Below are 57,671 nucleotides of genomic sequence, written 5' to 3'. Positions count from 1 at the left end.
AAATCAGTAGCAAATATACAAAAAAATAGGACGGTAATATTAATTTTCCGTCCTATTTTTTATGTGCCTTTTCAATAGGTGTCATACAAAAATTTTGTAAATTTATTTCCACAGTTGCCCCCACCTACTGATAAAAAATCTTACCACAGGTGGGTTGAACGTGGGTTTTATTGTCAAAGAATGTTTGAAATTTTGTGTATTAGTTTGGTGTAAACTGAATTTAAAGATTAATAACAACACAAAATTATTAGCTATGAAACATTCTTTACACACTATCATTTTAGAGATACATAATAAAGAAGATAAGATTTCTGCCCAAAGCGAAAGGCTAATTGATGAGGCTTATCAAATGACCTTGTATCTGCAAGACCTGTTATTTTCGGTCAAGGAACACGTTATTAAAACAGGATTTAAAAACGATGAAGAAGAAATACAATTCTTCAGAACCATTAAACCCCAAATCCTCGGTAAACTGATTTACTACAATAAGGTTTACCGAATTGAAACAACCTGTCCCGTCAGCAATGGTAAAATGTATTACAGCTATTTTTCAAACCAATTAGCAAGTCTGAAAAGAGAATACATTGAGCATATTTGCAACTCTGACTTTTACAGGTATTATCGTTCAGGACGTACTGACCGTGACCATACTTATTTCAAACGTGGAAACATAAACTACCACGACGGGCTAAACAGTATAGTCTTTGAAATAGACCCCGAATTTTCTACTTTCTATGACTATAAAACTGCGAGGATTATCGCCAACGAATTGCTCTACTCTTACCTAATTACCAAAATCAATCCTGACGAACATCCCGATGCCATTCTACAAAAGCCTGAAAGCTCAAAAGATATATTTTGGACGGACAGCAAAAATGCCCTTATAGAATTGATATATTCGCTTTACGCTTCCGGTGCGATTTCTCACGGTAAAATAGGTGTCCGAAAAATCAGTTTGATGTTTCAAATACTTTTCGGCATCACGCTGGGCGACTTACATCACGCTTTCCACAGAATGAAAACCCGTAGCGGTTCACGAACAGCATTTTTAGACCAGCTCAAAACTTCATTAGAGGAATATATGGATAAAGACCTTTAGCTGAATGCTGGTCATTGTTCAAAGGCAGTACATTTTTCGTGTACTGCCTTTTTTTATATCCTTTGCCAATGTATGTACATTGGCGAATTGAAGTAAAAGGTATAGGCTTACAATTCCAAATACCGTGTAACCCTCATAAATAAAGGGTTTTAACCGATTGTAAAAAATTTCAAAAAACCGCCAAACCAATTGGCGAGGCTTGGCGGACAAACACTGCCACCCTTAGCAATTTTGCATTGTGAACATTAAAAAGCAATGCAATGAAAATCATAACCATTGAAGAAGAAGCGTGGAAACAGCTCAATAGCCGTATCAACGCTATTGCGGATTATCTGAAAAGATTGGACGACACAAGCTATGATGATTTGTGGCTCAACAATCACGAGGTCTGCCAATACCTGCATATCAGCGAAAAAACTTTATGGCGTATGCGTACCAAAGGCGAAATAACCTACTCCAAAATTTACGGGCAATACTTCTACACGATTGGAGCAATCAAGGATATGCTTAATACCAATGCCGTACAAAGTAGCGACGAATATGTAGAGGAGCTTATGGCAAAGGGCAAAAGCTACATCGAAAAAGGCAGAAAACTGAAATCAGGTAAATAACAGGTATGAACCATTAAAAGTAAAAGCTATGAATATTGATAGAATGGAATTTTTGTCGTGGATGGAGCGGATAATGGATAGGCTGGATATGTTGAGTAACCATATAGATGACTTACAGAAGAAACGCAACAGCATAGACGGCGAGGAACTGCTCGACAATCAGGATTTATTACAAATGCTGAAAATCAGCAACCGCTCCCTCCAGCGTTACCGTTCTATTGGCAAACTGCCCTATTATACGATAAGTGGAAAACTCTATTATAAGCTATCCGATGTACATCAGTTTATTCGAGAGAGCTTTAACCATCCTACGGGTAAGTAATACGCCAAACACTGCCAATGACTGCCAATGACTGCCACTTCGTGTTATGCTGTAACCACTTCCTTTACTTTCGGCATTGAACTTTAAATTTTTCAGATTATGAGCGAAGAAACATTAAATCAACAGGAAGCACCCGAACAGGTTGCACAGGAAATACCTGAGCAACTTTCGGACGTGCTGTTAGTGCTGGATAAAGAGAAAATGAAAATCCAAGCCGTTAAGGGTATTGACAAGGACGGGAACTTAGAAACCGTTGACCCGACCAAGAAGAACCAATCCGACTTTTTACGAGTGGATAAACACGGAGATTTCATTTCCAACTTCTTCTCCAACTTTTGGCGACAGTTGAAAAACCCAACCCCTTTTGCATTCTTCAAAGTGGACGCAAATGAAGCCGTCGAAAAGGCAAAGCAATTTCAGAAACAGGTAGATAGTCCTACGCCGGAGGGCAAAAAGGAAATGGAAAAACACGAGGTCAAGAATGAACCTAAAGAGGAACAGAAACAAGAAAATCAAAAAGATATGGCAACATCACAAACAACACAGGAAAAAAGCGAATACCGCTTTCAGCCTGAACAGGTCGATTGGCAAACAATGAACAATTTCGGAGTAAGTAAAGAGTATCTTGAAAAGAGGAATTTGCTTGAACCATTATTAAAAGGCTATAAAACACCCGAGCTTTTAAATGTAAGCGTAAATTTTGGAGGCGTGGCAGTTCGTACCGATGCCCGTTTACAGCTTCGGAACAACGAAAATGGAGAAACCGTAGTAATGGTACACGGTGTCCGAAATGCCCCCGAATTGCACAGAGAATTTTTCGGGCATAAGTTTACGGACGAAGACAAAAAAAACCTGCTTGAAACGGGAAATATGGGGCGTATTGTTGATTTGAAATACAAAACAGGAAACACAATACCGTCAATTATCCAAGTGGATAAACTTACCAATGAACTTGTGTCCGTGCCGTCGTCCTTTATCAGAGTGCCTGATAAAATTGGCGACAGGGAATTAACCGAGGCAGAAAAACAAACCGTACAAGAGGGTAAACCGCTTAGATTGGAGGGATTGATTTCTGAAAAAGGAACTCCTTATAACCTGACTGTACAATACAATATTGACACATACAGGCTGGACTTCAATTTTGATAATTCTCAATCCAATAAACAGGCACAAAACAATCAGCAAAGCCAAGAGCCGAACCCTCTTACAGAATTTAGAGGCAAAGAATTGAATGATGAACAACGCAACAAGCTCAAAGACGGTCAATCCGTATTCATTGAATTGACGGATAAAAAAAATCAGCCTTATAACGGATATATAACCCTGAATAAAGAAACCGATAAATTGTTTTTCGAGTTCCCCGATAAATACAAAGAACGGGTACAGGCATCGGAAGCTCACAAAACACAAACAGAGGTCAATTCCAAAGGCAAAACCAACGAAGCGACCAAAAATATTAATGAGCCTTTGCAGAAAGGACAACAAGCACCGAAGAACGAACAACAACAGGAGAAACAGAATAAACCCAAAGCCCCTGCAAAATCAAGAAGTAGAAAAGTAAGTTAGTTATGAAAACAGTTATCGCAGAAAAACCAAGCGTAGCGAGAGAAATAGCCAGCCTGTTAGGAGCTTCCGATAAAAAGGACGGCTATCTAACGGGCAATGGCTATTTTGTTACGTGGGCATTCGGTCATTTAATTGGCTTAGGAATGCCCGAAGACTACGGGATTTCGGGGTTTGATAAGGCTTCATTGCCTATCCTCCCGAACCCGTTTATATTGACCGTCAGAAAGGTCAAAAAAGACAAAGGCTACCAAGCCGATACGGGAGCATTAAAGCAACTGAAAGTCATCAAAGAACTGTTCAACAAAAGCGATAGTATTATCGTTGCTACCGATGCAGGACGTGAGGGCGAGTTGATTTTCAGGTATATTTACGAACATCTGAAATGCCGTAAACCCTTTGAGCGACTTTGGATAAGCTCGCTTACCGAAAAGGCAATCAAGCAAGGGTTTGACAGCCTGAAAGACGGCAAAGAATTTGACGGATTGTATCAGGCTGCACAAGGCAGAAGCCGTGCCGATTGGCTGGTGGGTATCAATGCCACACAAGCATTGAGTATATCCGCAGGCAACGGTATTTATTCTTTGGGCAGAGTGCAAACGCCTACGTTGGCTTTGATTTGCAAACGCTATTTGGAAAACAAAAATTTCTCAATTAAGAAGTATTGGCAAATTCAGCTATTGCACCGCAAAGAGGATATTGATTTTAAGAGTATCTCAAAAACTAAATGGGACGAGCAAAAGTTAGCGGAAGATACATTAAGGTCAATACAAAGACACGGCATTACTACGGTTGTATCTGTGGAAAGCAAAAATACCACGGAGCAACCGCCCTTGCTTTTTGACCTTACAGGACTGCAAAAGGAAGCCAACAAAAAGCTCAACCTATCCGCCGAACAAACGCTAAACATTGCCCAAAGCCTGTACGAACAAAAATTTATTACCTATCCCCGTACCGGAAGCAAATACATACCGGAAGATATGTGGGCAGAAATCCCGAACCTCGTAAGGGCTTTGCAGGACAACGATAATTTCAAACAAGCGGTATCAAAATTAAAATGGGGTCGGTTTAATAAGCGGATAGTAAATGACCTCCGTGTAACAGACCACCACGGTTTACTCATAACCGACAAAATCCCGTCTGCCCTGAATGCAGACGAAACAAAGGTGTATAATATGATTGCCTTTCGACTGCTCGAAGCCATATCACAAGCTTGTGTAAAAGAAGTAACGGATATAGCGTTGGAAGTGTCGCATTACGATTTTACGCTGAAAGGCTGTAAGATATTAGAGGCTGGCTGGCGTTCCATAAAAGGCAGTTTCTCGGACGAAGATACCGAACCGATACAGGATTTGCCCGAACTAAAAAAGGGCGACGAACTGAAAATCAAAGAAGCCTCCTGTTTGGAAAAGAAAACCAAACCGCCCATACTGTTTACCGAAGCCGGACTATTGTCGGCAATGGAAAATGCAGGCAGGGAAATCGAAAACGAGGACGAACGGAAAGCCCTGCAAAATATCGGTATCGGTACACCTGCCACAAGAGCTGCGATAATCGAAACCCTGTTTACCCGTAATTATATCCAACGGGAAAAGAAAGCCTTAATACCAACGGAGAAAGGATTGCAGGTATATGAATTGGTAAAAGACCGCAAAATTGCGGACGTGGCTATGACTGCCGAATGGGAATTGGCTTTGCAGAAAATCGAAAACAACGAAGTTGATGCAAGGGTATTTCTAAGGGAAATGGAAACCTACGCAAAGTCCATAACAGACGAATTGCTACAAACCTCCATTGCCAACGAGAACCTGCCTAAACTGACCTGTCCGAAATGCAAAAGTCAGCAATTGATTATCCGTGATAAGATTGTAAAATGTCCTGACGAAACGTGTAATTGGGTACAGTTCCGTAATGTTTGCGGAGTGCATATCAGTATAGCCGATATTACAAGCCTTGTCAATAAAAGCAAAACTTCTCTGATTAAAGGAATGACGAGCAAAGCTGGAAAGAAATTCGATGCCTATATCATTCTGAAAGAAAATGCCGAAAGTTCCTTTGAGTTTGAGAAAAACAAAAAATATAAAAGGAAATGACCAATCTTATCATATCACAACAGGAAATAGCACCGCTTATTCACACGATACGGGATAAACAAGTTATTCTTGATACTGATTTAGCAACGCTCTATCAGGTAGAAACCAAAGCATTAAACAGGGTTTTAAAGAGAAATGAGAACCGTTTTCCTGAAAATTTCTGCTTTCAGCTTACCGAACAGGAAGAAAAATCTTTGAGGTACCAATTTGGCACCTCAAACGTTGGACGGGGAGGTCGGCGTTATCTACCTTTTGCTTTTACTGAGCAAGGGGTAGCAATGATGTCCGCATTGTTGCGTAGCGATATTGCTGTAAAAGTCAGTATAGAGATAATGAATGCCTTTGTTGAAATGCGACGTATGCTTATCAGTAATGCAGCATTGTTTCACAGGCTGGATAACATCGAATTGAAGCAATTAGAAGCCGACCAAAAATTTGAGGAAATCTTTAAGGCTTTGGAAAGCGGAAAACTCCAAAGCGAAAAAGGTATTTTCTATAACGGGCAGGTCTTTGATGCTTACAAATTTGTAGCGGATATTATCAGGAATGCCGAAAGCTCCATTATCCTGCTCGACAATTATGCAGATGATACGGTGCTGACCTTGTTAGGCAAACGCAAGGATAATGTAACGGCAAAAATCTACACCAAAGCTATCAGCAATCAGTTACGGCTGGATGTACAACGGTACAATAGTCAATATTCCCCGATTGAAGTTGAGCTATTCCCCGATGCACACGACCGATTTTTGATAATCGACCAAACAGAACTTTATCATATCGGAGCTTCGCTCAAAGACTTGGGTAAAAAGTGGTTTGCGTTTTCCCGAATGGATATAGAAGTCGGCAGAATGCTTCAGATTTTGAATAATGTTTAATTAAATCCCTGCTTAGGCAGGGATTTACATTTTAATTCTTCCTTGTCCAATTAACATTCGTTGAAATCAGTTCTACAATTAAAGTTTCCAATATTTCATTTACCCATTCTAATTCAAAAATCAGATTGTTTTTAGCAAATCTGAAAGTTAAATCTTGCTTCTCGGCGTGGAATATTTTGTTTCTTAGGTAGTAACAATATTTAAGACAAATGAAGGCGGTAATTTCCAATTCAGTATTTGGAACAGGATTTTTAACTTTATCTTCTAAATAGTCTTTGACTTTTTTAAAGATTATATCTTTATCAGATGAAGACTTGTTATTGTGATAAAGGTCTTTGATATAATCGAACTTGTTAAACTTACTTTCGACCTTATCTAAATTAAAAATATCTTTTAAATCAGTTTCAAAATAACTAATATTATCAAGCAAGTTTTTGCAAACAACCTTGTTCTGATACCTAAAGACAAAAGCAATAAAAGAAACTATCTTTTCTTTAGTATCATAATCATTACTCAATAGCTCATAAAAACGAACTTTTTCACGAAGTTCTTTGATTGTTATAGCTTTTGCTTTCCTATGTGATTTTGAGAAAAGTGTTGGGTTTGTAAGTATAAAATTACGAATTAAACGATGACACTCATTTTCGTTTGCACCGTTACCAAGATAATGATAGATAGAGTTAAATGATTTCCATAACTTTTCAAATCGCTCACTTTGTTCATTGGTAATTTTTGATTTCAAAAGATAGGTCAAAGCATACTGAATTGCTTTTGATTTATCATCAGATTTAAAAAGGTCGTTGATATTGACAGTTGAAATATCAATACTTATAAATTTTTCATTCAAAATCTGTTCAACTGCAATCTTCGTGGTTGGCAAAGAAATAATTGTGTCTTCTCCCGTTTGCTTTATCCGGTTGATTGAAATACTTTTTATTGGAACAAAGCGGTTTACTTTGATATAATAGTAAATCAGAGATTTAATAATTTGGTTATGAATAGAATTACTTTCTGAAAAAACAATATTGATAAGATTGATTTTTGCAGACCTGTTGCTCCTTATTGTTAATGTATCGTTCTTAATTTCTAACTCATCATTTGTGTCTGAACTTCCTTTGTATTCCATATCAAATATTTCTCTGGAAATAAAAATATCAGGAGCATCAAAACTTATATTGATAGAATAATTGTGCTTTATTTTCCTTTTAGCGAACGTCTTAATAGAGCTTGTTATAAAGCTGTCAAATTTTGATTTCTTTTCGTAATTGTAAATATCATAAATGTATGGATATAAGTCCTTAAACTTAATCTTGAAATCTGTCAGAGTATAAGGGTCGCCGTTAAAGGAATTATGCAAAATCAAAAGTTTATCATTTATGGTTTTAACAGATTTGCCTTTCTTCTTTTTTGTTAATCTAACATCTTCGCCAAAGTTTTGCAATGCTCTAAATGCTTGTTCCTTAACAGCGAATATTTTATCTGTTTTCATTAAACGATATAATTCCTTTTTGCTTTCATAACACTTATATTTTGAAAGAAAGTCTATTGCCTTTAATCTGTTCTTATAATCAGAAATATCATTAGCAAGTTCTATATATTCTCTAATGTTATTTGGTTTCTTACTCTGAAATTCACTTTTAGCCATAATTCCACAAATTCAATTCTATTGTCAAATGTAGTTAAAACCTGCTAACGCAGCTATAAATTACGACAAATCCTGCCTCACAACGCCAAACCCTGCCACTTCTTCAAAGGCTCTTGCTCCCTGCTCTAATTTTAGGCTTTACGCAAAAATTCTAAAACAAAAATTATTATGAGTACACAGCAAAAAGACTTGTCGTATTTCAGATTACGACTGCAAGAACACCTTAACAGTAGCTTTCCCGAAAAAGCCAACGACCAAAAGTTTATCGACCAGCGTTCCTCGTGGGCTGCCAATGCCTATGAGGGTGCGTTCCGCTCCGGCAACCCTATTGACCAATGCAATGAGATTGCCAATTACATACTCTTTGAGGGCTTACACTTCTCCAAGTTTGATACGGTTTTTCAGGTCGTATGCAATGAGTTCGATACTATAATGGCAGACGAGGAGCTACGACCGTTCGCCCTTAAAATGTTCCCAATCTGCGAGCCTGTATTTGCAAAGTATAAACTAACCGATGATTTCGCCTACGGTTACGAGTTTGATGTCCTCTACACCGAACTGACGGGAACAATCGCAATATGGATTGAAGATAATGGGCTTCAGTAAACGTCAGCACCTCCAGCACAATATTGAAGCCCTGCGGATTGCTTTTACATTGGAAAAGGAGAAGCGACAAGCGACCACAGAGGAAAGATTGCTAATGATGCGTTACAGCGGATTTGGCGGTCTTAAATTCATTCTCAACCCCGTAGAACACGAAATAGACATCAATCATTGGCGGAAAACCGAACACGATTTATTCCCGATTACGCAGGAACTCCACCAACTTTTAAAAGAAAATTCTACGGACGAAAAGCAATACCGCAGGTATGTGGATAGTATGAGAAGCTCGGTACTGACCGCTTTTTATACACCGCCGGAAGTTATCAACGCTATATCCTCAACATTGAGGGATAGCGGTCTGAACATTGACAAATTTCTCGAACCCTCCGCAGGTATCGGGTCTTTCGTTCAGTCCTTTGCAGAGAGCCAAACCCAAGTTACCGCCTATGAAAAGGATATACTGACGGGCAAAATATTAAAGCATCTTTACCCCGAAAGCAATATCCGTGTGAGTGGCTTTGAGGAAATCCCCGAAAAGGAACAAAACACCTACGATGTAATCGCAAGCAATATCCCTTTCGGCGATACTTCCGTGTTTGACCTTTCGTATTCCCGAAGTAAAGACCCTGCCAAAATACAAGCTGCCCGAAGCATTCATAACTATTTCTTTTTGAAAGGGAATGATATGCTCCGAGAGGGCGGTTTACAAGCGTTCATTACCTCACAGGGGGTTTTAAACAGTCCGAAAAATGAGCCGATACGCAGGGCGTTGATGGAAAACAACAATTTGGTTTCGGCTATCCGCTTGCCCAATAACCTGTTTTCAGATTATGCAGGTACAGAGGTCGGCTCCGACCTGATAATCCTGCAAAAGAATACCGCAAAACAAAGCCTGACCGAAGCGGAAGAACTGTTTTGCCAAAGCAATAAAACGGGATATGGCACACCCAGCAATGCGATATTCAATGACGGTACAAGAATTATAAATACGCATTGGAAAGTAGATACCGACCCTTACGGGCAACCTGCTTTAATCTATACGCACCAAGACGGCGTTGAGGGCATTGCCAAAAATCTCAAACAGATGCTTTCCGATGATTTTGGAAAGCACCTGAATTTTTCTTTGTACAAAGGCGAGCGGAACGATGAGCCAATCGTACAAATTCCGGTACAGCCAACGCCTCCGCCTCCTGTTATCGAGCGTGAAATCATTCAGCCGGAACGACCTCGTTTTACGCAAACAACCATAGCAACGGAAAGCCCAAAGGAATTTACGCAGTTAAGCATTTTCGACCTGTTTGAAAATGCTGGCGAACCCGTTGCCGTTCTTGCTCCACCCAAGAGAGCCACGAGAACCAAAAGGCAAACCTCCAATAGACGGCGAACGCCTATCAATAGGCAAACGGACTTATTCAGTGGGGCGATGCAACAACCTTACACGCCTCCAGCTCCCAATGGTGCGGTCAATAGAGCAAGCCAACCCAACGGCATTACACGGGAAATAATCGGAGATTTATTTTCACAACAAAACGGGAATGGCCAAGCTGAAAAGCCAGCTATTCCCGTGACTGCTCCTGTTACCATTCCTGAACCTGCCCTATATAGTCAGGAATTGCAATCGTACCACCGTAACGACTGCCTTCTCGTGGATAATGGCTGGGTCGGTCATTTGCAGGAGGTCGATAAGGAAAATGGAACGGCAATGTTCCACCCGTTGCAACTGCCGTCCGCTCAAAAAGCAAGAGCCGAAGCCTATATAGCTGTACGTGATACCTACAACGACCTGTATCAAAAAGAAGCCGAAAAGCAAACGGAGCATAAGGAAGAAAGGGAAAAACTGAATAGCCTGTACGATGCCTTTGTCAAAAAGTACAGCAACCTGAACAGTGCCGATAATATCAAGCTGATTAAAACGGATAGTGCCGGAAAGGAAATCCCGTATTTGGAGCGTGTAAAAGGCGGTATTGTTCAAAAGGCGGATATATTTAGCCACCCTGTAAGTTTTTCTACCACAACATTAGCAACGGACAATCCGCAGGAAGCATTAGCTTCCTCGCTGAACAAATTCGGAACGGTGGATTTGGACTATATGTCCGAAATCAGCAATATGACCGCCGATGCCCTGAAAGAGCATTTACACGGTCGTATTTTCTACAACCCGTTGGAAAGGGAGTACGAGATTGCCGAACGCTGGATTGCTGGTAACGTGGTTGAAAAAGCTAACGAAATCAGAACCTACGTTGAACAAAATCCCGAAGATAAGGAAGCCAAACAAAGCCTTACGGTATTAGAGGAAGCCCGACCAAGACGTATCGAATTTGAGGAGCTGGACTTCAACCTCGGCGAACGCTGGATACCCACGGGCGTATATGTCAAATTTGCCTCGCACCTGTTTGATGCAGATGTAAAAATCCACTACTCGGACAGCTCCGATGATTTTTCGGTAATCTGTAATCAGGGAAACCAAAATATTTGGGTCAAATATGCGGTCAAGGCTGAAAGCCGAACGTTTGACGGCGTTGCCCTGCTGAAACACGCCCTTGTCAATACGACACCCGATATAACCAAAAAAGTCGAAATAGACGGGAAAGAAGTCAAGGTCAAGGATATGGAGGCTATACAAATGGCTAACTCCAAAATTGACGAAATCCGCTCCGCTTTTACCGATTGGCTACACGCCCAAAGTGATGAGTTTAAAACCCGATTGACCGACCAATACAACGATACATTTAACTGCTTTGTCCGTCCGAACTATGACGGTTCTCATCAGGACTTTGCAGGCTTAGACCGCAAAGCGTTAGGTATCGAAGATTTGTACAGTAGCCAAAAGGACACCGTTTGGATGATTAAGCTGAACAACGGTGCAATTTGTGACCACGAGGTCGGTGCTGGCAAAACATTGGTTATGTGTACTGCCGCACAGGAAATGAAGCGTTTGGGCTTGGCACACAAACCAATGATAATTGGATTAAAAAGTAATGTACACGAAATCGCCGAAGCCTATCGTACAGCCTATCCCCACGCTAAAATTCTGTTTCCGGGCAAGGACGATTTCACTCCCCAAAAACGCCTCCGAATATTCGGGGATATAAAAAACAACGATTGGGATTGTGTGATTTTAACCCACGACCAATTCGGAATGATACCGCAAAGCCCCGAAATCCAAAAGGAAATTCTCGAAATAGAATTGGACAACGTGGAGCGAAACCTCTATGCAATGGAGGCAGACGGTGCGGAAGTAACAAGGGGTATGCTTGCCGGAGCTATCAAGCGAAAGGACAATCTCGAAGTGAAGCTAAAGACTTTACAGCACGATATTGAGAACCGCAAAGATGATATTGTCGATTTTAAAATGATGGGCATAGACCATTTGTTTATCGACGAGAGCCACCAATTCAAAAATCTAATGTTCAATACCCGTCATAGTCGGGTAGCCGGATTGGGTAACGTGGACGGTAGCCAAAAAGCGATGAACCTGCTTTTTGCTATCCGTACCATTCAGGAGCGAACCGATGCAGATATGGGGGCAACTTTTCTTTCGGGAACGACAATCAGCAATTCATTGACTGAATTGTACTTGCTTTTCAAATACCTACGCCCACGGGCATTAGAGAAACAAGGTATTAACTGTTTTGATGCGTGGGCAGCTATCTACGCACGTAAAACAACCGATTATGAATTTTCGGTGGCTAACAATATCGTGGCAAAAGAACGCTTCCGTTATTTCATCAAAGTACCGGAGCTGGCACAGTTCTACTCGGAAATCACGGATTACAGGACTGCCAAAGATATAGGGATTGACCGCCCCGAAAAAAACGAAATCCTGTACAACATTCCGCCTACGCCCGACCAAGAGGAGTTTATTCAAAACCTAATGGAGTTTGCCAAGTCGGGCGATGCAACCCTGCTGGGCAGACATCCGTTGTCAAAATCGGAAGAAAAAGCCAAAATGCTTATCGCTACGGACTACGCCCGTAAGATGTCTTTGGATATGCGAATGGTAAGCGGTATCTATGAAGACCACCCCGATAACAAAGCCTCGCACTGTGCCAACAATATAGCGAAGTATTACAACAAATATAACGCACAGAAAGGTACGCAATTCGTGTTCTCGGATTTGGGAACCTACAAGCCGAATGAGTGGAATGTGTACTCGGAAATCAAACGCAAGCTCGTGGAAGACCACGGCATACCTGCAAACGAAATCCGGTTTATTCAGGAAGCCAAAACGGACAAGCAACGTAAAGACCTTATCAAAGGAATGAACGAGGGCAAAATCCGTGTGCTGTTCGGCTCAACGAGTATGCTCGGAACGGGCGTGAACGCACAGAAAAGAGCCGTTGCCATTCATCATTTAGATACGCCGTGGCGACCGTCCGACCTTGCCCAGCGTGACGGTCGGGCAATCCGTAAAGGCAATGAAATTGCCAAGCATTTTGCCGATAACAAGGTAGATGTAATCATTTATGCTGTTGAGAAATCGCTGGATAGTTATAAATTCAATCTTCTGTTTAACAAACAGCTATTTATCGACCAATTAAAATCCAACAAGCTCGGCAAACGAACCATTGACGAGGGTAATTTGGACGAAAAATCGGGAATGAATTTCTCCGAATACGTGGCAATCCTGTCAGGAAATACAGACCTGCTGGATAAGGCACGGGTTGAAAAACAGATTGCAGGATTGGAAAGCGAAAAGCAAGCGTTTAACCGCTCTAAGTATAGTGCTAAATCCAAATTGGAAAACTATACGGAAGAATTTAACGCAGCTCAATCACGCCTCAACCGTATGACAACCGATTGGGAGAACTTACAGCAACGCATACAAAAAAGGCAGGACGGCAAAATTGCAAACCCCGTTCAGTTGGACGGCTTATCGCCCAATGCGAACGTCAAACAGATTGGAACCAAGCTCAACGAGATTGCCGACAAAGCCCGTACAGGTGGGGATTATCAGGAGATTGGCAGTTTGTACGGATTTCAGCTATTGGTTAAAACGGAAATGTCCGAAAAAGACGGCGTAGATATTCGGGTAAACCGATTTTTTATACAAGGCGAGGGTAACATTAAGTACAATCACAATTTCGGTGTGATTGCCAAAGACCCTGAAACCGCCTCTTTAAACTTTTTGCGAGCATTGGAAAAAATACCGCCACTTAAGGCAAAGGAACAGGAAAGCATTGCGAGCTATCAAAAGGATATACCTGTGCTTCAGGAGGTCGTTAATGGTACGTGGACTAAGGAGAGCCGACTGAGCGAACTGAAAACGGAGCTGGCTTCTATCGAGCGAAAGATACAGCTATCAATCGAACCGGAGAAAAAAGGAGAACCTGCGGAACAGGTCGAGAAAAAGCAAGAAACGCCAAAGTTCTCGGAGAGTATTGTACGGACAAAAGGTATTCATTTGCCACGAGGTGTATTGTAAAAAAGGGGCTTGTTTCAAAGCCCCTTTTATTTCTCGTCCTGTTCGTCCATTCTCTTAATCAAGGCATCACGCAAACTGTCAAGGAATTTTGTTCGGTTCATCTTTCGGGATTTGAGTTCTAAAAATGTATGGTAAAAATCGCCTAAATCAATATTAAAACTGTTTTCAAAAAATCTGACAATGCTTATAATATCAGTATTCCCATTATTAAATGCACCTTGTGAATGCAAGCTGTAAATCAATTCGATAGCTGCGGCTTTACTCCCTGTCCATTTCAAAGACGAGTTATCCGATATTTTGCTGTGACTGTTTTTATTTAGTTTTGCTTCAAGATATACCTGTATCAAGTCATTAGCAATAATCTCGGCTATTTTATAATCGTAATAAGTAGAGAACCTAATATCTGTTTCCAAATAAATAGTGTCAATGCTTAACTTAATATCAAATTTTCCTCTTATAAATAACTTCTCGTCAAGAAATGTACTTTTGGTGCGATAGTATTTATACAGTTCAAGGTTGTTATTGAAGTGTCTTTTGAGCTTTCTCAATTCTTCATTGAAATATTTTCTGACCGCTTTCGTACCGTTGGGCTTTTTCGTTTCAATTTTGTAAATGGCATAGTAATAAATGAGCTTAGCAACGATAACGGGTTTCTGATGTTTGAAAAAATTGATTTCTTCAACGGTATTCTTAAACCCTCTTTTTAAGATGTGCTCCTTTAGGTCGGACAAAGTTTTAATGATAAGTTTGATAACTGCTTCAATTCGTTGCACAGAGCAATCGGTTTCAACCTCCAATTCCCTGATTTCGTCCTCCAGCTTATTGAGTATCTGCTGATAAAATTTATCCATACCGGTTATCTTAAATTAATATTCAGGCTACATTTTTTAATTTGATTTTCTAAACATCAGAATAGCAATAATCGCTAAAACAATGGTAGCTATCCCACCATACAAAAACTCTCTATTCGGGAATTGTGTACCTAAAAATCCCGCTATCGGGTAGGCGATTGCCCACCACAAATGGGAGAATGCGAAATGAGCACCATACACTTTGCCTTGGTCTTTAGGTTCGATATTTTCGCCTATCAGTGTTTCGGACGGCATATCGGCTAAGGTCTGCCCGATACCTGCCAAAATCCACAAGAACATCAGCCCGTTGTATGGTACGAAATTGGCAAAACTGATAGCGGCACCTATCAGCATTGCTCCGCTAATCAGTGAAACGCTACGTGTTTTGGACTTGTCTAAACTACCCAATAAAAAAGCTGTAATCGCTGCACCTACGCCGAATACCGACATTATCCACCCGTAGTGCTTATCGTCCAACTCTAAGGACGTTTTTACCAAGCCAACCGTATTGACCAAAACAACAGCACCAGCAACGGCTGATATAAATTCAATGCTTAATGCAAACCGTACAATCTTGTTGCCGAACAATAAGCGTATACCTTTTAATACTTCGCCCCACGTTTTTTGAGGTACGGCATTATCACTGCTTACACCTCTTTGCAATGATGCTTTGGGAATAGAGAGAATAAAAAGGATAGCGATGAACAGCGTTGCACCATTGACAAAAAATATTTGTGTTGCTCCTAACCAAACTGCTACGATACCTGCTAATGCAGGACCAAAAACACTCAATAGCTGAAAGGTTGCCATTGATAAGCCATTGGCTTCCCTGTATATCTCTTTTTCCACTATCTGCGGAATGATTGCTCTGTATGTAGGCGTAAAAAATGCAGCAAACACATTCAATGCAAATATCAATGCGTACAACTGCCATTCGGCATTGACGAAAGGCAGCATACAGACGATTGCCATTCTTGCAAACTGCGTGATGAGCAATATCTGTTTGCGTTGGAATTTTTCTGATACCACACCTGCAAAGGGCGAAAAGATGATGTATGCCGTTACCCTTAATGTAAGGGCTGATGCCAATATGGCGGCGGCATATCGGGGGCTTATCTCATACGTGAGCAAAGCCAAACCAAGCCACGTAAAAGCATCGCCGAAAAGGCTTGCTATCTGTGCGAAATAAAGCCTTGCGAAAGTCGTGTTTCGCAGGGTTTTAAAGGGTTCTGTGATTGCGTTTATTATATTATTTGTTGCCATTCAGTATTGTTTTTTAGCGTTGTTTTCCCGATTTCTTTAGGTATGCGTCCTGCGATGATTGATGATATGTGCCGTAATCAGCCCCACGGAGCCGACGTAAATAAGGGGCAGGTGTATATGGTAAAGGGCATCGAGGACTACCGAAATTAAAATCGTAAGCAATGAAACGGCAAAAAGAGCAATGACCAGCTTGCTGTCGGTCGTCTTGCAGATTTTGAATGCTATAATAGCTCCGATAATCAAAAAGGCTAAATCTATATACGGATTATGCGATATGCCAATCGGTATAATGACAAGCAAAGGGAAAATCAGGCAATGGATTAAACAGAGCGTTGCTGCCGAAATGCCGAGTATGTCGTATGTTTTATTTTTCATTGATGATTACCTCCATATTTTTTCGATTACTTTTTTTTCGTTTTTTCTTCAACTTGTTTATCCAAATTAAAGTACCCGTTATAGGTAGGCTGGTTGCAATTAAACAAGCAATAAAATAGAGTATTTTAGAGAACGTACCATACACATTTCCTATATGCAATGCCTTAATAGACCCTGCTACTCTTTCATTAAACGGCTTCTCGGCAAAAATATCTATTGAAATCAGACTTCCTGTGTACGCATTTAATGACACCTTGTCGGAGGCGGCGGAAGCAAAAAAACCAACTTTTGTTTTGCTGAACTGAATAGGCTCATCGGGGCTTTTCGGCAAGGAGATAACGTAGTCTCCAGAGTACGGTAGATTTGTATCAGCAACTGCTATTAATTCTTTAAGGGTCAATAACGGAACCTTATCAATAAGTGCTTCTTTTTCTTTCTGTGGATATTCCGTCTGTTTATTTTTACTTCCTCCATCTCGGGTTGTCTCCGTTTCGGGTTTGTAAGTGCCTAATGCTTTTTGCAGTCCGGTACGATACCAAGGGAAAGACCATTGCGGTCCCGTAAGCCCCATAATTAATAATAAAATCAAAGAATAAAACCCGAGAGAATTATGCAGGTCGTGATTTGTACGTTTCCAATTGCCTGCAACTTTTATCTTTAACCCCTGCTTCCAACTTTTTACCTTTTGCGGAAACCATATAACAAGTCCGGTAATACAACCCAAAGTAAAAATAATCGTTGCCCAACCACTAATCATACTACCCAGCTTACGATTTTCTATGCCATCGATAATTGGCTTTTCTACCTTGTCCAACAACAGCCATCGGTGCAGGCTAAACATTATGCCCATAAAGTCCCTGACCGCATTCTCATCTTGTGAAGAGCCAAGTAGCTCTCCGTTGTAAGGGTTTACCATATAAGATGTGCCAAACCGGCTTTTATCTCCCTCTTTTCTTACGACGTATGTATAGGTACGATTAGCATCATTGGGTATTCTAACGGAGCTTACGTTTCCACCCGTATGTTTGGTTACAGTTTCAAGAAAAGTGTCGGGCATTTTTCGTTCCTCGCCTTTAGGTATCGATACCTTATACAGATGAGAAGCACCCAACTCGGTCAGCTCGGTGTTAAAAACATACAATGTACCTGACAGACAGATTATAAAGACGATAATACCGCTTGTTAATCCCAACCAAAGATGGATATCATTAAATAGTTTCCGAGTTCTTTGCCAAGTGTTTTTATTTCTATTTTTCATTGATGATTATAATTAAAATCTTCTTTACATATTGGATAAAATTTTCTGCAAAGCCCCACCATAAATTTGATAAGGCTTTACAGAATTGTTATTAAAAATTCACTATCATTTTCACGCTGATATTACGTCCCATATTGAAAACACCCATACGTCCCGTTGCGGGATTTTCGGGGGCATACTTCAGCCTGCTTAAATGATTTTGATAAGCCACGTCAGCCAAGTTTTCGCCACTGATATACAAAGACATAAAGTCGCTTCGGTTGAATGCTTTTATATTTGTTCGAATTCCTGCACTCAACAAGGTGTATGCAGGTGTTGCTGTTTCTGTACCGTAAGCACCGTGAAATTTGTCCTGCTTGAAAAAATGGTCAAGCCCGAACTTGATGTAAGCATTGGAGAATGTGCTATTGACTGCTTTAAGCTCGGCTTTGACTTCTCCCCTGTACCTTGGGGCAGGGATAAAGGGTAGGTATTTCAGATTATCGGGCTGGTTGCTCTGCGTTGCCTGCACATAGGAAAAGGAGTTTTCAAAATGCAACCATTCCATAGGGTGCGGGTGTATATCCAAGTAAATCTCGCCTCCGATTAGGGCGGCATTTCCCGATGTATATTCAAACGCTGGTGCACCGTCGGCAGGGTCTGGAATAATTTCATTGCCGTTTGCATCTACCATTTTTTCGAGATAGATATAATTGCCTATGAAGTTCACGAACGGCGTAATCTCCAACGTGATGTGTTTGGAATTGAGGAAATAGGCAACGTCCACCTGATGACTGATTTCCGGTTTAAGGTCTGATTTTCCAAACAGGTAACGGAACGTTCCCTCGTGTCTTCCGTTGGCAGAAAGCTCGGTGCTGTTCGGTGCTCTGAAACCTCTCGATACGTTAAATTTGAAAGTAGAATTTTTATCCACCTTATACGATAATCCCAAACTTCCCGAAATGCCATTGTAGTTCTTTTCAAAGGCACTGAATTTTAATTCCGCATCGGGGTCTGTACCGGGTACAGGATTTTCGTCTTCATCGAGGTAAAGTTCCTTTGAGTTCATATACCGGTTGTCGAACCTGATACCTCCGGCTAAAGTGAGCTTATCAAAAAACGTTTTCTGCGTGAACACAAACGCTCCTGCATCGAAAAGGCTGTAATTGGGTATCAAAGCCTCTATTGCCCTGTTGGTGTTGCTCTGCCACATACCGCCGATGCCGACCGATGTTTCCCAGCCATTTACTTTTTCAAAATTGTATCGTACATTATAGTTGAGCGTTTTCAAATCAAAGAACAATTCCGGCTCATCAGGTGTGGCAGGGTCTTCAAACTCCCTGCGTTTATTGTTCTGAAAACCAAAGTCGGCATTTAGCGTTCCTTTATCCAATATGAAATAATTGTTTGAAGCTACACCTATATGATTTATCTTCTGATGCGGAAAACCTGTTTTATACCCTCTCAAATCTTTGTCCGTTGCTACCACTTCATCGCCATTGGCATTTTCGTAGATAAATCTTCCTAATTCATCTCTTTCTCCCTCTACAAGATTAAGGGTATTGTTATAAGAGCTTACGGTCAGATGTGAGTGTCCCCAGCTTTTGTTTATTCCCAAAAACAGGCTACCGTTGATTTCCTTAAAACCCGAATTGAAAACTTTCCCGTCGTAGGCATTTTGGTAGTTGCCTGCAAACTTGTTGCTGAACCTGCCGAGCCATTGCAGGCCGTCTTTATTCCCTGCATTGGCAATGGAATAGCCTATGAGGTTGTTATTACTTTGATAGTTGGTCGTAACCTGTGTTTTTACCTGTCCTAATGGCAGGGATCTCGGAGCAAGAAAATTAAGCACTCCGGCAATCCCGTCCGAACCGTACATAAGGCTTCCGGGACCTTTGACAACTTCCACTCTGTCCACTGCATTCTCATCTATCTCAATACCGTGTTCATCGCCCCATTGTTGTCCCTCTTGCCGGATATTATTGTTCAATGTAATTACTCTGTTAAATCCCAAACCTCGTATGGTAGGTTTTGAAATTCCTGTCCCTGTTGTTATTTGGTTTACACCGGGTACATTCCTTAAAGCATCAATCAGATTGGTAGCACTGTTCTGATTGAGTGTTTTACCGTCCACCGCTTTAACAATGACAGGGCTTAATTTTAATTCTGTTGAGCGAGTTACGCCTGTAATGATTAACTCATTCAGCTCTGTAACAGCGGGACTTAACAAAAAGTCCATAACCGTATCTTTGTCAATGCTTATCTTCTCGATTATCGGTTGATAACCTGTATAATTTATCTCTAAAAGGTAAGTTCCCCGTTTAAGGTTATTGATTTTAAAACTACCGTTTGTGGCTGTCGTTGCACCTGTTTTCAGGTCAGCAATATAGATTGATGCACCAGCTAAATTTTCATTTGAGGTTTCGTCTTTTACCGTACCCGAAATACAGTTCTGTGCAAATATGTTTGTGGTTGCAGAAACAAATGCAACCAATGGTAATATGCTTTTTAAATTCATTGTTTGATTTTTTAACGATTATTGTTTGATATGAGCAAACAGGCGTTCGGCTGCTCGCATCTATATAAAAAATCAAACTGCGGGCGGTCCTTTGTTTTTAATAGCAAGGAGTTCCGCTTCGTAAAAACTTACCTTACATAAACCGTATTCAAAATAAAGCTGTACATCAACGTAAATGTTAGGGGCGTCAACAATAAGATGGGGCGATAAGCAATGATTATCACAAAGAGAACACTTTTTGAATGCTTTGGTAAGATGTGCTTTATGCTTACAGGTACTGCTTTCATCCCCATAATATATTGTCTTCTCACATTGGCTTGCTTTTGAATAGGCGATAATTTCATCGTCGTGGTGGTGGTATAAGATAACCGGGCTATTGGCAAAAACGTACAATAGCAAAAGAAAAAGCCCTTTTATATGTCTTATATCTTTTAACATCAACCGCAATTATTTTGGCTAAGAAAACAGTCCAAACCATCGGTAGCCATATGTAAAAGCAACCCCACGGCAACAACCCGTGTCGGTTTGAAAAACAACAGGATAAAATAAATAGCAATAGCAAACCAGCTATGCAGGGGGTGGAAATTTATACTGCACCTGCAAGGGTCAAATATTGGTGTTGCCAAAAGGTGGTCTAAATCAACCAGCATAGTGAGCAACAATATTGCATAGCATCTTATCCAATTTTCCTTAAACAGAAAATAAGAAAGGATACCCGGAAAAATAAGGTGTAAAAAGTAATGGATAAATTGCTCCATATCGTTACTTTCTTATAGCCTTTAGCATTATTATGTTATTTGTTTTTCTCACTTAATATTGATACACGGTATTTGAATTGACATACCATCTTCTTCCCCAAAAAGAAGAAGATAGTATGTTTCAACCTCATAGATTTAATGCTGATGCCCGTGTGCTTTTTCAGCGGCAGAAACCTCATTTTTAAATTTTCCTGTCAGCTTCTTGCCATCAACCTTAATCGTAACAGTACAATTTGTATGAATTGCGTTTTTGGGCAATGCCACCTGTAATGCACCGTTTTTATCTGCTTTGAGATTTGAATTTGACTTAGTGCCATTCTCAAAAGCAAACTCTACCGAACCGGTAGCGGGCTTGTTTAATGTTTTAGCATTGGCATCCAGCACATAAAAGGTCAGCATATTGTTACCTTTTACCATTTCAATATGGTAATTGTCAACGTCTATCATTTTTCCGCCGTGAGGGGCAGAACCGTGACCCGACTGAGCCATTACAGGGCTTACGGGAAGCGTGGCTATGGCAACCACTAAAGCCATTCCGATTGATTTGATTTTTCTCATTTTTTTTGATTTTTAAAAGTGAATTAATAATTAAATTTTTACTCTAAGTAGTTTGACTGAATTAAGAAATACCAGCGTATCGGGCAACAGGTGAATGACTGCTGCTTCTACGGGTCCTAAAACCCCCAACAATACCAGTGTAATACCCAATACGTGTACCACACCAACACCCCCGATTATATTCTCTTTGATAGTTTTGAATGCTCTTTTGCTGATAGCTTTGGAACGGGCAATTTTTTCGAGTTTGTCTTCCACCAAAACAATATCAGCGGCTTCCATTGCTGCCTGCGTACCTACGATACCCATAGAGATACCTACATTTGCCTGCACAAGAGCCGGAGCATCGTTGATGCCATCGCCTACCATTGCTACTTTTTCTCCTGTGGATTGGAGTTCCTGTATAGCTTTAATTTTGTCCTCCGGCAGCATATCCGCTTTGAACGAGGTAATGCCTAACTGATTTGACACGTGTTGTGCTGTTTGCAGATTGTCGCCGGTAAGCATTATAACATTTTGAACACCGCTTTTTTTCAGTTCTTCAATCATTTCTTTTGCTCCCGGACGTATGGTGTCGGACACATAGAATACACCGGCAGCCTTATTATCAATTGCCATATAAATAGCCGTATCTGTAAGGTTTTCGCTATTTATTATAACACTGATTTTATGGTCGTCCATCAATGTTTTGTTCCCTATCAACACTTTTCTGCCATCTATTGAAGCTCCAAGCCCCTTTCCTTTAAATACCTCAAAGCCGGTCGGCTCTGAAAGCTCCACATCTAATTCTTCTGCACGGACAATAATCGCATTTGCCAATGGGTGGCTGGAACGGTTTTCGGCAGTAGCCGCAAAATACAGTAAGTCCTTTTCTGTATAGTTGCTATCCGATATATCTACGTTGTTCAGCGTAGGTTTACCTACGGTAAGTGTTCCGGTCTTATCGAAAACAATGGTTTTTATCTTTGCGAGTTCCTCTAAATATTTACCTCCTTTTACCAAGATACCTTCACGGGCTGCCCTTGCAATGGCAGATATAGTTACTAATGGGGTGGCTAAGCCTAATTCGGCAGGCGAGGTAAAAATCAATAAGGCGATGACCAGCTTTACATCTTTTGTTACTAAATAGACACCTATAACAAAAATGAACACGAATGGTATCAGCCACGAGGCTACCCTGTCAGTGAGTTTTTCAATGGGAGCTTTACTGCTTTCGGCTTCTTCGACCAAAGCGATAATCCTTGAAAACACCGTATCATTACCTGCTTTGGTCATTTGAACGTCCAATGCTCCCAGCTCCAATATAGTTCCGGCAAAGACTTCGCTGTTGTTTACTTTTTCGACCGGTACGCTTTCTCCGGTAATAGGAGCCTGATTGACGGAACCGGAACCGGCAATGACTTTACCGTCAACAGGTATTTTTTCTCCTGCTTTTACTACGACAATATCGCCCATAACCAGCGAGGTGATTTGGATTGTTTGCTCTTTTCCGTCTTTTTTAATGACGGCTGTTTGTGGTACAGAGCCTATCAATTCTTTGATAGATGCCCTTGCCCGTTCTCCGCTTGCACTGGCGATATATTCCGCTATCAGGATAATCATCAGTACTACGGAACCGGCAAGGTATTCTTTGCCCACAACCGATACAATTACGGCTATGGAGATAAAAAGTTCCGTACCGACTTTACGTTCTTTGATAAGCTCGACAATAGCCGTCTTTAGCAAAGAATACAGACCGAAAGCCGTAGCTGCCAGCAACAGGGGTAATGGAATGAGTTCCATATAAAACAACAGGCTGGCAATACCTACTGTAATGATGCGTATGATTTCCCACAAGAACTGCCGGGAAAAAAAGGTTTTAAATGTGTTCATTTTTTAGAATTTAATGTCTATGGTTATTACCTACATTAATATTGGGAAACACACCGAGCAAAATAAGAACGGATAGAAATAACAAGACTACCAATGCTATTAAACCATACTTTATCATCTTGTATCCCCATTTATTATTTGAAGATTTACCACCTCCCTGCCTTTGCGGAGGTGGTCTTTTCTTCTTTCTCTTATGCTTCGGTTTCCCGATATGATTATTCTTCCTCTTCCGCATTTCTAATAGCTGAAAGGATAGTATAAGCGTTTTTCGTGACTACTTTTAACGATTGCTGGTTGGCACTTTGAGGTAATTCAACTGCTGTATAACCTTCCTGCTCCACACCTTTGGCAATTTGCAACAACTGGAATGTATAGCTGTCATTATTCCCTGTTGTTTGGATGATGATGTAATCCAAACCATTCAACTGAACAATGGCATCATTAGGTACGGCATTCTTTTGTTCCGTTCCTGTTTCTACCCACGCTTTTACATACATTCCCGGTAAGAGTTTTGCATCTTTGGTAAAGCGGCAAAGCACCGGTATCATTTTTTTGTCATTTGCAGCCTGACCGACCAAGTACACTTTTCCGGTATGGCGGTAATCATTTTCATTGGAAAGTGAAAACTTAACGGTCTGCCCAACCTGAATTTTGCCCAAGTCCTTTTCAAAAGCATTTAAAGCAAGATGCAGTGCATCTACACCCGTTATCTCAAACAGTACATCGGTTGGTGCGGCGTATTTTCCGATATTGGTATTACTGACTTTGATATACCCTGAAATGGGAGCATAAATACCCGCAGTTCTGGAAATTTGCTTGCTGTTTTTCAAGGCGTTACTGCTGATGCCGATAAGTGCCATCTGCTGTTCCAAACCTGCAATACGGGCTTTCATCACATTGTAATCAGAGCTTACCTGTTGGAAGGTTTTGGCAGCATTGACATCTTCATTTCTCAATTCCTGCTGTCTTTTGTATTCCTGTGATAAATACTCCAGCCTGCCGATGCTTTCCAAATACTCCTGTTGAATGGTGATGAACTCCGGATTTTCAATAGTGGCTAATTGCTGCCCTTTTTTTACAGCTTGCCCCGGCAATAACCCTGCTGTTTTGATATAACCGCCTAATGGTGCTGATACGGTGGCTATGCTGTTCGGTTCAGCTTCAATAGCTCCTGTCAGCTTGATTATATTGCTAAGGTTTCTTATTTCTATGGAGCCTGTTTGTATCTCCGACAGCTTGTACTGGTCAGCGGTAAACGTAATTTGTTTTACCGAAGGTGCTGTATCGGTCTTGCTCTCTGTTTCTGCCGGAGCCTGTTCGGCAGCATTCTCTTTTTTATCCTTACAGGACGAAACCACCAATACTGCTGACAGTAATAATGGTATATATTTTTTAAATGATGACCTATTCATTATTCTGATTTTTTGAATGATTAATTGTTGCCTAAAATTGCCTCTATGGAAATAATAACCCGGTTAAGATTATACAGGTTGTCTATATACTCTGAATGGATATTATTGGATAGCGTAAGGTTTTGCAGATATTGTGTATAGGAAATATCACCGTTTCTAAAACTCTTATCCGAATTACTGATAATCAGGTCTGCCTGTGGCAATGCCTGTGTCTGATAATAGTTTAGAGATTTCTGAAATTTCACATACTGCTGTGCCAACTCTTTAAGCTGTCCGTTCAGATTTGTAGTCGTCAGTTCTACCTGTTTTTGTGCAATCTGTTCATTGATTTTAGCCGCATTGATTTGAGATTTATAACCACCCGGAAAAAGAGGTATGCTTATACCGACTTGGAAAAAACTAAACCTGTCTTTACCCGTATAAGTTCTATCGACACCGTTAATCGTTTGCAGACCTTTGTAGGTCTGACCGTTATAACCTAAAATAATGTCCGGTAACATCTTGCTTCTCTGCAAGGATATTTCTCTTTGGCTAACATTGATTTCCTGTTGCAGATATTGAATGATAGGATTGTTGGTAGTTGATACACCATCAATAGCCAATAATTCTGCCCTTACAACCAATGCCGTATCTGCTATGCTGATGTCATCGGTTGTATTAAGCAATGTCTGTAAAAGACGTTTGGCAATTTGTATATCGGCTTCATTCTTTTCCAGCTCATTCTGAATTTGTCGGTATTGGACTGACGAAGTAGCATTTTCAAGACTTGTGCTTTCTCCTGTTCTATACCTCGCATTACTTGCTTTACTTAGCTTGCTGTAAATCGTGTCCTGTTCCAACAATAGCCGTCTTTTCTCCAATATATACTGATATTGCAGGTAAGCCAGCTTTACGTCTTCAACAAGGTCATTTTCGGTTACAGCCTTGTATTTTTCGCTGCTGCGTATCCTTTCCTGTGCCAACTTTGATTGATTGCTGTAAACAGTGGGAAAATCAAAACGCTGTGTAACATTAATCAGGTTATCATTAATAGTAGGATTACTTACTACACCCTGTGTATAGGAAATTTCCGTTTTAGGAATAGTAACGCTTCCTTTCTTTAATGCCTGCTGTACATTGATGTTATACTCCGCTATCTTGATGCTGTTGTTGTTTTTCAACGCTTCATCAATGGATTGCTGTAAGGTCAGCACTCTTGTACCGGAATTTGTAGGTACTTGTGCATTCATTACCGACGGTAAACCTAAAAATCCTAATAGTAATATTGCCGTAGGCAAGGTTTTGGGCTTCCGCATTTTGAATGATGATTTTGTGAAATAGATATACAGTACAGGAAGTACCACAAGGGTCAGTGCAGTTGCCGTTATCAGACCTCCGATAACTACCGTAGCCAACGGGCGTTGTACTTCTGCACCTGATGAAGATGAGATTGCCATCGGTAAAAATCCTAACGAAGCTACTGCGGCTGTCATCAGTACGGGTCTTAATCTTACCCGTGTACCAATCCGAACCCTTTCGTAAATATCATTAACCCCTTCCTTAGCCAAACGGTTGAACTCTGCAATCAATACAATCCCGTTCAAAACAGCAACACCGAATAACGCAATAAAACCTACACCGGCGGAGATACTGAAAGGCATATCCCTGATGAGCAAAGCAAATACACCACCTATCGCCGATAACGGAATTGCAGTAAATATCAATAGACCTTGTTTTACCGAACGGAACGTAAAGTACAGCAATAGCAAAATCAGTAAGAGTGCCACCGGCAATGCTACTGCAAGCCTCGCATTGGCTTCTTCGAGGTTTTTAAATTGTCCGCCGTAGGTGATATGATAGCCCGCAGGCATTTTTACTTTTGCTCCCACAATATCCTGAATATCGTTCACGATACTTTTTACATCCCTGTTTCTTACGTTGAAACCAAGTGTAATCCGTCTTTTGGCATTATCTCTTTGGATTTGTACCGGACCCGGTTTGTATGAAATATCTGCTACTTCACTTAGAGGAATTTGCTGACCTGTGGGCGTACTTACAAATAAATTCTGAACATCCGTAATATCTGCTCTCGAAGCATTATCCAGCCTTACCACCAAATCGAACCGTCTTTCGCCTTCATATACCAAACCTGCTGCTTTACCTGCAAATCCTGTTTCAATGGCACTGTTTACGTCTTCGATATTCATTCCGTACTGTGCTATCTTATCCCTGTTAAACTGTATGCTGATTTGTGGCAAACCTGTTATTTCTTCCACATATAAATCTTCTACACCTTCGACATTTTTTATTTTACGACCCACATCCGAAGCAAGGTCTGATAGTACGTCCAAATCTTCTCCATAGATTTTTAGAACCACGTCCTGTTTTGCTCCTGTAAGCAACTCATTGAAACGCATCTGTATAGGTTGCTGGAAACTAAATGTAGCGTTAGGGATAACGGATAGGTCAGCCTGCATTTTTTCTATCAGTTCTTCTCTGTCTTTGGCACTTGTCCATTCCTTTTTCGGCTTTAGTTTCACTATCATATCGCCCGCTTCAATAGGCATCGGGTCTGTGGGAATTTCCCCCGAACCGATTTTATTTACTACTTCTTCTACTTCGGGATAGTTCTTCCGCAGGATAGTTTGGGCTTTCTGTGAAACATCTATCAACTGGTTGATAGAGCTGCCGACCGGAACCCTTGTTTCTACCGCAAAATCACCCTCATCCAACTGAGGTATAAATTCTGCACCCATACGGTTGAATACAAAAATTGTAATGATGAAAAGACCTACTGCAATAGAAACGACCAATAATTTCATTTTCATTGCTCCCTCGATGATAGGCGTATAAACTCTCTGAATAGCCTTCATCATTCTGTCGGAGAAGTTTTCCTTATGGGTTGTTTTCTTGCTCAACACCAAAGCCGACATCATCGGTACATAGGTAAACGAAAGCAAGAAAGCTCCTAAAATGGCAAAAGAAACAGTCTGTGCCATTGGTCCGAACATTTTACCTTCTACACCTACCAACGCTAATAATGGCAGGTATACAATCAGAATGATAATCTCACCGAATGCAGCCGCAGAGCGTATTTTACGGGACGATTGATAGACTTCTTCATCCATTTGCTCCTGTGTCAGTTTTGCCACACCTCCGTACCGGTCTTTACTTCCCGTTATTCGATGCAGCACAGCCTCGACGATGATAACTGTCCCGTCCACGATGATACCAAAGTCTATCGCTCCCAAGCTCATCAGGTTGCCCGATACGCCAAAGAGGTTCATCATAGATATGGCGAACAACATTGCCAATGGAATTACGGAAGCGACCACAAGCCCGCCACGCAGGTTTCCTAAGAAAAGTATCAGTACAAAAATCACGATTAATGCACCTTCAATCAGGTTGGTTGAAACGGTAGAAATAGCTCCGTCCACCAGCTTTTTACGGTCAAGAAAAGGCTCAATTTCCACACCTTCAGGCAAGCTGCTTTCTATTTCTGCTACCTTAGCCTTTACATTGGTAATTACTTCAGATGAATTAGCTCCTTTAAGCATCATCACTACCCCTGTTACAGTTTCGCCCTCACCATTACGGGTGGCTGCTCCGTATCTCGGTCCGTTTCCAAACCGTACTTCGGCTACATCTCTTAAAAGAATAGGTACGCCAGCTTCGTTTTTGACCACTATTTTTTTGATTTCCTCGATGTTCTTTACCAAGCCTTCGCTTCGGATAAAGTAAGCATTAGGACCTTTATCGATGTAAGCACCACCGGTATTCTGGTTGTTCTTCTCCAATGCCGTGAAAATATCGGAGATATTGATGTTCTGGCTGGCAAGCCTGTCAGGCTCGATAGCGATTTCGTATTGCTTTACAAATCCACCGAAGCCGCTTACTTCTGCAACGCCGGGCGTACCTAATAATTGCCGTTTAATAATCCAATCCTGAATAGTTCTTAATTCAGTGGCATCGTACTTGTCTTCATAACCTTTTTTGGGGTGAATGCTGTATTGATAGATTTCCCCAAGACCGGTAGTTACCGGAGCCATTTCGGGTGTACCGACACCCTCGGGAATACTTTTTTCCGCTATGGTCAATCTTTCCTGTACCTGCTGTCGTCCCCAATAGATGTCAACATTTTCTTTAAATACAATGGTTACGATGGAAAGCCCAAAACGGGAAAAGGAACGCATATCCTTAATGCCGGGAATACTGACCATTGTCTGCTCCACCGGAAAGGTTACAAGCTGTTCCACCTCCTGTGCCGCCAATGTAGGCGATACAGTAATGACCATCACCTGATTATCCGTGATATCGGGTGTGGCATCAATAGGAAGTTTGGTAAGGGAGTACGTACCCCAGCAAATTAATGCCAGGGTAAATAATCCTATTATCAACTTATTCTTGATTGAAAAATGAATGATGTTATTTAACATACCATAATGTTATTAGAATAGTTATTGTTTAAGGAGATACTGTCCTTTCATTCTGATTTTGACAGTGATGTCCTCATTTGAATTGTTTTTGAAGTACCATCCTTGCGGACCTTCAAACGGAGCGAGCAATGACCCCACCATATTGTTGGAATAGGCAATGGTGTAGCTTTCAAAATAGTTGCTGTTGTTCTTAACCTCTCCGTGAAAATCAAAGTATAGTTCTCCTTTATCGGTAATCCATTCGTACTTCAACTGACCGTGCTTCAACATATTTATCTTATATTCCAATCCTTCGCCTGCCGGAATAACGACACTTACTTCGTCTGTCCGCTCTGCGAGCTGGGTAGCGGGTGGCGGATTATCTGCTGCCGCAGGTTTGGCTACATCTGCCGGAGAACCTACGTTTTCCAATTGCAATATTTTATGTGGTCCCGAAGCAAGCGTTTCCGAACCGCCGTCACCAACATATAATTTGCTAAAACCGGTTGCTTTACCGATACCCAAAGGGTCTATACCGTATTCTGCCGGTAATACGGCACTAACAAGAAGTACCGCTCCTATAATTAAAGCATAGATGACCTGCTTAATGATAGATTTCTTATCTAAGATTTGATGTGCTATTTCTGACATTTTGATAATTTTTAAGAATTAAAATAACCGACCAACTGATAGCCGAACAATAAAAAACCTGCTGCCATAAGCAACATATTGGTAACTGTCGAGAATTTGAGAAAACTCGGTGACCTTCTCCAATTAGTGATAATAAATAATACAAGGGCTAAGGCTATGAACTGACCTATTTCTACACCGATATTAAAACCAAGTAGGTTGGTCAACAATCCGGTACGGTCAAAACTCAATTCCTGTAATTTACTGGCTAAACCAAAGCCGTGAAAAAGTCCGAAGATTAAAACAGCCGCTTTGGTATTGGGCTGATACCCCAAGAACCTTTGAAAGCCACCCAAATTATCGAAGCCCTTATACACAATGGACAAGGCTATGATTGCATCAATCAGGTAAGCATTGATTGCCATATCTGCCAATACGCCCAACAAGAGGGTAATACTGTGTCCAATGGTAAAAAAGCTCACATACAGCAATACTTCTTTCGGACGGTAAAGGAAAAATATAACCCCTACGAGAAATAATAAATGGTCATATCCCGTCAACATATGTTTGGCTCCTATGTACAAAAAGGGTACAAAGGCAACGCCTGAATTTCCACTGAGGAAAGTTTGGGTATCCTCATCTACACCGTGAGCATACACCGAGCCTGTTACCAATAGCAACAGCACTATTGATAAAACTACTTTTATATACCGCATTATAATTGAATTTTTAAGTTAGGCAGTACAAGCCCGGCTGTATTGCATACAGGTGTATGCAATACATTATAGCCAAAGCCCTGACCGCAATGATTGAAAAACGTTGCTTAAAAAATTAATTAATGCTTATGTCCGTGAGCTTTATCAATACTATCCTGATTAACAGGTGCAACCTTAGAACTGTCTTGTTTTGCTGCCGGTGCTGTATGTCCGCCGTTAGGGTCGTGTGAATGACCGTGAGCCTTGTCAATGCTGTCTTGATTGACTACCGGAGCCGACTGCTCTTGTTCTGTATTGGAATTGTCGGAAGAAGATTTTCCACTGTTATTGCAAGCTACAAATGTAAGTGCAGCAAAAGCCGCTATAATGAATGATTTTTTCATCGTTAAAATAAAATTTGATAATAAATAAAGAAATAACCTGCCCGATGAATTTTGGGCATAACTCAAATTTTAACTTTCGGAGAATTGAAAGTTAAGCAACGATGAAAGAGGGAGGACCCCGAAGGGTATATGCTCCGTGGAGCGGTGGTAAGTAAATGATATGCCTATCGGGTGGAAACGTGTGTTTCTGATAGACTACTATATATTCAACAGGTTTGGTAAAATCGACAGGCAAAGCCTTTACTGATTTTACATCGTCCTTTGATATGACAACTCTTGTTTCGTCAGAATTGGTAAAAGAAACGTGTTCGCCAGCGTGTATAAAACCGGAGAAAGCAAGCTCTAATGGTGTTTCCTTACTGTCTTTATGATGGCTATTTTTACCATTATGATGCCCATCATTAACGATGTCAGCGTGGTGGTGGTGCGATACAATGCCGTGACCCAAAATTACAATTTGGGCAACAACTAAAAACAATATGGCAGAATACTTACGCAACATTATCGCAAATGTATGTAAATAAATTCATTTGGGTATCAATTCGATGCAAAAAAGTGAATTTAGATACCGGAAAAAACTAAATTATCGTATTTATTTTTTGATATGTCCAAACTATCCCTCCTGTATCAAGTGCTGTAAATTCGGGTCGTTCTTGATACGCTCCATTTCACTCTCGACAATATGAACAATGTCTAATTTTATCTGACGGTAGTTTTTATCAATATCCCGTTTCATATTATCCACTCCGTTTTCATCAACAAAAGATAAAATTTCGGGTATCTTCTGATACGCTTTTGTTTCGGCTGCAACCTTTTCATTATCGACAACTATTTCAGCGTGGAATATTTTCTGCTCGATACGCTCATCGAAGTTATCGGACACAGCACCCACGAACATACCCTGCGTTAAGGTTGAAATTTTAGAGGCTGGTATCAAGCTATCCAACTGTGTAGAAATTGAAGTTGATTTATCATTTCGGTTAATCGTCATACTTTGGCGTTTTTGTAAAACTTTTCCGAAACGTTCGGACAGGCTCTTTGCCGTTTCTCCGACAACCTGACCACTAAAAATATTCCCGACCGTGTTCTGAATGACTTTAGCTTCCTTATCTCCATAATCACGGATTAATTGCGAAAAGTCCTGAAAACCTAAGCACACAGCTACTTTATTACTTCTCGCTGTTGCAATAAGATTATCCAATCCCCTAAAATATATCGTCGGCAACTCGTCAATGATGACCGAACTTTTTAGCTGTCCTTTCTTGTTAATGAGTTTGACAATTCGGGAGTTATACAAACCCAAAGCTGCCGAATAAATATTTTGTCGGTCGGGGTTGTTTCCGACACACAAAATTTTCGGCTCATTAGGGTTGTTGATGTCTAAAGAAAAGTCGTCGCCCGTCATAACCCAATACAAGCTCGGCGAAATCATTCTTGACAATGGAATTTTAGCGGAAGCTATCTGCCCCTGTAATTGGTCTTGTGCTCCACCTTGCCAAGCATCGAGGAAAGGAGATAAATAATTCTCCAATTCATAATAAGAAGTCAAAATCGTAAAAACGTCCGAATACTTTTTATTCAGCAATTCAATAGCGTGTGGGAACGTACAATATTTGCCGTTTTCATAGATTTTTAAGTACCAAATAATAGCTGCCAATAGAATAATTGGGCTTTCCACGAAGAAATCCCCTTGCTTCTGTATCCACGACCTATTGAGGTTTAGCATTATCGTATAGGCAGCTTCGTAGGCATCAGAAATATCCGTCATAAAGTCGGGATTAAGCGGATTGCAACGGTGGCTCTTGCGTGGGTCGTCAAAATTTATCACGTAAAATTTTGGCGGTACTTTGTATTTATTCCTGTTCTTTAATAAGTGATTGTAGGCAATCGTAGAAAGGTCGTCGAATTTGAAATCGTAGATGTACATTGAGAAACCTTTCTCAATCTGTTGTTTGATGTAATTGTTTACAATGGCATACGATTTACCTGAACCGGGGGTTCCGAGTACAATCGTTGCCCGAAAAGGGTTTACAATATTTATCCAACCGTCATTCCATTTGTTTTTGTAATAAAATTTGGTTGGTAGATTAACGGAGTATTCATTTTCCATTAATTTGGTTTCCTGCTGGAAGCTCTCGTTTTCGTTGTTGAATACGTCGTCCATTAAATTGCTACGGAGCAAACGGCTCATCCAAACCCCTGCAACCATTAAAGCGATATAGCCTAAACCCGTAGTCAGGATATAGAGAAATGTAGCGGTGTTTAGTGGTAGCTTTAATAATGGGAAATTCAAAAAGAAAAGGACGAAGCCGATACCCAAAGCCACATAAATTTTGCCCCACGTAATCTTTTCGTCCTTTACGCCCTTAGTTCCCAAACAGCTCAAAGCCAACAATACCAAAGCGAAGACTTTGGTATATAAGGTATGTTCAAACAGTCCTGCTGTTCGATTGAAGTTCCCCAAAATCTTATTGATAATCTCCAATGTCCAGCCACGGTGTATAAAGAACCCGTAACAGAACCAATACAAGTGCATCAATACTATAATGATGCTTACGGCTCGCATAAATGCCATAATCTTAGCTAAGCCTCTCAAATCGTCTTCTCCCTGCATTTTGATAAATTTTAAATGTTCGGGCGTGAATTTATGGGCTGTATAGTGTAGCTATAAGATTGTGGCAGTCAATGGCAGTACGTGGCGGTGTTTGGCTGAATGTTACTGCTGACCTCTTTTGCGTTTCCGCTTTTTCTTCATTTTGTTGGCAAAGTCCGTTTCTTCGTAATCCTCTCCCTGTGCTTCAGGGATAAGCAAACCTCCAAAGGCTTCAATCAATCCGTCGTCTTTCTTATCGGTATTATCAAATTCAAACATAGGGTGCGGTTTCTCGGCTGGTAAATCTTCCTTGTCCTGTGAACGGGATATTTTTTCTTTTGGCTCGTCAGGCTCTTTGATGTCGGGCTTGATGTTATTGTTCCAATAATCATTAAAGGTATTGGCTGAAAGTTCCTTTGCCAATCGTGAACCATTCCAAACGGTTTTGGAATTGTGGTCTATAAATGTGATGCCGTAAATACGTCCTGTGTCGTTTCTGCGAACCACTACATTAATACCTTGCTCGCCTAACTGTTTTTTAAAGCTCAATTCATCAGCCGTAGATTGCAGGGCAATCGTTACGGCAGCTTTTAAAGTCTGCTTGGTCGGGTGGTCTTTTAAAGCCGTTTTGCATTTCGCAAAATGCAATTCCAATGCTGGTAGTCCTGCATTCTTTCCGAACAAGGAAGCCTTAAACGGGTGTCCGGCTCTTTCGCCCTGCTCGTTCAACGGAATGTATAACAATCCCTCTCGGTGCTGTCCTTGCAATTCGCCCTCCACTTTCTCGGTAGTAATATTGAACAGGGATAGCAAAGCATTATATTCTCCCAAAGTCTGAAATTGGTAATAGTTCGGTAAGTGCCGAACTATGGAAGCAATCTGACTTTTTACGTCGCCAGCTTTGTAATCTACAGGTTTAAAAATTTTGTCGTTCTGCTGACGTTTCTTGTCCGTAGCTGGTATAAGATTGTGTTGCTTTTCGAGTTCTCGGCAGATGTTCATCGACCTTACCTTTTCAAATTTGTCAGAGATTTTTTTGCCGTTTTCGTCCACGCAAACCGATACGATATGAATGTGGGAGCGGTCAATATCGGTGTGTTTGAATACGACAAAAGGCTGTTCGCCGTAGCCCAATTCCCTCATATACTGCTGTGCCATTTCCCTGTAAGTATCGTCGCTGACCTTATCTTTCGGGTCAGGATTTAAGGAAATATGCAACGTATGTTTCTCCGTATTTTGGTTTGCCAACAGATAAGGAGCAAAAGATTGGGCTAATTGTGCAACGGAATATTGCCCGTCGGACGTTTCAATAATCTTATTGGTAAACAGAATTTGTCCGTTTTCCTTTTCAACTTTCAGATTATTGTATGCCAATGCACCGTATAAATTTGCACTTCTTCCGATTTTCGCTATCATTTTTAAGGCTGTTTTTTGAGGTATTTTTTATCAAATTCCTCGGTTATATCCACAACTTTTTTGAACAATTCGACCATTTCTGCCGTCTGTTTTTCCAACTTGTACAGGTATGCCGATGCCTTTTTCTCGGAAAAACTTTTGTACAATAGCTTTACAATCTGATTATAGTTTACCCCGATAGAGCGGAATTGACTGTGAAACGAAGTCAGTCGCATATAGAAATCAACTGTTCCTTTGTCAATATGTACCGATTTTATCGTCTTATTGAAGATGCAAGACGTTATAAAATGTGCCTTTATCTGCATACCCGATTTATCAAAGAGGGCAAGAAAACGGGCGTGTTCCTCCTCGTTAAAAGAAATCGTGTAGCGGATTTTCGCAGGGTCGTTTTTAAGCGGTCGCCCCGTCTTTTTTAACTGTTTTTTGCTGTTCTCATTCATCACTAAGCCATTTTAATTCACACAAAAACGCCGACTTCGGAGGACGTTTTCTGCTCCCTGCAAGGGCAAGTGGTTTTGAGCATCCGAAAAGTTTTCGAGATGCTCAAAACACAACTTGCCGTGTTCTGTTGAACACAAAAATCCTCCCTACGGTCGGATTGATTTTAACAGGGAAAAACGGCTCGAAGCCGTCGCTGTAAAAGTCCATTTTGTTTGTTCGCTTTTGCATAAATCTGTTAATAAAATTCTTTCTACAAAGTAAAGCCCTGTTTTTGAAAGCATAGCACTATCACACACTGCCAAACAGTGCCAATGAACGCCAAACACTGCCACGTACATACAACGAAAAGAATGTTGATAGTTCTTTGTATCAGATTTCAGGCAGGAAGTCAGTCAGCCCGTCAATCAGGATTGACAGACTGATAGCATTCACGAATGCAAACAAGCCTGAAAGCCTGACGGCAGGATTGCAAGAATGCAAGCGTGATAGTCTGACGGCTTGCAATCAATCAGGCTTGCTCTCCTGAATGCAAGATTGCAGGAACGCAAGAATGACGGCTCTCCTGACGGACGGAAAACAAGAACGATTGCCGTCCTGCAGTATCGCAGGCAGGCAATCAAGAGTTCCGTCAAGACTGCTGGCTATCCTGCAAGGAAGCCGGAGCGAAATCAGGAACGCCTGACGGACTGTCCGCAGGACTGCCTGCAAGGAATGAAACTTTAAATTTTTAAAATATGGAAACAACAAAGAAACCTCTGTTTGTTGCCTTTTCTTCACAGAAAGGCGGTGTCGGCAAAAGTACATTTACTGCTCTTATCGCAAGTACGCTTTATTACCGAATGGGCTATAATGTAGCGGTGTTGGATTGCGATTACCCACAGCATAGTTTATTGAAAATGCGTGAACGGGATTTGACGACTGTGAGAGAAAACGAGAACTTTAAGAAAATGGCTCATAAACAGTTTATGACCATTAACAAGAAAGCCTACACGATTGTACAATGTAAAGCGGAAACCGCATTGAGCGTAGTCGAAGATTTAATCCAATCATCAACTGTGCCGTTGGAAGTCATTTTTTTTGACTTGCCAGGCACAGTCAATTCCTCGGGGATACTCCAAACGCTTATGGGTATGGATTATATCTTTTCGCCTATAACTGCTGACAGGGTTGTCGTGGAAAGTACATTGAGCTTTACACAGGCATTGACCGATATTATTCCGAAAATCGGAAACAGTAATATTAAAGGCATTCGCCTGTTTTGGAACCAAGTCGATAGGCGTGAAAAATCGCACCTCTACGATTTGTACGGCAAATTCATTACAGATATGGGTTTTAATTTAATGAAGACCTATATCACGGACAGCAAGCGTTTCAGAAAAGAGGGCGAAGCAATGGAAAAAACGGCTTTCCGTTCCTCATTGTTGCCTCCCGACCCAAAGCTAATGACTGCCTGCCATTTGGATTTGTTTGTACAGGAATTTTTAAGAACCGTTGAATTGTAATGTTATGGAAAAAGGAAATAAAAAAAGAAACGCACCGGAAATAGACGAAGAATATATAATGTCGCTAATGGCTGGCGGTGTCCGCAAAGAGGGAATGCAACATATTCCTGCCGACCCTCCGAAAGAGCCTGAGCCTGCCAAAGAACCTGCCCAAGAGGAGAGCAAGATAAAAGCTAAGGAACAGGTACAGGAGAAGCCCGTACAAAGGGAACGCACCACGAGAGCCAAGAAAAATGACAATACCTACGGCGAACGTTTTTTGAGTACGCACTCTATGGAAAAGCGAGGCGACAAGAGCATCTATATCCGTCAGGAATACCACGAACGGCTATCCCGTATTGTACAGGTTATCGGAAACGACAAGATACCCCTTTATGCCTACCTCGACAATATTTTGGAGCATCATTTTGAATTGTTTGAGAAAGCGATTACCGATGATTTTAATGAGAAGTTTAAACCTATTTTTTAAAGTATTTGATTATGAAAAATGAAAAGCAAAAGCCGAAAAAAGCATTACGCACCGCTCAATACAAATCCACGTTCCTAACGCCTACGGAGTTTTTAGCACGGAACGGAAAAACGGTATATATCAGCAAAGAATTTCATCAGAAGCTAAGCCAGCTCGTGTTTATGCTCGGTGGTGGCAATCTGACCCTTGCGGATTATTTATACAATCTGCTCCAGCACCATTTTGACGATTACGGGGCTGAAATGAGAGCAATGTACGATAAAACGAAAAAGCCAAACTTTTAGCTATGGAAACAGTAATAGTAATATGCCTGCTGATAGTCATTGCCCTGCTATTGCAGGACAAGATTGTCATTAAATGGAAGTCGGAGAAAAAGCCTGCACAGGAAAAAGTCAATCCGAAGCTACCTGATATTATGGGGCAACCTAAGCCCGTAAGAAGCCAATCAGTGCCAAACACTGCCAATGAAAGCCAAATTGCAGAACCGGAGATTAACCCTGCTAATTTGGTCATCGAATATGACAAATACGAAGAAGTCAATATTCAAATTCCGCAGGAAGAATTGGACGAAGTATTCAGTAGTGTACCTGATTTGACGGAGGAGGAAGAATTGAACAGGTACAGAGCTTCCGTAGGCGATGACGGTTTTGCCCAAGGGGTTACCTTTCAGGAACTAAACAACGTGGGGGTCTTGCTTCAGAAAGAAAAATTAGAGCCAGCCCAAAAGGAAACAGCGATTGATATAGTTCAAAGATTACAAGGAACCGAATTATTTGCTCTGCTGGAAAGTTCAATGGAGGGAGCTTCCCGAAAGATTGCCGAGCTTTTGGATAGCACTCTTACCACTGATGCCAAAGACAATTCTTCAAATTTGCGGAAAAGTGATTTAAGTGATTTTGACATTGGGGAGTTTATATAGACTTCCCTTTGTCTTTTAGAAAACAAGGGAATATCTTTTAACCTCCGGTTGCCTTTACGAATTTTGGAGTGTCAAACTTTGGTGTAATTGTAGGCAAATCCACTTTGACAGATATAGGCATTGGAAAATCAACACCCATTACAATGGCTTCTCCAGACCCCAAAGACGGCAGAAATGAAAGTGTTTCTTTATTAGCTGTTGAACAAGCACTTGCTATCGCTTCTTTATCTTGGTAGTTTATCAGTCTATGAGTAATAAATGTTCCCATCTGACTTAATGTTCCCACAGGAATATCTCTTGGCATCTGTGTCGATAAACAGAGGAATAATCCATATTTTCGGCTTTCCTTAGCTATATTGTCAAAAGCATTTAACTCTGTACTTTCAAAATATTCATCTTTAACTTTTTTATTCAAGAACTGATGTGCTTCATCAACAAAAAGTATTAAAGGGTTTTCTCTAAAGGCATTGGTTCTTGCTTTGTTTAATAAATATCTTCCCAATGAGTTTGCTAAAATTTCTCGTACCTGAAAATTATATGGGACGTTTTCAAACCCAATTCTCAATACGTTTAAATCAGGATTGTCTAAAAACTCATTAATCTTCGTTATCAAGTTGTTGGTTGTTGGTGCATTAAATCCAAACATTCCTGCATAATCATTGTCAGATATGACATTATTGACACGCATTATTAGGCTGGTTGCATTTCCATAATTTCTTTCATCCCTATTTGTTGCCCAACGGTCATTAAATATTTGAAAACATTCGTTTCCAATTTGTCTATGAAGTAGGTTTATACCAAAATTATTTATTGAAAAATCTTCTACTATCGCCTTGTAAGTAAAGTAAGCATTATTATATGCGGCAGTAAAATTTCCCTGTTTTACAATCAATCCATTGTTTATCACAACTTGCTGCCCTCTAAAAGTGAAATTGTCATTTGTTCCATCATTAAGATGTCCATTATTGGGAATATTACTCATTAAACAGTGAGCAACTTTCAAAGATTTTATCGCTTCCAACAAAACAGGCTGTTGTACTTGTCCTGATGGTCTGAACAGGACAAACAAGTCATTTATAGTTAAATTTTGATAAGGGAAATAACTTTCTGAAATAAGCACGGAATGTGCGACTTTCGGATGTGCATCAAACGTGGAATATTCTCCTGTTGGATCTAAAATAATAGCCTTTGCGCCAGTTTCAATAACACCCTCGATAAATTTACTAATTGTATAACTTTTTCCACCACCCGTTGTACCCACCACAGCACAATGCCTACTGAAGATTGCTTGCAATGAAATATCTACGGGAACATTTTTATCATAAATCAAATTACCCATTCTAAATGTCGGAGAATGCTCAATATTTTCTGGTTTTATACCGAAAGTTTTGAAATGAGTAGATAAAAATTCTGAAGAACAAATGAATACCTTAGAGCCAATAAGTGGTAAACTGTTTATGCCTTTTTCTATTTTATTGGGGTTAAATAAGTCAAATGATAGCAAAATCTCAATTCTGCCAACCGGATGAAATGCCTTAGTTGAAAAGGTTCTTTCGCTTAATTCTAATCGTTCTTTCTCGGGCAACGATATTTCCAACATTTTTCCTAAAAACCCCTTGTCTTCTCCCTCAATAACAATATAATTGCCAACAAGACCACCCCGCAACACTTCTGCGTGATGCACAAATGTTTTCATCAAAACTGATGAAGGAAAATGCACTTTGACAAAAGCAGGGGATACAAAATTTATGTACCCAAGAAAGTGGCTGTGATTAAAAGGACTATTACTCATAGTTAGGGGTTAGGAATGTTAATTACTATTTGTCTTGTATCTTCCTGATTATAAGATTTTAAGTCAGGATAATTTTTGGCGAAATCTTCAAAGGTTTCTGATACAATACTTAAATTGGAATATTTCTTTGAAGCATCAATAAATGGCTTCAGATTTTCATTAGTTTCATCTATTCCACGATTGATAATCATTAATTGGAAACTTGGATTTTGTTCAAGAGCTTCGATAATAGCAGTAACTATATGTTTATCTCCGAAGCTGAACCCTATCGTTATGAGAAAAACATTATCCTTTCGGAGATTAGATTGGAACCTCGACATCATCTCGAAATACGGCTGTTCATAAGAACTTTCGTATTTAGACTGATGCGGGTAAATCATCAATGGGTTGTCAGGGTTTTCTTTCTGTATAATTTTGTTGTCTTCTTTTTCCCAATTTACAGAACCGTGTAACTTATACAAGTGAAAAACCTTTTGAATGAAATTATCTTCCTCTTTTACCCTGCTTTGATTTCGAGAAACAATATCATAATCATAATTACGTCCGCTAAATATTCTTGGTTGAGAAAATGAAAAGCCATCAATAACCACAAAATTGCTTTCACAAGCCGCCTGTTCAAACATCATATCGTAGTTCAATGTGAACAATTTAAATCGTGGTAGCGTAACCTTTCGTTTGGTTATTTTATTTAGTAAAAGCGTATGAGGTGAATTATCAGGTAAACTCAATTGACAAGCATCTTTGATAAAATCTTTAATCTTGTTTACACAATCTTCTATGTCAATATCGCCTTTAGGTACATAAGGAATAGCAGGGGTAGCCATAGAAAGAACTTTTTCTAAATTCTTCACTATTGTACCATCTTCCCATTTCTCTTCATAGCCAATCGTTTCAAGCAACTTGTTAAAAACATCAGTAGTCAAAAGGGCTTCCGCATCATCCCATAAATTAGCCATCGACTTACCTAATTTTTCATCCTTGCCCCAACCAATGGACGAGCCAGCCCCTGTGAGGAGTAATAAATTTTCAAACTGATTATTTAAAGTTTGAGAATACTTGTTCCTCTTTGTTGCAATAGCATAATCTATCCTGTTTTCAGTGCTTTCTTTGAAATCGTGAAGTTTACCGTCGATATACACTTTGACATCGGCATCATCACTATCATCATAAGCAACAGAACTGTTATTGTTGAGTAAAATATAATTCATACACTCATATTTTGTTTATTAAAACTCGTGTTTATAAGAAGTTTTCAAGGCACTGCCTTAACTATGTTTCAATTGATTTAATACTATTTTCAAAGCCTGTTTTCCTATTTCTTTATCGTCAATAAGACTTTTTATTTTATCAGATAACCACAAAATCAATAATTCATCTAATGGTACGTTCAGAAATTCAGCAAGATTTTCTAAATGCTTTCTTGGTAATAATCTTTCCTCATTTTCTACCTTACTGATAAAAGCATTATCCAATTCTAAAGCTGCCCCAACTTCTCTTAGGAACAACCCCTTACTTTCTCTCAATTCTTTTATATGTTTTCCAAATGCCATTTTGATTTTTTACGACTTGTCTAAAAAGTTCAAATTTACAAAAATACTTTTAATGAGTAGATAATTTAAGCCAACATTATGCCACTGAACGCCAAATACTTCCTTTGACTGCCACTTTAAAAGACTGCCTCCATTTCCATTAGACATTTGTGCCGTAAGCCCGTAAGGTACGGGATAATAGTAACAAATTAATCTTTTTCAAAAATGGAAAAACAGAGAAAAAAAGTTTTGCTGGCAGGCTTGGCAATGCTGTCAGGAATGGGTGCTTTTGCACAGGGAAACGGTTCGGCAGGTATCAACGAGGCTACCCAAATGGTAACGTCGTACTTTGACCCAGCGACCCAATTGATTTATGCGATTGGTGCGGTCGTGGGGTTGATAGGGGGTGTGAAAGTGTATAACAAATTTAGTTCGGGCGACCCTGATACAAGCAAGACGGCGGCAAGCTGGTTTGGTGCTTGTATCTTCCTGATTGTAGCTGCTACAATCCTACGGTCATTCTTCCTGTAAATCCCTTGCCTTATGAATAGTTACAACATTAACAAAGGCATCGGCAGGACGGTCGAGTTCAGGGGGCTAAAGGCACAGTACCTATTCATCTTCGCTGGTGGTCTGCTCGGCACACTCATCTTCGTGATGATATTGTATATGGCTGACGTAAGTAATTACGTCTGCCTGTTCCTCGGAGCTGGCGGTGCTTCGCTAATCGTATGGCAAACATTCTCGCTGAACAAAAAATACGGCGAACACGGATTGATGAAAGTAGGTGCAAGAAAACGACACCCTCGCTACATCATTTGTCGCAAGCCTGTACGCAGGTATTTAAAATTCACTCCTAAACCTAAAGCCGTATGAGAAATGTAGCTAAGACAGCCACATTGGAGAATAAGTTTCCTTTGCTGGCAGTAGAGAACAACTGCATTCTTTCCAAAGATGCAGACATTACCGCCTGTTTTGAGGTACGTTTGCCGGAACTGTTTACCGTAGCCTCTGCCGAATATGAAGCCATTCATTCGGCGTGGCATAAGGCAATTAAGACCTTACCTGATTTTACGGTAATCCACAAACAGGATTGGTATATCAAAGAGAGCTACGCTCCTGATTTGGCACAGGAAGACCAAAGTTTTCTTTCAAAGTCCTATCAACGCCATTTCAACGAGCGACCGTTCCTGAACCATTATTGCTATCTGTTCCTGACGAAGACAACCAAAAACAGAATGCGTATGCAAAGCAACTTTAGTTCGCTTTGCAAGGGTACGCTTATTCCAAAGGAAATCAATAAGGAGGCAATACACCGATTTATGGAAGCGGTCGCACAGTTTGAGCGTATCGTGAACGATAGCGGTTTCATAACCCTGCGACGTTTGACCGAAGATGACATCATCGGAACGGACGAGCAACAGGGTTTGCTGGAACAGTACCTCACGCTTTCGAGAGAAGCCGGAACACCAATGCAGGATATTGGCTTAGGTGCTGAAGAAGTGCGTATCGGAAACAAAAGATTGTCCTTGCACACTTTGTCCGATACGGACGACCTGCCAGCAACCGTTTCGGCTGATACCCGATACGAAAAGCTATCCACAGACCGGAGCGACTGCCGTCTGTCCTTTGCTGCTCCCGTAGGATTGCTATTGAGCTGTAACCACATTTACAATCAATACATATTCTTGGATAACAGTGAGGACAATCTGCAAAGGTTTGAGAAATCTGCCCGTAATATGCACTCTTTGGCTCGGTACAGCCGTGCCAACCAAATCAATAAGGAATGGATTGAGAAGTATTTAAACGAAGCACATTCGTTCGGACTATCTTCTGTAAGGGCACATTTCAACATAATGGCGTGGTCGGACGACCCTGCGGAACTCAAACAGTTGAAAAACGATTGCGGTAGTGCTTTGGCATTAATGGAATGTAAGCCACGCCACAATACTACGGACGTTGCAACGCTGTATTGGGCTGGAATGGCTGGCAATGCTGGGGATTTTCCTGCGGAAGAAAGTTTTTACACGTTCATAGAGCCAGCCTTATGCTTCTTTACGGAAGAAACCAACTACCACAATTCGCCCTCTCCGTTTGGGATAAAAATGGCTGACAGGCTCACAGGAAAACCAATCCATTTGGATATTTCCGATTTACCAATGAAAAGGGGGATTATCACGAACCGCAACAAATTCATTTTGGGGCCAAGTGGTTCGGGAAAATCCTTTTTTACCAATCATATGGTAAGGCAGTATTTCGAGCAAGGGGCTCACGTACTGTTGGTAGATACGGGTAACTCTTATCAGGGATTGTGTGAGCTGATTAAAGGAAAAACAAAAGGCGAAGACGGCGTTTACTTCACTTATACCGAAGATAATCCGATTGCCTTTAATCCTTTCTACACCGACGACGGTGTGTTTGATATTGAGAAAAGGGAAAGTATCAAAACTTTGATACTCACGCTTTGGAAACGGGACGATGAACCGCCTACAAGGTCTGAAGAAGTAGCGCTTTCCAACGCTGTTTCGGGTTACATCGAACGTATCAAACAAGACGATACCTACCCGTCATTTAATGGTTTCTATGAGTATGTAAAAGGCGATTATCGCAAGGTACTCGAAGAAAAGCAAGTCAGGGAAAAAGACTTTGATATTGCCAATTTCCTCAACGTTTTAGAGCCTTACTATCGTGGAGGAGAGTATGATTATTTGTTGAACTCCGACAAGCAATTAGACCTCTTATCCAAACGGTTTATCGTGTTTGAAATAGATGCCATAAAAGACCACAAGATACTCTTTCCGATAGTCACGATTATCATTATGGAGGTGTTCATCAACAAGATGCGGAGGCTGAAAGGTATTCGCAAACTCATCTTAATCGAGGAGGCTTGGAAGGCGATTGCGAAAGAGGGAATGGCGGAATACATAAAGTATTTGTTTAAGACAGTCCGCAAATTTTTCGGCGAAGCCATAGTCGTCACGCAGGAGGTCGATGATATTATCCAATCGCCTATCGTCAAGGAAAGTATCATAAACAATTCCGACTGTAAAATCCTGCTCGACCAGCGAAAGTATATGAACAAGTTCGATGATATACAGGCGATGCTCGGACTTACGGACAAAGAGAAAGGGCAGGTACTATCTATCAATATGAACAACGATGCCAGCCGACTGTACAAGGAGGTTTGGATAGGATTGGGCGGAACACACTCGGCTGTGTACGCAACGGAAGTTAGTTTGGAGGAATACCTCGCTTATACGACCGAAGAAACCGAAAAAATGGAAGTGATGCAACTCGCTTCCGAATTGGACGGTAACGTAGAACTAGCCATTAAGCATATCGCTATGCAAAGGCGTGACAATGTAAATCAATAGTAATTAACAATCAAAAATTTCAAGACAATGAAAAAGATGTTTTTAATGGCAATCACGGCATTAATGCTTGCCGTTGCCCCAAGTGCGAAAGCTCAATTTGTAGTAACTGACCCTGCAAATTTAGCATCAGGTATTCTCAACTCTGCGAACGAAATCGTACAGACTTCTTCGACCGTGAGTAACGTAGTCAAGAACTTTAACGAGGTCAAGAAAGTGTACGAACAAGGTAAGGAATATTACGACAAGCTCAAAGCCGTAAACAACCTTGTGAAAGATGCCCGTAAGGTGCAACAGACTGTTTTGCTGGTGGGCGATGTATCGGAAATGTATGTGCAAAACTTCGGCAAAATGATGAACGACCCGAATTTCTCCGCACAGGAATTGACCGCAATCTCAAATGGTTACTCGGCTTTGCTGAATGAAAGTACCGAGTTGCTAAAGGAACTGAAACAGATTGTAACCTCCACAGGCTTGTCACTAAATGACAAGGAGCGAATGGACATTATCGACCGTGTGTATAAGGAGGTCAAAGAATACCACAGCCTTGTCAGATACTACACGAATAAGAATATCTCTGTCAGTATCCTGAGAGCAAAGAAACAGAATAATACCAAACGAGTGCTTGACTTGTACGGAACTCCTAACCAAAAATATTGGTAGTTATGGAATTTCAAAATCTGCACGAAGTCCTACGCTCATTGTATGATGAGATGCTCCCACTGTCCGCCGATATGGCGGCAGTGGCTAAGGGCGTAGCCGGCTTGGGTGCTTTGTTCTATGTCGCCATAAAAGTATGGCAGGCATTGAGTAGAGCCGAACCCATAGATATGTACCCGTTGCTCCGTCCGTTCGCTTTGGGTATCTGTATTATGTTCTTTCCTACAATCGTGTTGGGAACAATCAATGCGGTGCTAAGTCCGGTGGTACAGGGTACTCACGCTATCCTCGAAAATCAGGTGATTGACCTCAATGAGCTACAACAGAAAAAAGACCTGCTCGAACGGGAAGCGATGCTCCGCAATCCTGAAACGGCATATCTCGTAGATAATGAGGAGTTCGACGCAAAGCTCGAAGAATTGGGCTGGTCGCCGGGCGACCTTATTACTATGTCAGGTATGTATATGGACAGGTTTGCCTACCAAACCGAACAAGCCATTAAGAATTGGTTTCGCAACCTGCTCGAAGTGCTGTTTCAGGCTGCTGCATTGGTCGTCGATACGATACGAACATTCTTCCTGATAGTCCTGTCCATACTCGGACCAATAGCCTTTGCTATTTCCGTGTGGGACGGCTTTCAGAGTACGCTCACGCAGTGGCTCACAAGGTATGTGAGCGTTTACCTGTGGTTGCCCGTCGCCGACCTGTTCAGCTCAATGCTTGCTAAAATCCAATCCCTGATTATCGAAAAGGATATACAGATGTTGGCTGACCCGACCTACATACCCGATACGGGTAATACCGTGTACATCATCTTTATGATTATCGGCATCGTGGGGTACTTCACTGTACCGACCGTAACAGGCTGGGTAATTCAGGCTGGTGGTGCTGGAAACTTTACCCGAAATGTAAACCAAGCTGCTATGAAAGCCGGAAATGTCGCAAGTGCCGGAGCTGGTTCTGCTGCCGGAAATATCGGAGGGCAATTGCTTAAAAAATAATGTAAAACGAATAATCATTTAACAATGGAATTTAAAACGCTTAGAAATATTGAAAACAGCTTCCGTCAGATACGTCTGTATGCGATAGTGTTTGCCGTTCTCTGTATTGGCGTGGTAGGATTTGCCGTGTGGAAATCGTACAGCTTCGCCAACGAGCAACGCCAAAAAATCTATGTGCTGGACAACGGCAAATCTTTGATGCTTGCCTTATCACAAGATGCAAGCATTAACAGACCTGTGGAAGCAAGGGAACACGTTCGGAGATTTCACGAACTGTTTTTTACGCTTGCACCTGATAAGAATGCTATTGAGAGCAATATGGCAAGGGCATTCAACCTTGCCGACAAATCAGCCTTTGACTATTACAAAGACTTATCGGAAAAAGGTTATTACTCCCGTATCATATCAGGAAACGTACAACAACGCATAGAGGTAGATAGTGTCGTGTGCAACTTCGACAACTATCCCTATTCGGTGCGGACGTATGCGAAGCAATTTATCATACGGTCGAGTAACGTAACACGCCGTAACCTGATTACCTCCTGCTATCTCGTAAACTCCGTAAGGTCGGATAATAATCCACAGGGATTTAATATCGAAAAGTTTGCGGTGGTTGAAAATCGGGATATCGAAGTCATTGAACGCTAAAATTTACGGATATGGATAAGCTACTTGATTTAGACACATTCGCAAAAACATTGACTGACAAAGGTTATGACGGATGTTTCCATACGGAAGCTGATTATCCGGGCAAAGTCAAAGAAAGTATCAACAGGTTTTTGGAGGCTTGTAAGAGCGGTACGGACAAACCGCTGTATGCTGATAGCATTTCGCTAAAAACATATCTCGAATGGAACGGAGATGACAAACCCTATACTGATTGCTATATGCGTGTGCGGTATGAAGACGGCAAATTCGATGTACAGAGTTTGGAAATTGAAAGGAAAGACCGTTACGGGCATTCAATGAAAAAATCGGAACTGACAAACCTTACAACGGGGTCGGTTCCGACCGCAAAGGAAGCCCTTGCCAAAGTCCTCGATACACCTAAACAACAGTTTTCTCCCCGAAAAAGAGGGTTTAAAATGTAGTAACCCTAAATAATAAGAGTATGAAAAAATTAAGGGAAAATATCGACAGGTTTTTTGACAGGCTGGACGAAAATTGGAGGACAATGCCCGTTCGCAAACAGCACCAATACACGCTATACCTGTTTGTGGGCTACCTGCTACTGACCGTAGGGGTTGTTGCAAAAGTGTGGTACGATACAAGCCAGTCAAAAAACGATATGCACATCGACCATATCGAAAACCCTGTCCTGAAACAGAACGAAAGCCCTGCAAGATTGCAGGACACATTAAAAACAATTTTAAAAAATCAGATTTATGAAAGAAAATGAAAAAAAGGTCAGTTTTCTCGTTGAGGGGGACGACCAAAACGGAGCATCAAATCTGCCCGAAGAAAAAAAGAACAATACCGAGAAATTGAAAAAGCCATTGATTTTTGGCTTAATGGGTATTGTTTTCGTGGGCTGTATGTATTTGATATTTAAACCGTCGGAAGACAAAAAGGAAATCGAAAACATTGGTCTGAACGATGCCGTTCCGCAAGCTACGGGAGCAGGAATGCCCGACAATAAGGGCAAGGCTTACGAGCTTGAAATGCTGGAACAAAAGGAGCAAGAGAAACGCAATGCTTTAGCAACACTTTCAGATTATTGGAACACGGACGATAAGGAAGAACCGATAGACGAATTTGCCCAGGAGGAAGAAAGCTACGGCTATGGTAATGGCGGTCGAAGTTCAGGGAGAAACGGGGGCAATCCTGCATTGAACAGCTACCGCAATATGCAAAGTACATTGGGGTCTTTCTATCAGGACGACAATTCGGAAACAATGGAACTCCGCAGACAGTTGGACGAACTCAAAGAGCAATTAGCGGAGCAAAATGTACCGAAACCAACAACCGTAGATGACCAGCTTGCATTAATGGAAAAATCGTATCAAATGGCAGCGAAATATCTTCCTGCCAATACGCCTGCAAGCTCCGCAGAAAATGCACCTGCAAACGGTACGGCAACAGGAACAACGGGGGCAAATCAAAAGGAGCATTTTGTGGCGTTCACTCCGGCAAGGAAGAACACCGTATCAGCCTTGTACCGTGAACCTACGGACAGTGCCTTTTTAGCCGATTGGAGCGAAACCCGAAATCGGGGATTTTATACTGCTGGTGCTAAAGAGCAAATTGTACAACCTAAAAACAGTATTAGAGCCTGCGTACACGATGCACAAACGGTAGTTGGCGAAACAGGCGTAAGGTTACGGCTGTTAGAACCTGCAAAAACGCCAATCCGTACAATCCCACAGGGAACGATTGTAACAGCTAATGCGAAATTTCAGGGAGGGCGTTTGCAACTCAAAATAACCTCTATCGAATTGGAGGGCAATATCATTCCCGTAGATATAACCATTTACGATTTGGATGGTCAGCAGGGTTTGTACGTTCCGTATTCCCCCGAAATGAATGCACTTACAGAAATGGCTGGCAATATGAGCCAGACAGGTGGAACGAGTGTAATGCTGACACAAAATGCAGGACAACAAGTCGCTGCCGATTTAAGTCGTGGCGTGGTACAAGGAATTTCGGGCTATTTCGCCAAGAAAGTACGCACACCAAAAGTCACGCTAAAGGCAGGACACCAAGTATTTCTTGTATCAAAACAATAATTGTATCACTCAAATATTTAGACAAATGAAAAATCTTTTTAAAACCTTTTGGGCTGTTGCCCTGACAATCGGCTTTGCCGTAACCTCTTTTGCACAAGATAGTGCGAATATCAAAACTCCGCTTGCTTTGGGCAAGATAGAACCCTACAAAATGGAAGTAACCTACGATAAAACTTCGCATTTGATTTTCCCTACCGCTATTCGGTATGTGGATTTGGGAAGTGAATACCTAATCGCAGGAAAGGCGGAAGATGCGGAAAACGTATTGCGTGTAAAAGCTGCCGTAAGGAGCTTTGAAACCGAAACCAATTTTTCGGTCATTACCAATGACGGACGTTATTACTCTTTCGATGTGTTTTACAGTTCCTATCCCGAAGCATTGAGCTATGACCTGCTGACGATGCAAAAGGCAGTTGATAAAGCCAACGGTAATGATGTGCTTTTCGAGGAACTCGGAAACAATTCTCCGTCTTTGGCAGGCTTGTTATTGGAAACCATTTACAAGAAAGACAAGCGTATCGTTAAGCATATCGGGGCTAAGAGCTTCGGTATTCAGTTTATCCTGAAAGGTATCTATATCCACAACGGCAAATATTATTTCCATACGGAATTGAGGAACAAAAGCAATTTGCCATTTGATATAGACTTTATCAATTTCAAGGTCGTGGATAAAAAGGTAGCTAAGCGTACCGTAGTACAGGAACGGGCATTGACACCGCTAAGAACTTACAAGCCATTAGAGGACGGAATTAACGGGAAATCTACCGAGCAAAATGTTTTTCTCTTAGACAAATTCACGATTGCCGATGATAAGGTTTTATTGATTGAGATTTTCGAGAAAAACGGCGGACGACACCAAACGCTTCAGGTCGAAAACTCGGACTTAATCAATGCCCGTGTAATCAGTGATATGCACCTGAAATTTTAGTAACCTTTTAAAGTAAGAACAATGAAAAAGTATATCTATACCGTGATGCTGCTCTTTGTGGCCATCACGGTAACACAGGCACAAAGAATGCTCCCTAAACAGAAAGGTTTGGAAATAAGCACAGGCATTTTGTCCGATGATAAAATCGGTAACGATTATTATATCAATGTCGGTATGACCGTAAACGGTAAAAACGGAAATTATCAGATATGGTCTTTGGAATATACACACCAATACCACGACTATAAAGACCAACGCATACCTCAGGAAACTTATACTGCTGAGGGCGGTTACAGTTTCTTCCTGCTGGGCGATGCCCGTAAGAATATCACGCTAAATGCAGGGATAATGAGCGTGGTTGGTTACGAGAGTATCAACAGAGGCGAAACGATGTTGTATGACGGTGCGAAGATAGTAAGCGAGGATAATTTCATTTACGGTGCAGGAGGTCGTCTGACCTTTGAAACGTATTTGTCTGACCGATTTGTACTTGTCCTGCAAGGACGTACAAAAGTCTTATGGGGAACTGACCTGCGACAGTTCAGACCGTCCGCAGGAATTGGTTTAAGGTTTAACTTTTAAAATTTGAAATGATGATAGCAATATTTAGTAAATTCAGAATAGGTATGTTGCCAATATACCTAATGTTGGCAATCCTGACAGGCTCAATTTCGTTGGTATCTTGTACCAAAGACGATGAACTCGAAATACAGAACGATTTCCCTTTTGAGGTCAATGTGATGCCAATACCTAAAGAGGTCGCCAATGGGCAAACGGTAGAAATCAGAGTAACGATAAAGCGGAGCGGTAACTACCAAAACACGCAATACTATCTCCGCTACTTCCAATTTGACGGACAAGGCTCGTTGAGGTATTACGATGAACCGCCGTATCTGCCAAACGATTTGTACCCGTTACAATCGGAGCAATTCAGGTTGTATTATACTTCGGCTTCTACGGTATCACAATCCTTAGAGGTTTGGATTTCCGACAGCTTTGGCAATGAGAAACAGATAAGTTTTCAATTTAACAGTAGCGATTAAAACGATAGCAAATTAGATAAGCAAAAACCGACTTTCAACAGGTCGGTTTTTTACTTTTTAGCAACCAATGTAAGGGGTTTTTGTTTAAATTTGCGGTATTATAAATCATATAGCTATGGATACCGTTACAGCTCAATTAGTGTTTGGTATTTTTGTTATCGTTGTTGCGGTTGTGCTTATCTATTGGATAAACCGCAGGAGGTTTTACAGGCGTAATGCTGCTGGTGTAGAAATGTTTTCGGGATATACTAAAGCTATATCTGTACGTTTTTTGGAACGTATAGGCAAGTTGTTTGCCTATGCTCTTATTATTCTCGGTGTGGTTTGTATTTGGACGTACAGCCAAATGAAAAAGGATAAGCAAGAAGTAAAGACAGAACAACCTGCTCAACGCTAATCTGTTCAATATTTTTCTAAATAAATCGGATAGCCCGAAATAAAATTTTATTGCAGATTGAGCTTCATCATTATATCGGTTTGTTCATCGTCGCCCAATCTGAAAATATGTTTGTCAAATTCTACAAAACCGTTCTTTTTGTAAAAGCTGATAGCTCTCGGGTTTTCTTCCCAAACACCTAACCAAACATAATCTGAATTTTTCCGATTGGCTATTTCAATCGCTTTTTCATATAAGATTTGTCCGACTTTCTTGCTGTGAAACTCCTTTAAAACATAAATTCTTTCGATTTCAAGGGCTTTTTCGTCTTTTAGTTCCGTTTGCGATATTCCGAAGTTGATTTTTAGATAACCTATAACTTTGGTTTCAGATAAGGCAAAATAGAATTCTGAATTTTCATTGCTTAACTCATCGGTTAGCTTTTCAATAGAAAATCCCTCCTCCAAATACTGTTTCATATTTTCCTCTGTATTGCTCGAAGAAAATGTTTCAAAAAATGTTTCCCTGCCTATTTTTTGTAGCTGTTCAATATCTTCTAATGTTGCCTTTTGTATTGATATATTTTCCATTGTAATAATCACTTATCTAAAACCACAAAATTACACAAATATTTCAAGCATAAAACGCCAAACACTGCCTTTCAAAGCCAAACCCTGCAACATTCCATAGTTCTGCAACAAGCATTAATATCTTCGACTTTGACAGAAAAAATGAGCAAAGATGGAAGTAATCGCAATAGAAAAATCTGCATTGGACGGAATGAACAATGAGCTAAGGGAGCTTTTGGAACTGACCGAAAACGCCACACAGAAATACACTCCGATTTTCAAAAAAGAAAAGTGGCTCGACAATCAGGAAGTCTGCTTGATGATGAATATTACTAAACGGACTTTACAGACCTATAAGGACAAAGGCTTACTGCCATATTCCAAAATGAACCGCAAGAATTATTATAAACTATCGGACGTACAGGCTTTGCTCGAAGCTGGCGAACCATACAATACAAATGACAATGGATTTACTCACGAATGAAACCAAAGAAATTATAGCCTATCAGGAAATGATAACACGGTTGCGAAACCGTATTGAGGATATACTGAAAAACTACCGTCCTGTAATGAACGGAGAAATCTTTTTATCAGGCGAAGATGTGTGCAAACTGTTACATATCAGCAAACGGACTTTACAGCAATATCGTGATGATAATATCCTGCCGTATATTCAGATTGGAGGCAAAATAATCTATAAAGAAAGCGATATTCTGACAGTCTTGGAACAGAATTATATAACGAATAAAACGCATTGATTGTAATTAATTTCGTTCCGACTATGTTTCAATCGGAACTACTTTAGTATATTTGTATTTGAAAATATAGACATTATTTAAAGTGTTTTTGCTTTAAAACTCGGTACTAAAAACTGGTAATTTTTCGTAACCCCGAGGCAATAAGTAAGAACGCTCACGCAATAGGCGTGGGCGTCCGCTTATTCGGGGTTCAGGGCGTACCAGTGCCTTAGTATCGGTAAGTGTGATTGCCTACGCTCTTTTTTTGGGTAGGTTCCACTAACAAAAGAAAAATTATCAGTTATGGACACAGGAAACAAACCCCACAAAAACAGTATTGCATTTATCAATGATAAAAGCCCTCTAATTGACATTATCTGCAATGACCTTACTGCTTCAGGAATTGAGATACTGTTCCGTTCGGAGAACATTCAGGACGGTTTAACTCAATTATCTGCTTTGACCGAACTCCCCAAAGCAATTATTATTGACCTCAACTTTGAGGATAAGAATGTGCTGGCACAAGTTCGGGAACTAAAGGCTAAATATCCAAGCATCAGATTAATTGGCTACGGAGATATTGATGATACAGATGAAACGGTACAGGCTCTTACGAAAATAGGAATAAAAAGCTATCTGCCTATTGGTAGCGATGCAGACGATTTTAAAAGAGTTATCGAGAAAGTATAAAATATCTGTCCTTAATAAAGCGACGTTCTTTTGCTTCTTTTCTTTGGTCGCAACGGAAAGAAAAGAAGTCCAAACAAGTACAACCTGTTTGATGAAATGTAGGGCAAGGGGTTTGTGTGGCGGTACATTTTGGCAAAGTGGTTGTACCTTATAAAATGCAAAAATGCGTTTCCGACCGAAGCGAGGAATTGCATTTTTGCCCGATTTTTCGGGCTTTACCCAACCTTTATCGGTTGGGTGCGGTAGTCTTTCAGATTGTGGAAAAATCCCCTGTATTCCGTCATTCCGTAGCGAAATAAATCCCAAAGTAAGGAGCAACCCATTTGAGCCAATGAACTATTGATAAATAAATCCTGCTTTTGCAATGCTTCGGCAAGTGAACAACTTGGCGTGTCGTCCTGTTCTTCGGATTGCTTCAGCAAGTCGCCAAATTCTTCGGTAACAAATGGCAGGCTTGCCACCGCTTCGTATTTTTGCGTATCGGGTTGTTTAATTTCTCCGATAGTCGATAGTAAAACTTGTCCTGTATGTTGGCTGTTCCCAAAGTCCAACCAATATTTTGGGGTATCTCGGTAATTTCTGCGGTTGCCCAATACGTTCAATATTTCAGCAACGCCAAAACGTGCCTGTACGTTATCCACACAAGTAATGGTAATGGTTGCCTGTGCTTCTTCGGGTATTCGTCCGAAATTGTTCCTTTCAAATTTTCGGGTTTCCGCTTTCCAATTTGTACCGATACAACGGTTTACACGGTTGATTAAAGCAACGGATTTGTACAGTCCTGTTTCGCTTTCAAAAAAACGCTGTCTGCCTAAATTGGCGGTCGTGATAATATCATCGTCCCACAACCTTACGGAAAGTCCTGCGTGTTCTAAAGCCGTCAAACTTTCGTTTATCTCTAACAAGGCTGTCAGAACTTTTGAGCCTGTGCCACCTGCTCCAATTAGGTTTACCGTAATCGGATTGGTCGGATTTAACAGATAGTTATCTGTGAAATGTACTTTTGTTTTCTCTGCGTTCATCTGAATAGATTTTTAAGGGTTTTACTGTTTGTTTTTAATACTTCATTCGGAAAGGGTTTGTTAGTATTAACAAGGTCTTTCCAAAGGCTTACAATATTCTGTTTTGTCAAATTACTGCACAATGAATGACTGAAATAGGAATTGAAAAAATAGTGTTCCCACGCCTGTATAAACTCCTCAACCGAAGCCGAATTTTTAATGTCAATACTTACCGTTCCCATACATACGTTGCCCTTTTCATAGATGTTGAAAAATGGGGCGTAATGCAAAGGCGTTTTTTCGGTTGGTCGCCTGTTGTTTGCCAAAGCAAATACAGTAAGACTGCTTTTACTCGCTAACCAAAGCATTGCAGGTACTTGTGCTTTTCCATTGGGAATTTCTAAACTATCCACAAAATACAGTTGCCTTTGCTGTGCTTTGGTGTACCATAGCACTGTGCCGTTATCATTGCTCGGATTGATATGCAGTACATTTGTAGGCAAAATTCCCTTTGGTTTTAAAAATGCCGTGTTCTTTTCTTCATCGGTCTGTAAACACCTCGCCAAAATATTGGCTTCTCTTACGGTCAATGGGTGGGCGTTGATTGGGTTGCCGTCCTTATCCATATCGAAATGCTCTACATAGCTTTCTTTGTCCGTGCCTTTGCTTTGATAAAAAACCAATGCAGATTTTGGAAAATAAAGTGTTCCGAAATTTGCGGTTATGTCTGTTAAATTGTTCATTGTTCTGCTGTTTTATAGTTTCGTAATAATATTTTGAGGTCGTCCAATAGGTCAAACAAACGGTTTTCAAAATCAAGGTTTCCTGCTGTTATTTTCTTGCCGTCAAAGACTTTGGTAATACTCGGTTCTTCCAATGCTCCCAACTCGTTAAAGTCTGAATTGATACTTTCGACAAGGCTTTCAAATAACCAACCTTTGGTATCTGCCACGAATGAAATGTACCTTTCCATTCCTACGTATTCGATACTGTCGTCATCGTATGGGTCTTGTTCGGGCATTGGTGCATTTCTGAAAATACTTGCGTTCGGGTATTCCGTGTATAGAGCAAAGACGTTACACGCTATCTGCCAACATTCTTTGTCGAATGTATCACGGCTATTAAATTGGCTCAAACGCTGTTCAAACTTATCTAAATTGGTGCGGTCAGATATTTCTAATTCCATTTTGTCGCCAATCATTTCGGATTGCTCAATCTCTTTTTTATTACATTCGCTTTCTTCCACTTCTCCGTATTCTGCCCAATCCTTATACATTTCGTATAACTCATACAGATAGGTGTTTTCGTTCCTGTAATACGGTATTCGGGCAAAATGGTATAAATAACTGCATACCGATAAAAGTAACTGTGCCGATTGCTTTCGCTGTTTGTCCTGCAACATTTTGAAAAGCGGTATTATAGGAATATAGAAAAGCGTTGTATTGGTTTTAAACCGTTCGTCAGTTACAAAATAGGTTTTCCTGCTGTCCTGTACCAATTTAAAGCCGTCCCAATTTATATTTGTCCGTTTCTGTTGGGTATTCATATCCCACATAGCCAATACAATATTGTAGGGAAAGGCGTATTCTTGTCGGGTCTGCATTGGCTCAATGCTGTAATGCTCGGCAAGTTTGGAAAGGGACTTATAAAAATCCCTTTCCGTTTTCTGACAAGCCTGTACGGATTGTGCCGTTTTCAGTTTAGGCAGAAACGTACACTTTAAAAAACCATTGGTAGCATTGCTATCGGTACGGATTTCCGTTTGTCTTTCCGCACTTGGTCTGCGTCCTTTGGTCTTTTTATCCATTGGGCAAACTCGCCTAACTGTCGGTGCAGTTGTTGTTGCCGTTTCTGTTCGGGGATGTTGATTATTCCCGCTATTTTGTTGCGTTGCATAGTTCATCGTTTTACGGTTTTAAATTATCCTTTCGTACCCATTACGCTCTCAAAACGGTACTCGACTACATCGTCTTTTATCTTCGGTGCTGATACCTTTGCGGTCGTCAGTATCGGGTACATATTGGCGTAATAATTCATTACGGCTTCCACGCTCCACCGTGCTTCGGGGTCGGTCAGTCTGATGTCCTGTCCTTTATCTTTGAGGATAAAAACTCTCGGTAATACTGTTGCTAATAACATAACTTTTGATTTTTGGGTTAATACTGTTCTGCTTCGTCTGTTTCGTCAATGGGATAATCTGCTGTAACTTCTTCCGCTTGTGTCGGAGCTTCTTCTGTTGCTCACATTGTTACGAAAAGGTCGGGTGTAGCAAACTTTGCAGATAGTGAAGATTTGCGTTTGCGTATCTCGTCCGCTTTTTCGGGAAACTCCGAAATGTCGGGTACTTTTATCCACGCTTCACGGAATTTGCCCTCTTTCTCTAATTCGTCAGCCTCTGCCATACCGTCTTTGTACTTCTTGTCTTTGGCTTCCTTTTCCTTTTTGAGTTTCTCGGCTTTCTGCTTTTCCGCTTCGGAATGCAGTTTGACGATTTCCATTTGCTTCATAAAGGCTTCCATATCTACCATTACGCCCGATATGGTTTTGATAGGTGCGGTTATCTGCTCAAAAAATCCCTCGTCAAACTCCTGCGGTGTGGCGTTGAATGTCAAAGGGGGAATGAGGTTTTTTGCACTATCTCCGCATTGCTCATTGTTGAGCAATACAGTTACGATTAGGTTGTTTTCCGTGCCTTTGGTTATTGTCAG

The 57,671-nt window shown here is 40.8% G+C and carries 57 protein-coding genes (1 of these 57 only partly in view); 29 read left to right on the top strand and 28 right to left on the bottom strand.

Features of this window, described 5'->3' with window-relative positions; all coding sequences use genetic code 11:
* The first annotated feature begins 253 nt into the window (after positions 1-253).
* The 6 genes from FJA49_RS10560 (at position 254) to FJA49_RS10535 (ending at position 6,563) form a co-directional block, all read left to right on the top strand.
* Positions 254-1,099 carry an RteC domain-containing protein gene (locus tag FJA49_RS10560; protein ID WP_112993481.1) on the top strand — a complete coding sequence of 282 codons (846 nt, stop codon included), beginning with the start codon at positions 254-256 and terminating at the stop codon, positions 1,097-1,099.
* Between the two features lie 260 nt (positions 1,100-1,359).
* Positions 1,360-1,710 (top strand): helix-turn-helix domain-containing protein, encoded by a 351-nt coding sequence (locus FJA49_RS10555; protein WP_123852496.1) that lies wholly within the window; start codon positions 1,360-1,362, stop codon positions 1,708-1,710.
* A gap of 28 nt (positions 1,711-1,738) precedes the next feature.
* A complete protein-coding gene (locus FJA49_RS10550) occupies positions 1,739-2,032 on the top strand; it encodes a helix-turn-helix domain-containing protein (RefSeq protein WP_123852497.1) in 294 nt (97 codons plus the stop codon).
* A gap of 99 nt (positions 2,033-2,131) precedes the next feature.
* A complete protein-coding gene (locus FJA49_RS10545; RefSeq protein WP_123852498.1) occupies positions 2,132-3,598 on the top strand; it encodes a DUF3945 domain-containing protein in 1,467 nt (488 codons plus the stop codon).
* Positions 3,599-3,600: 2 nt separating this feature from the next.
* Positions 3,601-5,688: a type IA DNA topoisomerase gene (locus FJA49_RS10540; RefSeq protein ID WP_123852499.1), complete on the top strand. Its 2,088-nt coding sequence runs from the start codon at positions 3,601-3,603 to the stop codon at positions 5,686-5,688.
* A complete protein-coding gene (locus FJA49_RS10535; protein ID WP_123852500.1) occupies positions 5,685-6,563 on the top strand; it encodes an ORF6N domain-containing protein in 879 nt (292 codons plus the stop codon). The genes FJA49_RS10540 and FJA49_RS10535 overlap by 4 nt, the downstream gene beginning before the upstream one ends.
* A 31-nt stretch (positions 6,564-6,594) precedes the next feature.
* On the opposite strand, the gene FJA49_RS10530 is transcribed toward FJA49_RS10535, so the two are convergent.
* Entirely contained in the window at positions 6,595-8,208 is a 1,614-nt protein-coding gene (locus FJA49_RS10530) for a hypothetical protein (RefSeq protein ID WP_123852501.1), read from the bottom strand.
* Between the two features lie 168 nt (positions 8,209-8,376).
* Here FJA49_RS10530 and FJA49_RS10525 point away from each other — a divergent pair, with 168 nt between their 5' ends.
* Together FJA49_RS10525 and FJA49_RS10520 are read left to right on the top strand one after the other, a co-directional pair.
* Entirely contained in the window at positions 8,377-8,814 is a 438-nt protein-coding gene (locus tag FJA49_RS10525; protein WP_123852502.1) for a DUF1896 domain-containing protein, read from the top strand.
* Entirely contained in the window at positions 8,801-14,236 is a 5,436-nt protein-coding gene (locus FJA49_RS10520; RefSeq protein ID WP_140000884.1) for an N-6 DNA methylase, read from the top strand. The genes FJA49_RS10525 and FJA49_RS10520 overlap by 14 nt, the downstream gene beginning before the upstream one ends.
* A 26-nt stretch (positions 14,237-14,262) precedes the next feature.
* Here the strand turns inward: FJA49_RS10520 and FJA49_RS10515 are convergent, their stop codons facing one another.
* From FJA49_RS10515 to mobA, 18 genes are all read right to left on the bottom strand, one after another.
* Positions 14,263-15,087 (bottom strand): RteC domain-containing protein, encoded by an 825-nt coding sequence (locus FJA49_RS10515; protein WP_002979409.1) that lies wholly within the window; start codon positions 15,085-15,087, stop codon positions 14,263-14,265.
* Between the two features lie 36 nt (positions 15,088-15,123).
* A complete protein-coding gene (locus FJA49_RS10510) occupies positions 15,124-16,350 on the bottom strand; it encodes an MFS transporter (RefSeq protein WP_123852504.1) in 1,227 nt (408 codons plus the stop codon).
* A 36-nt stretch (positions 16,351-16,386) separates the two neighbouring features.
* Positions 16,387-16,725, bottom strand: coding sequence for a MerC domain-containing protein (locus tag FJA49_RS10505; RefSeq protein ID WP_081457767.1), 339 nt, complete (start codon positions 16,723-16,725; stop codon positions 16,387-16,389).
* On the bottom strand, positions 16,715-17,983 hold the full coding sequence (locus FJA49_RS10500; RefSeq protein WP_123852505.1) for a PepSY-associated TM helix domain-containing protein: 1,269 nt from the start codon (positions 17,981-17,983) through the stop codon (positions 16,715-16,717). Before FJA49_RS10500 ends, FJA49_RS10505 begins: the two co-directional genes overlap by 11 nt.
* Before the next feature lie 91 nt (positions 17,984-18,074).
* Positions 18,075-20,480: a TonB-dependent receptor gene (locus FJA49_RS10495; protein WP_123852506.1), complete on the bottom strand. Its 2,406-nt coding sequence runs from the start codon at positions 20,478-20,480 to the stop codon at positions 18,075-18,077.
* A 72-nt stretch (positions 20,481-20,552) separates the two neighbouring features.
* Positions 20,553-20,918: a hypothetical protein gene (locus tag FJA49_RS10490; RefSeq protein WP_123852507.1), complete on the bottom strand. Its 366-nt coding sequence runs from the start codon at positions 20,916-20,918 to the stop codon at positions 20,553-20,555.
* The gene (locus tag FJA49_RS18575) at positions 20,918-21,238 is read right to left on the bottom strand and encodes a DUF6122 family protein (RefSeq protein ID WP_123852508.1); all 321 of its coding nucleotides are present in this window, start codon (positions 21,236-21,238) and stop codon (positions 20,918-20,920) included. The genes FJA49_RS10490 and FJA49_RS18575 overlap by 1 nt, the downstream gene beginning before the upstream one ends.
* 135 nt (positions 21,239-21,373) lie before the next feature.
* Complete coding sequence (locus tag FJA49_RS10480) at positions 21,374-21,796, bottom strand: hypothetical protein (protein WP_123852509.1); 423 nt, start codon at positions 21,794-21,796, stop codon at positions 21,374-21,376.
* A gap of 30 nt (positions 21,797-21,826) precedes the next feature.
* On the bottom strand, positions 21,827-23,665 hold the full coding sequence (locus FJA49_RS10475) for a heavy metal translocating P-type ATPase (protein ID WP_123852510.1): 1,839 nt from the start codon (positions 23,663-23,665) through the stop codon (positions 21,827-21,829).
* Positions 23,666-23,880: 215 nt separating this feature from the next.
* Positions 23,881-25,077: an efflux RND transporter periplasmic adaptor subunit gene (locus tag FJA49_RS10470; RefSeq protein WP_140000883.1), complete on the bottom strand. Its 1,197-nt coding sequence runs from the start codon at positions 25,075-25,077 to the stop codon at positions 23,881-23,883.
* Between the two features lie 20 nt (positions 25,078-25,097).
* Positions 25,098-29,492 (bottom strand): CusA/CzcA family heavy metal efflux RND transporter, encoded by a 4,395-nt coding sequence (locus FJA49_RS10465; RefSeq protein ID WP_123852512.1) that lies wholly within the window; start codon positions 29,490-29,492, stop codon positions 25,098-25,100.
* A gap of 21 nt (positions 29,493-29,513) precedes the next feature.
* Positions 29,514-30,122, bottom strand: coding sequence for a hypothetical protein (locus FJA49_RS10460; protein WP_002979420.1), 609 nt, complete (start codon positions 30,120-30,122; stop codon positions 29,514-29,516).
* Between the two features lie 11 nt (positions 30,123-30,133).
* Positions 30,134-30,817, bottom strand: coding sequence for a HupE/UreJ family protein (locus tag FJA49_RS10455; RefSeq protein WP_002979421.1), 684 nt, complete (start codon positions 30,815-30,817; stop codon positions 30,134-30,136).
* A 119-nt stretch (positions 30,818-30,936) separates the two neighbouring features.
* Positions 30,937-31,200: a hypothetical protein gene (locus FJA49_RS10450; protein WP_002979422.1), complete on the bottom strand. Its 264-nt coding sequence runs from the start codon at positions 31,198-31,200 to the stop codon at positions 30,937-30,939.
* A 91-nt stretch (positions 31,201-31,291) separates the two neighbouring features.
* Positions 31,292-31,702, bottom strand: a complete 411-nt coding sequence (locus tag FJA49_RS10445) for a hypothetical protein (RefSeq protein WP_002979423.1) — start codon at positions 31,700-31,702, stop codon at positions 31,292-31,294.
* Positions 31,703-31,813: 111 nt separating this feature from the next.
* The gene (mobC, locus tag FJA49_RS10440) at positions 31,814-33,814 is read right to left on the bottom strand and encodes a conjugal transfer protein MobC (protein ID WP_123852513.1); all 2,001 of its coding nucleotides are present in this window, start codon (positions 33,812-33,814) and stop codon (positions 31,814-31,816) included.
* Between the two features lie 102 nt (positions 33,815-33,916).
* A complete protein-coding gene (gene mobB, locus FJA49_RS10435) occupies positions 33,917-35,209 on the bottom strand; it encodes a conjugal transfer protein MobB (protein ID WP_002979425.1) in 1,293 nt (430 codons plus the stop codon).
* A 2-nt stretch (positions 35,210-35,211) separates the two neighbouring features.
* Complete coding sequence (gene mobA, locus FJA49_RS10430; protein WP_002979426.1) at positions 35,212-35,649, bottom strand: conjugal transfer protein MobA; 438 nt, start codon at positions 35,647-35,649, stop codon at positions 35,212-35,214.
* Positions 35,650-36,200: 551 nt separating this feature from the next.
* On the opposite strand from mobA, the gene FJA49_RS18620 reads away from it, so the two are divergent.
* From FJA49_RS18620 to FJA49_RS10410, 5 genes are read left to right on the top strand one after another with little or no spacing between them, the layout of a single operon-like run.
* Positions 36,201-36,332, top strand: a complete 132-nt coding sequence (locus tag FJA49_RS18620; RefSeq protein WP_262711051.1) for a hypothetical protein — start codon at positions 36,201-36,203, stop codon at positions 36,330-36,332.
* Between the two features lie 52 nt (positions 36,333-36,384).
* A complete protein-coding gene (locus FJA49_RS10425) occupies positions 36,385-37,152 on the top strand; it encodes a ParA family protein (protein WP_123852514.1) in 768 nt (255 codons plus the stop codon).
* Between the two features lie 4 nt (positions 37,153-37,156).
* Positions 37,157-37,621: a DUF3408 domain-containing protein gene (locus tag FJA49_RS10420; RefSeq protein ID WP_123853033.1), complete on the top strand. Its 465-nt coding sequence runs from the start codon at positions 37,157-37,159 to the stop codon at positions 37,619-37,621.
* Positions 37,622-37,632: 11 nt separating this feature from the next.
* Positions 37,633-37,905, top strand: coding sequence for a DUF3408 domain-containing protein (locus tag FJA49_RS10415; protein ID WP_123852515.1), 273 nt, complete (start codon positions 37,633-37,635; stop codon positions 37,903-37,905).
* Between the two features lie 2 nt (positions 37,906-37,907).
* Positions 37,908-38,540 carry a conjugal transfer protein TraD gene (locus tag FJA49_RS10410; protein ID WP_123852516.1) on the top strand — a complete coding sequence of 211 codons (633 nt, stop codon included), beginning with the start codon at positions 37,908-37,910 and terminating at the stop codon, positions 38,538-38,540.
* A gap of 37 nt (positions 38,541-38,577) precedes the next feature.
* On the opposite strand, the gene FJA49_RS10405 is transcribed toward FJA49_RS10410, so the two are convergent.
* The 3 genes from FJA49_RS10405 to FJA49_RS10395 are packed head-to-tail and all read right to left on the bottom strand — an operon-like array spanning position 38,578 to position 41,882.
* Positions 38,578-40,332 carry an ATP-binding protein gene (locus tag FJA49_RS10405; RefSeq protein ID WP_002979431.1) on the bottom strand — a complete coding sequence of 585 codons (1,755 nt, stop codon included), beginning with the start codon at positions 40,330-40,332 and terminating at the stop codon, positions 38,578-38,580.
* A gap of 2 nt (positions 40,333-40,334) precedes the next feature.
* Positions 40,335-41,540 carry an SIR2 family protein gene (locus FJA49_RS10400; protein ID WP_123852517.1) on the bottom strand — a complete coding sequence of 402 codons (1,206 nt, stop codon included), beginning with the start codon at positions 41,538-41,540 and terminating at the stop codon, positions 40,335-40,337.
* Positions 41,541-41,597: 57 nt separating this feature from the next.
* Positions 41,598-41,882 carry a helix-turn-helix domain-containing protein gene (locus FJA49_RS10395; RefSeq protein WP_002979433.1) on the bottom strand — a complete coding sequence of 95 codons (285 nt, stop codon included), beginning with the start codon at positions 41,880-41,882 and terminating at the stop codon, positions 41,598-41,600.
* A gap of 204 nt (positions 41,883-42,086) precedes the next feature.
* Between FJA49_RS10395 and FJA49_RS10390 the strand changes: the two genes are divergently transcribed.
* The 13 genes from FJA49_RS10390 to FJA49_RS10330 all read left to right on the top strand — a co-directional run bounded on the left by FJA49_RS10390 (position 42,087) and on the right by FJA49_RS10330 (position 51,987).
* The gene (locus FJA49_RS10390; RefSeq protein WP_123852518.1) at positions 42,087-42,392 is read left to right on the top strand and encodes a DUF4134 domain-containing protein; all 306 of its coding nucleotides are present in this window, start codon (positions 42,087-42,089) and stop codon (positions 42,390-42,392) included.
* 12 nt (positions 42,393-42,404) lie between these two features.
* Positions 42,405-42,737 (top strand): DUF4133 domain-containing protein, encoded by a 333-nt coding sequence (locus FJA49_RS10385; protein WP_123852519.1) that lies wholly within the window; start codon positions 42,405-42,407, stop codon positions 42,735-42,737.
* Positions 42,734-45,235, top strand: a complete 2,502-nt coding sequence (locus FJA49_RS10380; RefSeq protein WP_123852520.1) for a TraG family conjugative transposon ATPase — start codon at positions 42,734-42,736, stop codon at positions 45,233-45,235. The genes FJA49_RS10385 and FJA49_RS10380 overlap by 4 nt, the downstream gene beginning before the upstream one ends.
* Before the next feature lie 45 nt (positions 45,236-45,280).
* Complete coding sequence (locus FJA49_RS10375) at positions 45,281-45,895, top strand: DUF4141 domain-containing protein (RefSeq protein ID WP_372487774.1); 615 nt, start codon at positions 45,281-45,283, stop codon at positions 45,893-45,895.
* Positions 45,896-45,897: 2 nt separating this feature from the next.
* Positions 45,898-46,893: a conjugative transposon protein TraJ gene (gene traJ, locus FJA49_RS10370; protein ID WP_123852521.1), complete on the top strand. Its 996-nt coding sequence runs from the start codon at positions 45,898-45,900 to the stop codon at positions 46,891-46,893.
* Positions 46,894-46,917: 24 nt separating this feature from the next.
* Positions 46,918-47,541 carry a conjugative transposon protein TraK gene (gene traK, locus FJA49_RS10365; protein WP_002979441.1) on the top strand — a complete coding sequence of 208 codons (624 nt, stop codon included), beginning with the start codon at positions 46,918-46,920 and terminating at the stop codon, positions 47,539-47,541.
* 11 nt (positions 47,542-47,552) lie between these two features.
* Complete coding sequence (locus tag FJA49_RS10360; RefSeq protein WP_123852522.1) at positions 47,553-47,984, top strand: hypothetical protein; 432 nt, start codon at positions 47,553-47,555, stop codon at positions 47,982-47,984.
* A 20-nt stretch (positions 47,985-48,004) separates the two neighbouring features.
* Complete coding sequence (locus tag FJA49_RS10355) at positions 48,005-48,292, top strand: hypothetical protein (protein ID WP_024564681.1); 288 nt, start codon at positions 48,005-48,007, stop codon at positions 48,290-48,292.
* Entirely contained in the window at positions 48,279-49,619 is a 1,341-nt protein-coding gene (gene traM, locus FJA49_RS10350; protein ID WP_123852523.1) for a conjugative transposon protein TraM, read from the top strand. Before FJA49_RS10355 ends, traM begins: the two co-directional genes overlap by 14 nt.
* Positions 49,620-49,644: 25 nt before the next feature.
* A complete protein-coding gene (traN, locus tag FJA49_RS10345) occupies positions 49,645-50,547 on the top strand; it encodes a conjugative transposon protein TraN (RefSeq protein ID WP_123852524.1) in 903 nt (300 codons plus the stop codon).
* A 21-nt stretch (positions 50,548-50,568) separates the two neighbouring features.
* Complete coding sequence (locus tag FJA49_RS10340) at positions 50,569-51,129, top strand: conjugal transfer protein TraO (protein WP_123852525.1); 561 nt, start codon at positions 50,569-50,571, stop codon at positions 51,127-51,129.
* Positions 51,130-51,140: 11 nt separating this feature from the next.
* On the top strand, positions 51,141-51,590 hold the full coding sequence (locus FJA49_RS10335; protein WP_123853034.1) for a DUF3872 domain-containing protein: 450 nt from the start codon (positions 51,141-51,143) through the stop codon (positions 51,588-51,590).
* Positions 51,591-51,705: 115 nt separating this feature from the next.
* Complete coding sequence (locus tag FJA49_RS10330; RefSeq protein WP_123852526.1) at positions 51,706-51,987, top strand: molybdenum ABC transporter permease; 282 nt, start codon at positions 51,706-51,708, stop codon at positions 51,985-51,987.
* Positions 51,988-52,034: 47 nt separating this feature from the next.
* On the opposite strand, the gene FJA49_RS10325 is transcribed toward FJA49_RS10330, so the two are convergent.
* Positions 52,035-52,556 (bottom strand): GNAT family N-acetyltransferase, encoded by a 522-nt coding sequence (locus tag FJA49_RS10325; protein WP_123852527.1) that lies wholly within the window; start codon positions 52,554-52,556, stop codon positions 52,035-52,037.
* 151 nt (positions 52,557-52,707) lie between these two features.
* Between FJA49_RS10325 and FJA49_RS10320 the strand changes: the two genes are divergently transcribed.
* From FJA49_RS10320 to FJA49_RS10310, 3 genes are all read left to right on the top strand, one after another.
* A complete protein-coding gene (locus FJA49_RS10320; protein WP_123852528.1) occupies positions 52,708-53,019 on the top strand; it encodes a helix-turn-helix domain-containing protein in 312 nt (103 codons plus the stop codon).
* Complete coding sequence (locus FJA49_RS10315) at positions 53,000-53,293, top strand: helix-turn-helix domain-containing protein (protein WP_123852529.1); 294 nt, start codon at positions 53,000-53,002, stop codon at positions 53,291-53,293. The genes FJA49_RS10320 and FJA49_RS10315 overlap by 20 nt, the downstream gene beginning before the upstream one ends.
* A 282-nt stretch (positions 53,294-53,575) precedes the next feature.
* Positions 53,576-53,962, top strand: coding sequence for a response regulator (locus tag FJA49_RS10310; protein ID WP_123852530.1), 387 nt, complete (start codon positions 53,576-53,578; stop codon positions 53,960-53,962).
* Positions 53,963-54,177: 215 nt separating this feature from the next.
* Here the strand turns inward: FJA49_RS10310 and FJA49_RS10305 are convergent, their stop codons facing one another.
* The 5 genes from FJA49_RS10305 to FJA49_RS10285 form a co-directional block, all read right to left on the bottom strand.
* Complete coding sequence (locus FJA49_RS10305) at positions 54,178-54,984, bottom strand: PRTRC system ThiF family protein (RefSeq protein ID WP_123852531.1); 807 nt, start codon at positions 54,982-54,984, stop codon at positions 54,178-54,180.
* Positions 54,981-55,706 carry a PRTRC system protein B gene (locus tag FJA49_RS10300; protein WP_123852532.1) on the bottom strand — a complete coding sequence of 242 codons (726 nt, stop codon included), beginning with the start codon at positions 55,704-55,706 and terminating at the stop codon, positions 54,981-54,983. The genes FJA49_RS10305 and FJA49_RS10300 overlap by 4 nt, the downstream gene beginning before the upstream one ends.
* A complete protein-coding gene (locus FJA49_RS10295; protein ID WP_123852533.1) occupies positions 55,703-56,866 on the bottom strand; it encodes a hypothetical protein in 1,164 nt (387 codons plus the stop codon). The genes FJA49_RS10300 and FJA49_RS10295 overlap by 4 nt, the downstream gene beginning before the upstream one ends.
* A gap of 17 nt (positions 56,867-56,883) precedes the next feature.
* Positions 56,884-57,102 (bottom strand): PRTRC system protein C, encoded by a 219-nt coding sequence (locus FJA49_RS10290; protein ID WP_123852534.1) that lies wholly within the window; start codon positions 57,100-57,102, stop codon positions 56,884-56,886.
* 101 nt (positions 57,103-57,203) lie between these two features.
* Positions 57,204-57,671, bottom strand: partial view of a PRTRC system protein E gene (locus FJA49_RS10285; protein ID WP_123852535.1) — the 3' portion only. It continues 57 nt past the right edge of the window; 468 of the gene's 525 nt are visible here — the last part of the coding sequence; its start codon lies beyond the right edge, outside the window; its stop codon occupies positions 57,204-57,206.

Source organism: Flavobacterium microcysteis (genome assembly GCF_006385255.1).
Lineage (GTDB): Bacteria > Bacteroidota > Bacteroidia > Flavobacteriales > Flavobacteriaceae > Flavobacterium > Flavobacterium microcysteis.
The sequence above is the reverse complement of the archived record's forward strand: the minus strand, read 5'-3'. Positions and strand labels throughout refer to the sequence as shown.

Bases quoted from the DNA above. Each gene is read 5' to 3' on its own strand.
- FJA49_RS10560 (WP_112993481.1), top strand. From the start codon at position 254: ATGAAACATTCTTTACACACTATCATTTTAGAGATACATAATAAAGAA.
- FJA49_RS10555 (WP_123852496.1), top strand. From the start codon at position 1,360: ATGAAAATCATAACCATTGAAGAAGAAGCGTGGAAACAGCTCAATAGC.
- FJA49_RS10550 (WP_123852497.1), top strand. From the start codon at position 1,739: ATGAATATTGATAGAATGGAATTTTTGTCGTGGATGGAGCGGATAATG.
- FJA49_RS10545 (WP_123852498.1), top strand. From the start codon at position 2,132: ATGAGCGAAGAAACATTAAATCAACAGGAAGCACCCGAACAGGTTGCA.
- FJA49_RS10540 (WP_123852499.1), top strand. From the start codon at position 3,601: ATGAAAACAGTTATCGCAGAAAAACCAAGCGTAGCGAGAGAAATAGCC.
- FJA49_RS10535 (WP_123852500.1), top strand. From the start codon at position 5,685: ATGACCAATCTTATCATATCACAACAGGAAATAGCACCGCTTATTCAC.
- FJA49_RS10530 (WP_123852501.1), bottom strand. From the start codon at position 8,208: ATGGCTAAAAGTGAATTTCAGAGTAAGAAACCAAATAACATTAGAGAA.
- FJA49_RS10525 (WP_123852502.1), top strand. From the start codon at position 8,377: ATGAGTACACAGCAAAAAGACTTGTCGTATTTCAGATTACGACTGCAA.
- FJA49_RS10520 (WP_140000884.1), top strand. From the start codon at position 8,801: ATGGGCTTCAGTAAACGTCAGCACCTCCAGCACAATATTGAAGCCCTG.
- FJA49_RS10515 (WP_002979409.1), bottom strand. From the start codon at position 15,087: ATGGATAAATTTTATCAGCAGATACTCAATAAGCTGGAGGACGAAATC.
- FJA49_RS10510 (WP_123852504.1), bottom strand. From the start codon at position 16,350: ATGGCAACAAATAATATAATAAACGCAATCACAGAACCCTTTAAAACC.
- FJA49_RS10505 (WP_081457767.1), bottom strand. From the start codon at position 16,725: ATGAAAAATAAAACATACGACATACTCGGCATTTCGGCAGCAACGCTC.
- FJA49_RS10500 (WP_123852505.1), bottom strand. From the start codon at position 17,983: ATGAAAAATAGAAATAAAAACACTTGGCAAAGAACTCGGAAACTATTT.
- FJA49_RS10495 (WP_123852506.1), bottom strand. From the start codon at position 20,480: ATGAATTTAAAAAGCATATTACCATTGGTTGCATTTGTTTCTGCAACC.
- FJA49_RS10490 (WP_123852507.1), bottom strand. From the start codon at position 20,918: ATGTTAAAAGATATAAGACATATAAAAGGGCTTTTTCTTTTGCTATTG.
- FJA49_RS18575 (WP_123852508.1), bottom strand. From the start codon at position 21,238: ATGGAGCAATTTATCCATTACTTTTTACACCTTATTTTTCCGGGTATC.
- FJA49_RS10480 (WP_123852509.1), bottom strand. From the start codon at position 21,796: ATGAGAAAAATCAAATCAATCGGAATGGCTTTAGTGGTTGCCATAGCC.
- FJA49_RS10475 (WP_123852510.1), bottom strand. From the start codon at position 23,665: ATGAACACATTTAAAACCTTTTTTTCCCGGCAGTTCTTGTGGGAAATC.
- FJA49_RS10470 (WP_140000883.1), bottom strand. From the start codon at position 25,077: ATGAATAGGTCATCATTTAAAAAATATATACCATTATTACTGTCAGCA.
- FJA49_RS10465 (WP_123852512.1), bottom strand. From the start codon at position 29,492: ATGTTAAATAACATCATTCATTTTTCAATCAAGAATAAGTTGATAATA.
- FJA49_RS10460 (WP_002979420.1), bottom strand. From the start codon at position 30,122: ATGTCAGAAATAGCACATCAAATCTTAGATAAGAAATCTATCATTAAG.
- FJA49_RS10455 (WP_002979421.1), bottom strand. From the start codon at position 30,817: ATGCGGTATATAAAAGTAGTTTTATCAATAGTGCTGTTGCTATTGGTA.
- FJA49_RS10450 (WP_002979422.1), bottom strand. From the start codon at position 31,200: ATGAAAAAATCATTCATTATAGCGGCTTTTGCTGCACTTACATTTGTA.
- FJA49_RS10445 (WP_002979423.1), bottom strand. From the start codon at position 31,702: ATGTTGCGTAAGTATTCTGCCATATTGTTTTTAGTTGTTGCCCAAATT.
- mobC (WP_123852513.1), bottom strand. From the start codon at position 33,814: ATGCAGGGAGAAGACGATTTGAGAGGCTTAGCTAAGATTATGGCATTT.
- mobB (WP_002979425.1), bottom strand. From the start codon at position 35,209: ATGATAGCGAAAATCGGAAGAAGTGCAAATTTATACGGTGCATTGGCA.
- mobA (WP_002979426.1), bottom strand. From the start codon at position 35,649: ATGAATGAGAACAGCAAAAAACAGTTAAAAAAGACGGGGCGACCGCTT.
- FJA49_RS18620 (WP_262711051.1), top strand. From the start codon at position 36,201: ATGACGGCTCTCCTGACGGACGGAAAACAAGAACGATTGCCGTCCTGC.
- FJA49_RS10425 (WP_123852514.1), top strand. From the start codon at position 36,385: ATGGAAACAACAAAGAAACCTCTGTTTGTTGCCTTTTCTTCACAGAAA.
- FJA49_RS10420 (WP_123853033.1), top strand. From the start codon at position 37,157: ATGGAAAAAGGAAATAAAAAAAGAAACGCACCGGAAATAGACGAAGAA.
- FJA49_RS10415 (WP_123852515.1), top strand. From the start codon at position 37,633: ATGAAAAATGAAAAGCAAAAGCCGAAAAAAGCATTACGCACCGCTCAA.
- FJA49_RS10410 (WP_123852516.1), top strand. From the start codon at position 37,908: ATGGAAACAGTAATAGTAATATGCCTGCTGATAGTCATTGCCCTGCTA.
- FJA49_RS10405 (WP_002979431.1), bottom strand. From the start codon at position 40,332: ATGAGTAATAGTCCTTTTAATCACAGCCACTTTCTTGGGTACATAAAT.
- FJA49_RS10400 (WP_123852517.1), bottom strand. From the start codon at position 41,540: ATGAATTATATTTTACTCAACAATAACAGTTCTGTTGCTTATGATGAT.
- FJA49_RS10395 (WP_002979433.1), bottom strand. From the start codon at position 41,882: ATGGCATTTGGAAAACATATAAAAGAATTGAGAGAAAGTAAGGGGTTG.
- FJA49_RS10390 (WP_123852518.1), top strand. From the start codon at position 42,087: ATGGAAAAACAGAGAAAAAAAGTTTTGCTGGCAGGCTTGGCAATGCTG.
- FJA49_RS10385 (WP_123852519.1), top strand. From the start codon at position 42,405: ATGAATAGTTACAACATTAACAAAGGCATCGGCAGGACGGTCGAGTTC.
- FJA49_RS10380 (WP_123852520.1), top strand. From the start codon at position 42,734: ATGAGAAATGTAGCTAAGACAGCCACATTGGAGAATAAGTTTCCTTTG.
- FJA49_RS10375 (WP_372487774.1), top strand. From the start codon at position 45,281: ATGGCAATCACGGCATTAATGCTTGCCGTTGCCCCAAGTGCGAAAGCT.
- traJ (WP_123852521.1), top strand. From the start codon at position 45,898: ATGGAATTTCAAAATCTGCACGAAGTCCTACGCTCATTGTATGATGAG.
- traK (WP_002979441.1), top strand. From the start codon at position 46,918: ATGGAATTTAAAACGCTTAGAAATATTGAAAACAGCTTCCGTCAGATA.
- FJA49_RS10360 (WP_123852522.1), top strand. From the start codon at position 47,553: ATGGATAAGCTACTTGATTTAGACACATTCGCAAAAACATTGACTGAC.
- FJA49_RS10355 (WP_024564681.1), top strand. From the start codon at position 48,005: ATGAAAAAATTAAGGGAAAATATCGACAGGTTTTTTGACAGGCTGGAC.
- traM (WP_123852523.1), top strand. From the start codon at position 48,279: ATGAAAGAAAATGAAAAAAAGGTCAGTTTTCTCGTTGAGGGGGACGAC.
- traN (WP_123852524.1), top strand. From the start codon at position 49,645: ATGAAAAATCTTTTTAAAACCTTTTGGGCTGTTGCCCTGACAATCGGC.
- FJA49_RS10340 (WP_123852525.1), top strand. From the start codon at position 50,569: ATGAAAAAGTATATCTATACCGTGATGCTGCTCTTTGTGGCCATCACG.
- FJA49_RS10335 (WP_123853034.1), top strand. From the start codon at position 51,141: ATGATAGCAATATTTAGTAAATTCAGAATAGGTATGTTGCCAATATAC.
- FJA49_RS10330 (WP_123852526.1), top strand. From the start codon at position 51,706: ATGGATACCGTTACAGCTCAATTAGTGTTTGGTATTTTTGTTATCGTT.
- FJA49_RS10325 (WP_123852527.1), bottom strand. From the start codon at position 52,556: ATGGAAAATATATCAATACAAAAGGCAACATTAGAAGATATTGAACAG.
- FJA49_RS10320 (WP_123852528.1), top strand. From the start codon at position 52,708: ATGGAAGTAATCGCAATAGAAAAATCTGCATTGGACGGAATGAACAAT.
- FJA49_RS10315 (WP_123852529.1), top strand. From the start codon at position 53,000: ATGGATTTACTCACGAATGAAACCAAAGAAATTATAGCCTATCAGGAA.
- FJA49_RS10310 (WP_123852530.1), top strand. From the start codon at position 53,576: ATGGACACAGGAAACAAACCCCACAAAAACAGTATTGCATTTATCAAT.
- FJA49_RS10305 (WP_123852531.1), bottom strand. From the start codon at position 54,984: ATGAACGCAGAGAAAACAAAAGTACATTTCACAGATAACTATCTGTTA.
- FJA49_RS10300 (WP_123852532.1), bottom strand. From the start codon at position 55,706: ATGAACAATTTAACAGACATAACCGCAAATTTCGGAACACTTTATTTT.
- FJA49_RS10295 (WP_123852533.1), bottom strand. From the start codon at position 56,866: ATGAACTATGCAACGCAACAAAATAGCGGGAATAATCAACATCCCCGA.
- FJA49_RS10290 (WP_123852534.1), bottom strand. From the start codon at position 57,102: ATGTTATTAGCAACAGTATTACCGAGAGTTTTTATCCTCAAAGATAAA.